Origin of the sequence: Arthrobacter sp. NPDC058192 (genome assembly GCF_042883665.1) — a bacterium.
Taxonomy (GTDB): domain Bacteria; phylum Actinomycetota; class Actinomycetes; order Actinomycetales; family Micrococcaceae; genus Arthrobacter.
The window spans coordinates 1-57242 of the sequence record NZ_JBHVVJ010000016.1 but is presented as its reverse complement, the minus strand read 5'-3'; the positions used below and the strand labels follow the sequence as shown (position 1 = coordinate 57242).

General features: G+C 67.6%; 52 protein-coding genes and 1 pseudogene (1 of these 53 running past the window's edge). 33 read left to right on the top strand and 20 right to left on the bottom strand.

From position 1 onward, the window contains the following. The 8 genes from ACFVVK_RS16020 to ACFVVK_RS15985 all read left to right on the top strand — a co-directional run. On the top strand, positions 1-40 hold the 3' end of the coding sequence (locus ACFVVK_RS16020) for a P1 family peptidase (RefSeq protein ID WP_390268948.1). 1079 nt of this gene lie to the left of the window's left edge; 40 of the gene's 1119 nt are visible here — the last part of the coding sequence; its start codon lies off the left edge, out of view; the stop codon is at positions 38-40. Between the two features lie 188 nt (positions 41-228). Then, complete coding sequence (gene infA / locus ACFVVK_RS16015; RefSeq protein WP_009358723.1) at positions 229-450, top strand: translation initiation factor IF-1; 222 nt, start codon at positions 229-231, stop codon at positions 448-450. 68 nt (positions 451-518) lie between these two features. After that, positions 519-632: a 50S ribosomal protein L36 gene (rpmJ, locus tag ACFVVK_RS16010; protein ID WP_009358722.1), complete on the top strand. Its 114-nt coding sequence runs from the start codon at positions 519-521 to the stop codon at positions 630-632. A gap of 176 nt (positions 633-808) precedes the next feature. Next, positions 809-1183, top strand: a complete 375-nt coding sequence (gene rpsM / locus ACFVVK_RS16005; RefSeq protein WP_003803743.1) for a 30S ribosomal protein S13 — start codon at positions 809-811, stop codon at positions 1181-1183. Between the two features lie 101 nt (positions 1184-1284). Continuing rightward, complete coding sequence (gene rpsK, locus ACFVVK_RS16000) at positions 1285-1686, top strand: 30S ribosomal protein S11 (protein ID WP_056737824.1); 402 nt, start codon at positions 1285-1287, stop codon at positions 1684-1686. A gap of 132 nt (positions 1687-1818) precedes the next feature. Continuing rightward, the gene (locus ACFVVK_RS15995; protein ID WP_018773683.1) at positions 1819-2829 is read left to right on the top strand and encodes a DNA-directed RNA polymerase subunit alpha; all 1011 of its coding nucleotides are present in this window, start codon (positions 1819-1821) and stop codon (positions 2827-2829) included. A 76-nt stretch (positions 2830-2905) separates the two neighbouring features. Continuing rightward, positions 2906-3499 carry a 50S ribosomal protein L17 gene (gene rplQ / locus ACFVVK_RS15990; protein WP_390268945.1) on the top strand — a complete coding sequence of 198 codons (594 nt, stop codon included), beginning with the start codon at positions 2906-2908 and terminating at the stop codon, positions 3497-3499. Between the two features lie 31 nt (positions 3500-3530). Further along, on the top strand, positions 3531-4421 hold the full coding sequence (locus ACFVVK_RS15985; RefSeq protein WP_390268942.1) for a tRNA pseudouridine synthase A: 891 nt from the start codon (positions 3531-3533) through the stop codon (positions 4419-4421). A gap of 17 nt (positions 4422-4438) precedes the next feature. Here the strand turns inward: ACFVVK_RS15985 and ACFVVK_RS15980 are convergent, their stop codons facing one another. Next, the gene (locus ACFVVK_RS15980; RefSeq protein ID WP_390268939.1) at positions 4439-6088 is read right to left on the bottom strand and encodes a sensor histidine kinase; all 1650 of its coding nucleotides are present in this window, start codon (positions 6086-6088) and stop codon (positions 4439-4441) included. A 260-nt stretch (positions 6089-6348) separates the two neighbouring features. Between ACFVVK_RS15980 and ACFVVK_RS15975 the strand changes: the two genes are divergently transcribed. Beyond that, positions 6349-7116 (top strand): response regulator transcription factor, encoded by a 768-nt coding sequence (locus ACFVVK_RS15975; RefSeq protein ID WP_390268936.1) that lies wholly within the window; start codon positions 6349-6351, stop codon positions 7114-7116. 26 nt (positions 7117-7142) lie between these two features. On the opposite strand, the gene ACFVVK_RS15970 is transcribed toward ACFVVK_RS15975, so the two are convergent. From ACFVVK_RS15970 to ACFVVK_RS15925, 10 genes are all read right to left on the bottom strand, one after another. After that, positions 7143-7706: an Hpt domain-containing protein gene (locus ACFVVK_RS15970; protein WP_390268934.1), complete on the bottom strand. Its 564-nt coding sequence runs from the start codon at positions 7704-7706 to the stop codon at positions 7143-7145. Between the two features lie 94 nt (positions 7707-7800). Beyond that, on the bottom strand, positions 7801-8685 hold the full coding sequence (locus ACFVVK_RS15965) for a type II secretion system F family protein (RefSeq protein ID WP_390268931.1): 885 nt from the start codon (positions 8683-8685) through the stop codon (positions 7801-7803). 7 nt (positions 8686-8692) lie between these two features. Continuing rightward, complete coding sequence (locus ACFVVK_RS15960) at positions 8693-9628, bottom strand: type II secretion system F family protein (RefSeq protein ID WP_390268928.1); 936 nt, start codon at positions 9626-9628, stop codon at positions 8693-8695. Then, a complete protein-coding gene (locus ACFVVK_RS15955; protein ID WP_390268925.1) occupies positions 9625-11133 on the bottom strand; it encodes a CpaF family protein in 1509 nt (502 codons plus the stop codon). The genes ACFVVK_RS15960 and ACFVVK_RS15955 overlap by 4 nt, the downstream gene beginning before the upstream one ends. After that, entirely contained in the window at positions 11133-12323 is a 1191-nt protein-coding gene (locus tag ACFVVK_RS15950; RefSeq protein WP_390268922.1) for a CpaE family protein, read from the bottom strand. Before ACFVVK_RS15950 ends, ACFVVK_RS15955 begins: the two co-directional genes overlap by 1 nt. Next, complete coding sequence (locus ACFVVK_RS15945; protein WP_390268919.1) at positions 12320-13069, bottom strand: Flp pilus assembly protein CpaB; 750 nt, start codon at positions 13067-13069, stop codon at positions 12320-12322. Before ACFVVK_RS15945 ends, ACFVVK_RS15950 begins: the two co-directional genes overlap by 4 nt. A gap of 17 nt (positions 13070-13086) precedes the next feature. Beyond that, complete coding sequence (locus tag ACFVVK_RS15940; protein WP_390268916.1) at positions 13087-14067, bottom strand: pilus assembly protein TadG-related protein; 981 nt, start codon at positions 14065-14067, stop codon at positions 13087-13089. Next, positions 14055-14429: a TadE/TadG family type IV pilus assembly protein gene (locus ACFVVK_RS15935; RefSeq protein ID WP_390268915.1), complete on the bottom strand. Its 375-nt coding sequence runs from the start codon at positions 14427-14429 to the stop codon at positions 14055-14057. The genes ACFVVK_RS15940 and ACFVVK_RS15935 overlap by 13 nt, the downstream gene beginning before the upstream one ends. A 79-nt stretch (positions 14430-14508) precedes the next feature. Further along, positions 14509-14727: a Flp family type IVb pilin gene (locus ACFVVK_RS15930; RefSeq protein WP_390268912.1), complete on the bottom strand. Its 219-nt coding sequence runs from the start codon at positions 14725-14727 to the stop codon at positions 14509-14511. Positions 14728-14942: 215 nt separating this feature from the next. Further along, entirely contained in the window at positions 14943-15608 is a 666-nt protein-coding gene (locus ACFVVK_RS15925) for a prepilin peptidase (RefSeq protein WP_390268909.1), read from the bottom strand. Between the two features lie 308 nt (positions 15609-15916). Between ACFVVK_RS15925 and rplM the strand changes: the two genes are divergently transcribed. The 3 genes from rplM (at position 15917) to glmM (ending at position 18425) form a co-directional block, all read left to right on the top strand. Beyond that, on the top strand, positions 15917-16360 hold the full coding sequence (gene rplM, locus ACFVVK_RS15920) for a 50S ribosomal protein L13 (RefSeq protein WP_015937805.1): 444 nt from the start codon (positions 15917-15919) through the stop codon (positions 16358-16360). A 36-nt stretch (positions 16361-16396) separates the two neighbouring features. After that, positions 16397-16906 carry a 30S ribosomal protein S9 gene (rpsI, locus tag ACFVVK_RS15915; RefSeq protein WP_090950867.1) on the top strand — a complete coding sequence of 170 codons (510 nt, stop codon included), beginning with the start codon at positions 16397-16399 and terminating at the stop codon, positions 16904-16906. 157 nt (positions 16907-17063) lie between these two features. Further along, positions 17064-18425, top strand: a complete 1362-nt coding sequence (gene glmM, locus ACFVVK_RS15910; protein ID WP_390268906.1) for a phosphoglucosamine mutase — start codon at positions 17064-17066, stop codon at positions 18423-18425. Positions 18426-18449: 24 nt separating this feature from the next. On the opposite strand, the gene ACFVVK_RS15905 is transcribed toward glmM, so the two are convergent. Then, complete coding sequence (locus tag ACFVVK_RS15905) at positions 18450-19403, bottom strand: D-alanyl-D-alanine carboxypeptidase family protein (RefSeq protein WP_390268903.1); 954 nt, start codon at positions 19401-19403, stop codon at positions 18450-18452. A 5-nt stretch (positions 19404-19408) separates the two neighbouring features. Further along, on the bottom strand, positions 19409-20374 hold the full coding sequence (coaA, locus tag ACFVVK_RS15900) for a type I pantothenate kinase (protein ID WP_390268900.1): 966 nt from the start codon (positions 20372-20374) through the stop codon (positions 19409-19411). Positions 20375-20540: 166 nt separating this feature from the next. On the opposite strand from coaA, the gene glmS reads away from it, so the two are divergent. From glmS to ACFVVK_RS15860, 8 genes and pseudogenes are all read left to right on the top strand, one after another. Next, on the top strand, positions 20541-22433 hold the full coding sequence (gene glmS / locus ACFVVK_RS15895) for a glutamine--fructose-6-phosphate transaminase (isomerizing) (RefSeq protein ID WP_390268897.1): 1893 nt from the start codon (positions 20541-20543) through the stop codon (positions 22431-22433). A 4-nt stretch (positions 22434-22437) separates the two neighbouring features. Beyond that, positions 22438-22785: a holo-ACP synthase gene (locus tag ACFVVK_RS15890; protein ID WP_390268894.1), complete on the top strand. Its 348-nt coding sequence runs from the start codon at positions 22438-22440 to the stop codon at positions 22783-22785. A gap of 75 nt (positions 22786-22860) precedes the next feature. Continuing rightward, the gene (locus tag ACFVVK_RS15885; protein WP_390268891.1) at positions 22861-24432 is read left to right on the top strand and encodes an NAD(P)H-hydrate epimerase; all 1572 of its coding nucleotides are present in this window, start codon (positions 22861-22863) and stop codon (positions 24430-24432) included. A 90-nt stretch (positions 24433-24522) separates the two neighbouring features. Further along, complete coding sequence (glgX, locus tag ACFVVK_RS15880; protein ID WP_390268888.1) at positions 24523-26994, top strand: glycogen debranching protein GlgX; 2472 nt, start codon at positions 24523-24525, stop codon at positions 26992-26994. Then, positions 26991-29345: a malto-oligosyltrehalose synthase gene (gene treY / locus ACFVVK_RS15875; protein WP_390268885.1), complete on the top strand. Its 2355-nt coding sequence runs from the start codon at positions 26991-26993 to the stop codon at positions 29343-29345. Before glgX ends, treY begins: the two co-directional genes overlap by 4 nt. Before the next feature lie 58 nt (positions 29346-29403). Next, the gene (treZ, locus tag ACFVVK_RS15870) at positions 29404-31179 is read left to right on the top strand and encodes a malto-oligosyltrehalose trehalohydrolase (protein ID WP_390268883.1); all 1776 of its coding nucleotides are present in this window, start codon (positions 29404-29406) and stop codon (positions 31177-31179) included. 49 nt (positions 31180-31228) lie between these two features. Beyond that, positions 31229-32258, top strand: a pseudogene (gene mgrA / locus ACFVVK_RS15865) (L-glyceraldehyde 3-phosphate reductase). 173 nt (positions 32259-32431) lie between these two features. Further along, positions 32432-33517 (top strand): inositol-3-phosphate synthase, encoded by a 1086-nt coding sequence (locus ACFVVK_RS15860; RefSeq protein ID WP_390268879.1) that lies wholly within the window; start codon positions 32432-32434, stop codon positions 33515-33517. 336 nt (positions 33518-33853) lie between these two features. On the opposite strand, the gene ACFVVK_RS15855 is transcribed toward ACFVVK_RS15860, so the two are convergent. Next, positions 33854-34075, bottom strand: a complete 222-nt coding sequence (locus ACFVVK_RS15855) for a hypothetical protein (protein ID WP_390269128.1) — start codon at positions 34073-34075, stop codon at positions 33854-33856. On the opposite strand from ACFVVK_RS15855, the gene ACFVVK_RS15850 reads away from it, so the two are divergent. Further along, positions 34049-34171: a hypothetical protein gene (locus ACFVVK_RS15850; protein ID WP_390269140.1), complete on the top strand. Its 123-nt coding sequence runs from the start codon at positions 34049-34051 to the stop codon at positions 34169-34171. The two genes, ACFVVK_RS15855 and ACFVVK_RS15850, sit on opposite strands and share 27 nt — an antisense overlap. 802 nt (positions 34172-34973) lie before the next feature. On the opposite strand, the gene ACFVVK_RS15845 is transcribed toward ACFVVK_RS15850, so the two are convergent. The 3 genes from ACFVVK_RS15845 to ACFVVK_RS15835 form a co-directional block, all read right to left on the bottom strand. Further along, positions 34974-36707, bottom strand: a complete 1734-nt coding sequence (locus ACFVVK_RS15845; RefSeq protein ID WP_390268876.1) for a formate--tetrahydrofolate ligase — start codon at positions 36705-36707, stop codon at positions 34974-34976. Positions 36708-36793: 86 nt separating this feature from the next. After that, entirely contained in the window at positions 36794-38059 is a 1266-nt protein-coding gene (gene mshA, locus ACFVVK_RS15840) for a D-inositol-3-phosphate glycosyltransferase (RefSeq protein WP_390268873.1), read from the bottom strand. A 129-nt stretch (positions 38060-38188) separates the two neighbouring features. Beyond that, positions 38189-39589 (bottom strand): 6-phospho-beta-glucosidase, encoded by a 1401-nt coding sequence (locus ACFVVK_RS15835; RefSeq protein ID WP_390268870.1) that lies wholly within the window; start codon positions 39587-39589, stop codon positions 38189-38191. Between the two features lie 123 nt (positions 39590-39712). On the opposite strand from ACFVVK_RS15835, the gene ACFVVK_RS15830 reads away from it, so the two are divergent. The 6 genes from ACFVVK_RS15830 (at position 39713) to tsaD (ending at position 45226) form a co-directional block, all read left to right on the top strand. Then, complete coding sequence (locus ACFVVK_RS15830) at positions 39713-40804, top strand: carbohydrate kinase family protein (protein ID WP_390268867.1); 1092 nt, start codon at positions 39713-39715, stop codon at positions 40802-40804. Positions 40805-41003: 199 nt separating this feature from the next. Beyond that, entirely contained in the window at positions 41004-42224 is a 1221-nt protein-coding gene (gene alr, locus ACFVVK_RS15825) for an alanine racemase (RefSeq protein ID WP_390268864.1), read from the top strand. Positions 42225-42244: 20 nt separating this feature from the next. After that, complete coding sequence (tsaE, locus tag ACFVVK_RS15820; protein WP_390269125.1) at positions 42245-42919, top strand: tRNA (adenosine(37)-N6)-threonylcarbamoyltransferase complex ATPase subunit type 1 TsaE; 675 nt, start codon at positions 42245-42247, stop codon at positions 42917-42919. Further along, on the top strand, positions 42919-43590 hold the full coding sequence (tsaB, locus tag ACFVVK_RS15815) for a tRNA (adenosine(37)-N6)-threonylcarbamoyltransferase complex dimerization subunit type 1 TsaB (RefSeq protein WP_390268861.1): 672 nt from the start codon (positions 42919-42921) through the stop codon (positions 43588-43590). Before tsaE ends, tsaB begins: the two co-directional genes overlap by 1 nt. A 53-nt stretch (positions 43591-43643) precedes the next feature. Next, a complete protein-coding gene (rimI, locus tag ACFVVK_RS15810; RefSeq protein ID WP_390269123.1) occupies positions 43644-44111 on the top strand; it encodes a ribosomal protein S18-alanine N-acetyltransferase in 468 nt (155 codons plus the stop codon). After that, the gene (tsaD, locus tag ACFVVK_RS15805) at positions 44108-45226 is read left to right on the top strand and encodes a tRNA (adenosine(37)-N6)-threonylcarbamoyltransferase complex transferase subunit TsaD (RefSeq protein ID WP_390268858.1); all 1119 of its coding nucleotides are present in this window, start codon (positions 44108-44110) and stop codon (positions 45224-45226) included. Before rimI ends, tsaD begins: the two co-directional genes overlap by 4 nt. 34 nt (positions 45227-45260) lie before the next feature. Here tsaD and ACFVVK_RS15800 read toward each other — a convergent pair whose 3' ends face one another. After that, on the bottom strand, positions 45261-46412 hold the full coding sequence (locus ACFVVK_RS15800) for a glutamate--cysteine ligase (protein ID WP_390268855.1): 1152 nt from the start codon (positions 46410-46412) through the stop codon (positions 45261-45263). A gap of 339 nt (positions 46413-46751) precedes the next feature. Here ACFVVK_RS15800 and ACFVVK_RS15795 point away from each other — a divergent pair, with 339 nt between their 5' ends. After that, complete coding sequence (locus ACFVVK_RS15795) at positions 46752-47570, top strand: shikimate 5-dehydrogenase (protein ID WP_390268853.1); 819 nt, start codon at positions 46752-46754, stop codon at positions 47568-47570. Positions 47571-47582: 12 nt separating this feature from the next. Here the strand turns inward: ACFVVK_RS15795 and ACFVVK_RS15790 are convergent, their stop codons facing one another. After that, a complete protein-coding gene (locus tag ACFVVK_RS15790; protein WP_390268851.1) occupies positions 47583-48824 on the bottom strand; it encodes an SAM-dependent methyltransferase in 1242 nt (413 codons plus the stop codon). 66 nt (positions 48825-48890) lie between these two features. Here ACFVVK_RS15790 and ACFVVK_RS15785 point away from each other — a divergent pair, with 66 nt between their 5' ends. The 3 genes from ACFVVK_RS15785 to groL all read left to right on the top strand — a co-directional run bounded on the left by ACFVVK_RS15785 (position 48891) and on the right by groL (position 52038). Further along, complete coding sequence (locus ACFVVK_RS15785; protein ID WP_390268849.1) at positions 48891-49322, top strand: hypothetical protein; 432 nt, start codon at positions 48891-48893, stop codon at positions 49320-49322. Positions 49323-50049: 727 nt separating this feature from the next. Further along, positions 50050-50346 carry a co-chaperone GroES gene (groES, locus tag ACFVVK_RS15780; RefSeq protein WP_390268847.1) on the top strand — a complete coding sequence of 99 codons (297 nt, stop codon included), beginning with the start codon at positions 50050-50052 and terminating at the stop codon, positions 50344-50346. Between the two features lie 81 nt (positions 50347-50427). Further along, positions 50428-52038, top strand: a complete 1611-nt coding sequence (gene groL, locus ACFVVK_RS15775; protein ID WP_390268844.1) for a chaperonin GroEL — start codon at positions 50428-50430, stop codon at positions 52036-52038. A gap of 100 nt (positions 52039-52138) precedes the next feature. On the opposite strand, the gene ACFVVK_RS15770 is transcribed toward groL, so the two are convergent. After that, complete coding sequence (locus tag ACFVVK_RS15770; protein ID WP_390268841.1) at positions 52139-53107, bottom strand: DUF389 domain-containing protein; 969 nt, start codon at positions 53105-53107, stop codon at positions 52139-52141. A gap of 178 nt (positions 53108-53285) precedes the next feature. Here ACFVVK_RS15770 and ACFVVK_RS15765 point away from each other — a divergent pair, with 178 nt between their 5' ends. Both ACFVVK_RS15765 and guaB read left to right on the top strand, forming a co-directional pair. Then, positions 53286-55382 (top strand): acyltransferase family protein, encoded by a 2097-nt coding sequence (locus ACFVVK_RS15765; RefSeq protein WP_390268838.1) that lies wholly within the window; start codon positions 53286-53288, stop codon positions 55380-55382. A 215-nt stretch (positions 55383-55597) separates the two neighbouring features. After that, positions 55598-57109, top strand: coding sequence for an IMP dehydrogenase (gene guaB / locus ACFVVK_RS15760; RefSeq protein WP_390268835.1), 1512 nt, complete (start codon positions 55598-55600; stop codon positions 57107-57109). The last annotated feature ends 133 nt before the right edge of the window (positions 57110-57242 follow it).

The window sequence follows — 57242 nt, the reverse complement described above, 5'->3', positions numbered from 1 at the left end:
GACCACGCCAGCCGGGACTCTAGGTGCGTACGGACGCTGAGTGCGCTACGATGGCTGGATTTAACTGCGGATTTAACAATCGGGGCGTAATGCCGTAGTGTTGACTGTTGGTTGTCTGCCCCGTTGTGCCCTTTTGTGGTTGGCGGCACCAACCAATCAATCAAAAAACGTCCGCGGTCATGACTGATGCAAATCGGGAGGCTGCGGCAACAACAGTTAGCGGAGGGTATGGCCAAGAAGGACGGGGTCATTGAGATCGAGGGCGTTGTGACCGAGGCGCTGCCCAACGCGATGTTTCGCGTTGAGCTGACCAACAAGCACATCGTTCTGGCACACATCTCTGGAAAGATGCGTCAGCACTACATCAGGATCCTCCCCGAGGACCGCGTAGTGGTGGAGCTGAGCCCGTACGACCTGACACGTGGTCGTATCGTCTACCGCTACAAGTAAACACTGGGCGGCCAGAGCAACAGCCAAGGCCGGTCCAGCCGACCAACTGCAACACGCAAAGGAATGCCATGAAGGTCAAGCCGAGCGTCAAGCAGATCTGCGAAAAGTGCAAAGTGATCCGCCGTAATGGCCGGGTCATGGTGATCTGCGAGAACCCGCGCCACAAGCAGCGCCAGGGCTAATTTCCCTTCCGGGAAACCCCTGGGTTGCTAACCCACGCAAGTAATAGAAAAGGCAGCACAAGCTGAATTGGGACGTATGGGCCCGGACAGCTAACCCCCGGTCGGAGGCTGGGGCCGCACGTCACGTGCGGGTGTACTGCCTACGACCTCCGGTTTATACAAGGAGCACTGCCACTATGGCTCGTCTCGCTGGCGTAGACATTCCCCGCGAAAAGCGGCTGGAAATTGCGCTTACTTACATCTACGGCGTGGGCAAGACCCGTGCACACGAAACCCTGGCTGCCACCGGCATCAGCGCTGACGTCCGGGTCAAGGACCTGACCGACGCCCAGCTGGTTGAACTGCGTGACTACATCGAAGGCAACTACAAGGTTGAGGGTGACCTTCGCCGCGAGGTAGCCGCTGATATCCGCCGCAAGGTTGAGATCGGCAGCTACGAAGGCCTGCGTCACCGCAAGGGCCTGCCCGTACGCGGACAGCGTACGAAGACCAACGCACGTACCCGCAAGGGCCCGAAGCGTACCGTCGCCGGCAAGAAGAAGGCTCGCTAAACCCATTTGCCTCCTTGAAATCGCTGGTGCGATTTCCGGGAACCCGGCAAGTGTGGGATCAAGCGTTCGCTTTCACCCAATAACTTTCTGTAGGAGAAAAAATGCCCCCGAAGACTCGTGGCGCGGTTCGCAAGCCGCGTAAGAAGGACAAGAAGAATATCGCGCTGGGCCAGGCGCACATCAAGAGCACCTTTAACAACACCATCGTGTCCATCACGGACCCGACCGGTGCTGTCATCTCCTGGGCTTCCTCCGGTGAGGTTGGCTTCAAGGGCTCGCGTAAGTCCACCCCGTTCGCTGCCCAGATGGCCGCCGAAGCCGCCGCAAAGCGTGCACAGGAGCACGGCATGCGCAAGGTTGACGTGTTCGTCAAGGGACCGGGTTCCGGCCGCGAAACCGCCATCCGCTCGCTGCAGGCCGCTGGCCTCGAGGTTGGCTCCATCCAGGACGTCACCCCCAGCGCCCACAACGGCTGCCGTCCCCCGAAGCGCCGCCGCGTCTAAGGCTTTCCACGCCCAGGAGCTTGCCCGGACCCTCACCGGTCCGGGCAAGCCCGGCCGCGTTAAGTCCTCAGACCGATCTTTCCACCACCTGTGTTGCGTCATATAGCGGATGCTCGCCGAAAGGAAACCTAAGTGCTCATTGCACAGCGCCCCACCCTCTCCGAAGAGGTCGTCTCCGAAAACCGCTCCCGGTTCATCATCGAACCGCTGGAGCCGGGCTTTGGTTACACCCTCGGAAACTCCCTCCGCCGTACCCTGCTCTCCTCGATCCCCGGTGCCTCTGTCACGAGCATCCGGATCGACGGCGTGCTGCACGAGTTCACCACGGTTCCGGGTGTCAAGGAAGATGTCACTGAGATCATCCTGAACATCAAGAACCTGTCGGTTTCCTCCGAGCACGACGAGCCGGTTGTTGCGTACCTGCGCAAGCAGGGCCCGGGAGTCGTCACCGCCGCGGACATCGCTCCGCCGGCCGGCGTCGAATTCCACAACCCGGATCTGCACATTGCCACGCTGAACTCGAAGGGCAAGTTCGAACTCGAACTGACCATCGAGCGCGGTCGCGGCTACGTTTCGGCAGCTCAGAACAAGTCCGGCGACTCCGAGATCGGCCGCATCCCGGTCGACTCGATCTACTCGCCGGTTCTGAAGGTTACTTTCCGCGTGGAAGCTACCCGTGTTGAGCAGCGCACCGACTTCGACAAGCTCATTGTCGACGTCGAGACCAAGCAGGCAATCGCCCCGCGCGACGCCGTTGCTTCGGCCGGTACCACCCTGGTGGAACTGTTCGGTCTGGCCCGCGAGCTGAACACCGCAGCTGAAGGTATTGAGATCGGCCCGTCGCCGACGGACGCTGCCCTGGCAGCGGACATGGCCCTGCCGATCGAGGACCTGGACCTGACGGTCCGTTCCTACAACTGCCTCAAGCGTGAGGGCATCCACACCGTGGGTGAACTCGTTGCCCGCTCCGAGGCTGACCTGATGGACATCCGCAACTTCGGTGCGAAGTCCATCGACGAGGTCAAGGCCAAGCTGGTCGAACTGGGCCTGTCCCTGAAGGACTCCCCTCCCGGTTTCGATCTCGCAGCTCGCGCCGCAGCCATCGAAGAGGACGACGCCGCGTTCAGCGACGACGAGCTCTAACCAACAGATCTTGGCCGGCCGGCTGTATGCACCTGGTGCGCGCAGCCCAACGGCTTCCATATGAGGAGAAACTATTATGCCTACCCCCGCTAAGGGTCCGCGCCTCGGCGGCGGAGCGGCTCACGAGCGCCTGATGCTCGCGAACCTGTCCGCAGCACTGTTCGAGCACAAGCGGATCACCACCACGGTGACCAAGGCCAAGCGCCTGAAGCCGTACGCCGAGCGCCTGGTGACCTTCGCCAAGCGCGGCGACCTCGCTTCCCGCCGTCGTGTACTCGGCCTGATCAGCAACAAGGGCGTCGTCCACGAGCTGTTCACCGACATTGCACAGGCAGTCGAGAACCGCGACGGCGGCTACACCCGCATCACCAAGATCGGCAACCGCAAGGGCGACAACGCTCCCATGGCTGTCATCGAACTGGTCCTCGAGCCGGTTTCCGCGAAGCAGGCCGTCGTAGCCGAGGCTACGTCCGCCGCCCAGCGCGACGCTGACAAGAAGGACGCCGAGAAGGCCGAAGCTGCTCCGGTTGCCGAGACCGAAGCTGCCGAGGCTGAAGTTGCTGAGACGGAAGCTGCTGAGACGGAAGCTGCCGAGGCTGAGGTTGCTGAGACCGAAGAGGCTCCGGCCGCTGAGGAAGCTCCTGCTGAGTCCGAGAAGGACGCGAAGTAATTCGCTGAAACCTTCTTATAGACTTAAGTCTATGAACGAGCTCAAACCCGCCGCCCCCGTTTTGGGGGGCGGCGGGTTTTTGCGTATCCGGCTGGATTTGGCGTACGACGGCGGCCCGTTCAGCGGGTGGGCAGTGCAGCCGGGGCTGCGCACCGTCCAGGGCGTCCTGGAGCAGGCCCTCGAGCTGCTGATCCGCCGCCCCGTGCGGGTCACCGTGGCCGGCCGGACCGACGCCGGCGTGCATGCCCGGGGGCAGGTGGTCCATCTGGACCTCACCGAGGCCGAGTGGCGGGGGCTGAACCGCGGCGCCGAACTCGATCCCGCCGTCGCCCTGCTCCGCCGCCTGCGCGGCGCCCTGAGCCGCGGACTGGGAGATCTCAGCGGCGCGATCGAGGTGCGCCGGGCCGTGGTGGCACCCGTTGGCTTCGATGCCCGGTTTTCCGCCCTCTGGCGCCGCTATTCGTACCGGATCGCGGACGGCCCCGCCCTGTGGGACCCGCTCGGGCGCTCCTCGACCCTCTGGCACAAGGCCCCGCTCGACGTCGGGCTCCTGAACGCGGGCGCCGCCCAACTGCTCGGACTCCAGGACTTCCGCTCCTACTGCAAACCCCGCGAGGGCGCCACGACCATCCGGGAGCTGCAGCGCTTCGAGTTCGCCCGCGGCACCGACGGCGTCATTGTGGCCACTGTGCAGGCCGACGCGTTCTGCCACAACATGGTCCGCTCCCTGGTGGGCTCGGCGCTGTATGTGGGGGAAGGCGTGCAAGCTCCGGGGTGGCTCTACGAGCGTCTGCTTGAACGCCAGCGCGATGCCCGCTCGGTGCTGGCCGCCCCACATCCGCTGGTGCTTGAGGAAGTGGCCTACCCGTCCGACTCCGGCCTGCTGGCCCGGGCGGAGCTGACAAGGGCCCTGCGCGCCTAGGACCGCCGATATTCCCGTCAGAACGCCTCCGGGGGACCGTCGGCGGGGAGCTCCACGGTGAAGGTGCTGCCTTGCCCCGGCAATGTGCGGCAGGAAATCGACCCGCCGTGCCGCTCCACGATGGCCTTGGTGATGGACAGCCCCAGCCCGGCGCCCGGTATCGAACCTTCGCGGACGGCCTGGCTGCGGAAGAAGCGCGTGAAGACACGGCCGGCGTCGGCGGCAGTCATGCCCATGCCCGTGTCCTCAACGTGAAGCCGTACCCGGCCGTCTCCCGTGGTGGCGGACACCCGGACCGATCCACCGGCCGGTGAGTACTTGATGGCATTGGAGACGAGATTGTCCAGCGCCTGCCCGATCCGCAGTGGATCCGCGTGCACCCACAGCGGGCTGGGGACGTCCATGGCAAGGGAGATGCTGGACGCCTGGGCGTGCGCCTGCGCGGACCCGAGGCTGGCCTCCACAAGCCCGGCGAGGTCCGTGCGGCGCAGGTGCACGTGGACCGCGGAGCTGGCGGACATGAGCAGGTCTGATACCAAGGCCAAAAGACGTTCCGCATTGCGTTGGGCGACTTCGACGCGGCGGACCGCGGGACAGGCCAGACCCTCGTTGTCGCTGAGCACCAGGTCGAGATTTCCGATGATCGAGGTCAGCGGGGTGCGGAATTCATGGGAAACGGTGGAGACGACGTCGTCCTTTGCCGCGAGTGCATCGACGAGGTCGGTGACCTCGTTGAAGACCACTACCGCGCCACGAAACTCGCCGGCCTCGTCCTTCAGGGGCAGGGCGCCGGTGGATACGACTCTGCCCTCCGCAGCCTCGCCGAAGCAGACCAGGTAGTCGGCAAACGATTCCCCGCTCAGCGCCCGCCGGAGAGGAGTGCGCTCAGCGGGCAGCGGCGTGGTTCTGTCCTGCCCGGTCAGCAACGGTTCCGCTTGTTCCCCCGGTTCACTGGGTTCCCCCGGTTCCGCGGGGCGGCGGGCGGCGGCTGCGGCGTCTTCCAACGCCGATTGCCAGCTGTTGGTCAGCAGGCGGCGGCCATCGGCGTCAATCGCCACGATCCCGACGTTGACCGTGTCCAAGATCGTGTGTAGGAGCCGTTCGCGCTCCCGGCTGCCCGCGAGCAGGACCTGCAGTTCGGATTCCTTGGACTGGATCCGCTCTTGCTCGTGCCGCAGCCGGGACCGCGCCCATCGCACCGCCAGCGAGACGGCAAGCATCATGAGCGACAGGAGCACGGCATCGGCGATACCGGCCAGCGTCCGTTCCACTCGGTCCGCGAGGAGCAGCGGCACCAACCCTGCCAGCAGCGGGCCCAAAAAGCTCAGCGACAGGCTCGCGGCGGCGGACAGGAGGGACGCCGAGATCCACACGACCGGAAGGACCGAGAGCACGCCGAGGTCTGGCAGCCCAGCCACGCCGCTGTCCCGCGCAAAGCCGATCAGCGCAAGGTCCAGCACCGGGATAAGGAGCGGGGCCACGGGCCCCAACCGCTGCCAGGGCACGAGCACACAGGCCGCGAGGGCCAGGGCCAGCAGGCCGACGGCGCCGCGGCATAGTTCGCTTGCGAGCATTCCCGGCCACGCTGCGGGGGAGACCGCCACCACGGTCGTCATCACGAGGGCGAACGGCAGTTGGCACATGAGCACCCGCGCGCGCGGACCCAAGGCCGTAGCAAAACGGTCCGCACGGCGAACCAACTGCTGTCTATCCAAAGACGCGGCGCCCCTTTCCCCTCCTTGCTACAGTTTTACACCCCGTGTCACAGAACTTGACTTAAAACTGAGATTTGCGCCTTCTGTTACTGCATTGTCATTGTTTTGCCTCCTGACGTGGGTATTCTGGCAATGCCGGTGGGGGCCGACGATCTATTGATCTGCTGCCGCACCCGCGGCCGGCAGTGAAGTGTGCAGATGTGAGGGGGGCCATGACTGACCTGGGAGTCGCCGTCGTTGTTGAGGACGACGAAGATGTCCGGAACCTTGTCGAAGCTGTGTTGAGCCAAGCGGGCTTCGAAGTGCATTCAGCGTCCGGCGGCCGCGAAGGGGTCGACGTCGTGCGCCAGCAGGAGGCCAGCGTCGTCACGCTGGATGTGGGCCTTCCCGATATCGACGGCTTCGAGGTGCTGCGGCGGATCCGGCAGTTCAGCGACGCCTACGTGGTCATGTTGTCGGCGCGCACCGACGAACTCGACACCCTGACGGCGTTTCACACCGGAGCGGATGACTTCCTGGCAAAGCCGTTCAGGCCTCGGGAATTGCGCGCCCGCGTCAGCGCGATGTTGCGCCGGCCCCGGCAGGACGCCCCGGTTGTGGCGGCGGCCGGGGCGCCCGCCGCCGTTCCGGCTGCGCCTCCGGCGTCCCAGAGTCCCGTGCTGCGCCACAACGGGCTCGAGCTGAACCCGGAGACCCGCACCGTGAGCGTTGACGGAGTGGCCGTGGGCCTGACCCGCAGCGAGTTCGATCTCCTGCATGCCCTGGTCAAGGGATCCGGCGCGGTGCGGTCCAAAACCGAACTCGTGCGGGTGGTGCGGGGCGACTACTACCGGGTGGACGCCTACATCAGCGAGTCCGATGAACGCGCCGTTGAGGTCCACATCGGTAACCTCCGGCGCAAACTCGGGGAGGACCCGCTGCAGCCGCGCTGGTTGCAGACCGTCAGGGGAGTGGGCTACCGGCTAACCCCGCAGCGGTAGCCGCTGGGCCGGGGCGCGTCCCGCGCCTAGCCTTCCCGGAGGACATAGCTGAACTGCAGCTCATCCAGGGTTTCGCCACCGCGCTGGGCCACGTCGAGCAGCAACGAAAGCGCACGGTCCATGTCGCCCGCCCTGAGGACCCCTTCAAGCTCGCCGGCAAGCTTGGCTAGCCGGAGACCGCCCACCATCGCCGAGGATGTCTTCAGGCTCAGCACGGCGTCCAGTGACCCGGGAAGATCGCGTCGCTCCAGGGCAGAAGCCAAGGCGCTGTAGCGCTGATCCCACATCTTGGCGTAGTCCCGGGCGAAACCCTTGGCCAGGGCCGGGTTCTCCAGCTGGTCGCCGAGTTCCTGGAGCGCAGCCGGGTCCACAAGCGGGGCAGGGTCCTCGGGCGCGGATGGGTCCTCCAGAGCGACCGTGTTGGTGGGGGGTGATACCTGGGCGGCTGCGAGGGTCAGGGCCTCGGCGAGGCCGGGGGCAGTTGCTACGTCCGGGATGGGCGGGAGTGCCGCCGGCGCACCGGAAGCGGCACCGGGGGCGAGAACGAGGCCCGCACTTCCGTCGTCGGGGTAAGCGCTGGGTGAAGGCATGAACCCACGCTACTTGCTGACGCGGCCGATCCCGGTGACTCCGGCCTATCCTGCGGAAACCTTGCGGCTATCCCGGGGTGGGTCCCGGCAGGCGCTACCGGCCGCTGAACGTATCGATCGCGTTGATGACTGCCGGGCCCAGGATAGCGATGAACAGCACCGGAAAGATGAAGAACAACAGCGGAAAAAGAATCGTGACTGGCAGCTTCATGGCCTTCTCCTCGGCCCGCTGCCTGCGCTTGACGCGCATCACCTTCGCCTGGATTCTCAGCACCCGGCTGATGGCGATTCCGTACGTGTCCGCCTGGACCACCGCCTGGACGAAGCTGCGCAGCTCGGGGATGTTTGTCCGCTCGGCCAGCGCCTGGTAAGACTCCCGCCGGCTGCGGCCCACCTGCATATCCTGCAGGGTGCGGACGAGTTCCTCCGCGAGGGGGCCCTTGCCGTTCTCGCCGGCCCGGGCCATGGCGCCTTCGAAGCCCAGGCCTGCCTCAACCGAAATCAGCATCTGGTCCAGTGTGTTGGCCAGTTCCAGCTGCATGGCCTTCTGGCGTTCCTGGCCCCTGCTGTAGAGCAGGAGGTCCGGGATGAAATACCCCAGCAGGAGCACAAAGATGCCCACCAGCTTGAGGATCGGAGTCGGCGAGCTGGTGCTGAGGAACAACCCCAGCAAGGCTCCCACCAGGCCCAGGGCCGGCTTGGCCGCCAAGACCCGCCCGAGCGGCAGCGACGATGGACGGCCGGCGAGGGCAAGGAGCCTGTCGAGTCTGCGGACATAACCGGGCGGCGTCAGCCGGTAGCCGAGGGCTTCCAGCAGGTTGCGCTGCCTTCGGTCTGCGACGTCGGCGGTGCCGGCGCCGAAAGCGAGGATTTCGCGGGTGGCGCGCAGCGCTTTCCGGTCGACGGAGAGCAGCGACCAGGCGACGTATCCAAGCGGCAGCGAGACCAGCAAGCTGGCGAGCAGTACGCGGGCATCCAAGGACGCCTCAGAACTTCAGGTCGATGATCTTGCGCATCCACAGACCACCGATCGTCATCAGGATGACGGAGGCCGCCATCATTCCCCAGCCCAGTGGGTGCGTGAACATGACGTTCATGTAGCCGGGGTTGACCAGCATCAGCATGGCCACGATCCCGACCGGCATGGCCATGAGGATGTAGGCGGAGAACTTTCCCTCCGCGGCGAGGGACTTGATGTGGCCTTTGATTTCGCTGCGCTCGCGGATGGTCTCGTTGACCTGGTCCAGGACCTCGGCGAGGTTTCCGCCCACCTCCCGGTTGATCTGGATCGCCTGGGCGATCCAGACGAAGTCCTCGTTCCGCATCCGTTCGGACGTGTCGTTGAGCGAGGCCAGCAGGTCCCGGCCCAGGCTCGTCTCGGTGACCACGCGGCGCATCTCTTCCGAGGTCGGGCTTTGGGACTCGGTGGCCGCGGCGTCAATCGCCCGGAGGATGCTGTGCCCGGCCCGGAGGCCGCCGGCCAGCAGCTGCAAGGTGTCGCTCAGTTGCTGGTCGAAGGCGTTCCGGCGTTTGCCGGCGAGGAAGCCAAGCACCAGGTGGCCGACAAAGGGGGCCAGGAAGACGAGGAAGATCGCCAGCGGCGGTCCGGCGACGACGAGACCGGCCAATGCTCCAACGAGCGCGCCGGCCAGCACCAGCACGAAGAAGTCAGCCTGGCTCAGCCGGAGGCCGGCGTCCTCGAGTGCCTCCCGGTTGAAGAGCCGGAATTTGTGCCGCGCGAAGAAGCCGTCGATCAGGTGAACTGTGGACCCGGCGAACCGGCTCAGGTGCGACTCGGGCTGGTCCTGGACGGGCCGCCGCCGGTCCAGCGGGACGCGGGCTCCGCCGGCGGCCAGGAGGGCGAAGGCCAGCAGCAGCATGGCGGTGAACAGCAGGCCTACGCCGATGGGCAGCAGGGTCATGACACCCTTCCGGCCGGCGTCAGCGGGGCCGCGAACACACTGGGGGAGACATGGATGCCCAGGTCCTCGAACCGGTCGATGAAGCGCGGGCGGATGCCGGTGGGAACCGGCCGGCCGAGGAAGCGGCCGTGGGCGTCCACGCCCGCGGAGTAATCGAAGACAAACGCGTCCTGGAGCGTGACGATGTCCCCTTCCATGCCCTGGACTTCCGTAACGTGCGTGATCCGCCGGGTGCCGTCGCGCAACCGCGAGATCTGGACGATCAGGTTCACGGCCGAGGCGATTTGCTCCCGAATGGCGCGCAGCGGCAGGTCCATCCCGGCCATCAGCACCAGCGTCTCCAGGCGGGCGACGGCGTCGCGCGGCGAGTTCGAGTGCACGGTCGAGAGCGAACCGTCGTGGCCGGTGTTCATCGCCTGCAGCATGTCCAGCGATTCGCCGCCGCGGACCTCACCCACCACAATCCGGTCCGGCCGCATACGCAGCGAATTCCGCAGCAGCTCGCGGATAGTGACCTCGCCCTTCCCTTCCGTATTGGGCGGCCGGCTCTCCAGCCTGACCACGTGCTGTTGCTGGATCTGGAGCTCGACGGCGTCCTCGATGGTCACGATCCGTTCGTCGTGGGGGAGGAAGGAGGACAGGACGTTCAGGAGCGTCGTTTTTCCCGTGCCGGTGCCGCCGGACACGATGATGTTGAGCTTGGCGCGGACACACGCGTTGAGGAGCTCGGCCATGTCCGGCGTCAGCGTGCCGAAGTCAATGAGGTTCCGCACGGTCAGCGGAACTTTACTGAACTTCCGGATGGTCAGCGAGGACCCGCCGACGGCGAGAGGCGGGATGACAGCGTTGACGCGGGAACCGTCCTCAAGCCGGGCATCAACGAGCGGCGAGGACTCGTCGATACGTCGGCCCACTTTGGAGACGATGCGCTCAATGACCTTGCGCAGGTGGTCTTCGGAGCTGAAGCGCGACTCTGTCAGGGTCAGTTTTCCTTTCCGTTCGACGTAGATCTGGTCCATCCGGTTGACCATGATTTCCGTGACGTCGGGATCGTCGAGGAGCCGCTGCAACGGGCCGTAGCCGAGCACGTCGTCGGCCACATCCCGGACCAGCCGGGAGCGCTCCTCGGCGGACAGCGGGACCTGCTCGGCGTCGATGATGCGGATCAGCTCTTCCCGCGCCGAGGTGCGGAGGTCGTCTTCCTTAGTGGCGGAATCGTTGAAACGGGTGCCCATGCGCTCGAAGAGTGCGGTGGCGGCCCTTTGCTTGAGGGCGGCAAAGGCGTCGACGGGCTGCTGGGCCCTGCCGCGGACGGGCTCCTGGTGCCCGCCGGGACCGCTGCCCGCCGGAGTGCCGATGCTGCCCGCCGGAGTGCCGGGAGCCGTGCGGGGGGAGGGTATGACGGCGGCGGCCGGTGCCGCCGTCGTCATCGGTCCGTGCTGGATGACCGGAGCAGCCGGGACGGGCCCCGACTCCGCCGCGGAGAGACGTTCGGACAGCTTCATCAGACCACCACCCGCCGGTGCAGCTTCTTCTGCGCTGTGGCGCGCCAGGCCGGGTCGAACCGGGCCACCAGCTGCCGCAGGCCTTTGACGGCCGGGTCCTTCCGCCCGTCCTGCAGCACCGGGACGCCGCGGTTGGTCGAGAACGCCACGGCCTTGGACCTCGGGATGCTGACGTCCACCGGGGCGCCGATGGTGGCTTCGACGTCCTGGACGCTCAGGCCGGACTTGGAATCTGCCATGTTCAGCACAACGTGACGGGTCTCGGGCAGCAGATCCAGGCGCCGCAGGATTTCGAGGCCGGAGCGCAGGCCCCGGATGCTGGGAACATCCATGGCGGTCACCCAGACGGCATCCGTGCACTGTTCGAGGGCGGCCAGGCCGATCTCCGGAAGCCCGGGGGCGGTGTCGACGACGACGTACTGGAACTGTTCGGCCAGCTGTTCGAGCAGGCGGGTGATGTGCTGCGGCGTGATGTCGTCCGCCTCGACAGGCGTCTTCGGGGCGCAGAGGGCGTAGATGTTGCTGGGGTGCACGGTCAGGAAGGCCTTGAGCACCAGGGAATCCTGGCTGGCCGAGGAGGAAACGGCGTCGGTGACGGTGTGCTCGGGGTTGAGATAGAGCCCGGACGCGACGTCGCCGAACTGAAGATCAAGGTCCACAATGACCACGCCCATGGGCGCAACCCTTCCGAGCCCGACGGCGATGTTGGTGGCGATGGTGGTTTTGCCGACGCCGCCCTTGGGTGAGAAGACGCCGATGACCAGGCCCTTGGCGGCGTCCGGGCTCTTGACGGCGGCGGTGCGGGTGCGGCTGGCGTACGACTGGCAGGCCCGTTCCAGCAGGACGCGGATTTCCGCCGGCTCGGCCGCCGGGCTCAGGATGTCGCGGATGCCGGCGCGCATCGCGTGGAGTACGAACGCGGGGTCCGCATCTCCCACCAGGATCACGCTGAGCTCGGGAAGCTGGACGTCGAAGACCGTCGCCAGGCGGAGGGCATCATCCACCGGCACATCGGGGCCGAGGATCAGCACCTCGGGGCGTTCCTGGTTCAAGTTGGCGAACAGCTCCGAGGGGTTCGCGGGATTGACGAACGCGAAGGTCTGCAGGCCTCCCGGGAGCCCCCCTGCCAGGGCCTGCCGGACGCGGGCATCGAAGTCGGTGTTCGGCGTGATCAGGACAAAGCGGCTCACTTGTAGACCTCCGGTTTTGTCATGATGCCAGGCCGTCCGCTGTCAGTGGCGTCGAGCGGCTCCTTGCTCAGCCAGATCTTGGCGAATTCTGCCGCGTAGACAACCTTGGTGGCATTCACATCGTTGACGGCGACAGTCAGCAATAACGACCCGGTTGGAAGCGAAGTGTCCTGCGCGGGGGCGGTAGCACCGGGGGAGGGTTGCGCTGATGCCTCGGCCGACGGCGCCCGCTGCACGGAGGTCACAAGGACTTTGTGGATTGTCAGCTGCGTAGTCTGCTTATCCGCCTTCGCCTCGAGCCCGCCGTTGTCCAGATTGATAAAGATGCCCACGTGGTCGCCGGCCGCTATACGACCGCCGACCACTCGTTGCGGTTCGAGCTGGAAGGAAACCTCCTGAAGACCTTTGGGAATCTCGACCGCGCCGCTGACTTTTAGCTCCTCGGGGGCGATCAGGCGTTCCGCCACGAGCTGCTCACCCGGGAGGAGGTCGACGGCGGTGACCTTGCCGGCCTGCCCGTCCAGGTTTGGAAGCGCAGACTTGGCCACCGCCTTCCCGGGCAGCTCCTCAGGGGCGACGAATGTCTTCAGCGCCGCGACCGACGTGCCTGCGGGCACGGCCTTGTTCACCACCAGGACGGTGACAGGGGCCAGACCCTGCACCGCGCGGCTGTCGGCGCCCTGGGCATAGCTGACCACCAGCACTGCCCCGACGACGGCCAGCACCAGGGCCGCAATGCCTGCCAATAAGCGTGACTTCACTGTTAGGGCACTCCAATGGTTAGACGGACTGTCGAAGTCCCGTAGGCCGGTGCCGCGCCCAGTTCGAAGGCGTCGGACAGAGAGACATAACGGACGAAATAGCCCCTGATGGTCTTGTTCTTGATCGTTCCGCCTGTTGTCCAGCTGTTGCTGGCAAAGTGGTAACCAGTGACATGGAAGGCGGCGAATCCGATCACGTAGTACTTGCCGCTGGAGCCATTACCCGTGGCCACGTCATACAGCGGGAGAAGGACTGTTTGGTCGTTCATCTGGCTCAAGTCCGCAGCAGAGCACTCGGTTGGTGCGCTCGCACCCGTGTTGCTGGAGAACCATACGCCAGGGTTGTTTGCCTGTCCGGCCGACAGCGTCACCCCGCAACTTGCATCGCTGTCCGAAATCCAGCCGAAGCCGCCCGGGATCTCGCCGCAGCCGCCGGAGTCCATGTCCAGAACCTGTTCGGCGCCGGCCAGTGAACCGGGCTGAAGATTGAACTTGCATTTGGCGATGGCCAGGGGCAGAAGAATCGTGCCCTTGGACGGCGTCCCCCACTGCACACGGGATGTAGCTGTTACTTCGGCGCTTGAAAATCCCAGGACCCGGGCGAAGAAGAGTGAGACCTGATTGGGCGCGTGCCCGGCTTCCTGTGCCCCGGCTGTCACCGTTACAGTGCGGGCCGTTTTATCCAGGACGAGGTCGGCGATGTTGCTCGCGCCGTCACGGGCGTTGCCGTTGGCGAGGTTGCGGGGGAGGGCGGACGTGGTGGAGCAGTCGGCGTCGTTGATGTTTCTGGCGCACGTTTGGGCGATAGCCAGCGCGGCGGCGTCTGCCCCGTTGCGCAGTTGGGTCCGCTCGGCATAAAGCATGCCGACGTCCACCGCGAGGGCGGCGAACCCCAACAGGGTCACCATGAGGATGGCGACCAGGATACTAACGGCCCCGCGCTCGCCGTCCGTTCCGGGGGATCCCTGCGCTATCCGCCGCACAGCATGACTCCTTGGCCTTCCATCGCGAACGGGCCTGCGATGCCTGTCATGGTGGGGAGCGCATACCTGATGGTGAAGGTCACTTGGGCTCCGGTGGTGCACCTAGCGGGGTTGATGGTGATGTTGGAGTCGTTCAAACCCGGAGTGAGTGCAGCCGACGCGTTCATGGCCGCCGTGCGGGCAGCGCCGGGGTTGTTGACGATGGCCATCACACGGACGCCTTCGCGGGCAGCGCTGGAGAGGGTGACCTGGGCGTTGTACGCGCGGCCGAATTCCATGATGCCCAGCAGCAGCATGACCAGGATGGGGGCGAGGAGGGCGAATTCCACGGCGACGGCTCCCCGCTCGGATGCCCTCGGCATGGCGTCCTCTCATCGAAACTGTTTATGTAGTTCGGCGGCGGGTTCCGCCGCCGCCGCCGAACTGAGGTGAATACTTACGCTAGGCCGTGCATGCGGTACCGCTCCATTTCGGCGTAGCCGGAGTGCTGAGCTGGCAATTGACCCCTTGGAACATGTCAGTCAACGTGCCGCCAAGAAGGCTTACGGCCACGATGATCACGACGGCGATAAGGGCGACCATGATGCCGTATTCGACGGCCGTCGCGCCTTTCTCATCGCCGCGGAGGCGGACGGAGAGGTTGGTGTAAAGAGCAAGCATGGGAGACTCCTGAGCGAGTTCGGGGCTGGTCCTGCACCAGCACTTAGGGAAACGTAGCAAGCGCCGACATGCCGACGATTCGACTTTGACGCATCCTGTGCTAAGGCTTCCCAATGTGCATCTTTCCTGCACATTCCCTGCGCCCACACTGCGCTTAGCGGGTGCCGCTGCCTGCAGGCACGGCCCGGGCGGTGAGTCGCGACCTTGAGCGGCACTTAGGGCAGCAGCAAAATAACGGCAAGGGCTGCGGCCAGCATCGACGGCCCGTAAGCCACTTCCCTTTGCTTGTTTCCGCGGGCTTTCAGCACCGTGACCGCGGCGGCGATGCCGCCAACGACGAAGCCCAGGGCCCCGCCATAGAACAAGTGGGCCCAGCCCAGGTAGCCCAGGTACAGGCCAAGCGGTGCCGCAAGCTTCACGTCGCCCATTCCGAGTCCGTTCCGGCTGGTCAGAGCCAGCACGAGGTACAAGCCGAACAAGATGCCGGCGCCGGCGAGCCCACGCAGCAGGCTGCCTGCTTCCCCGGCGGCTCCCGCGGCGGCCCCCAGGAACACCAGCCCCGCCCCCAGCAGCGGCAGCACCATCCGGTTCGGCAGCAAGTGGTGGGTCAGGTCGATCCGCGCCAGTTGGACGCCGGCGGCGGCCAGCAGCAAGTAGGCGGGAAGTTCGGGGGACAGTCCGAACCGCCACGCGAGCAGAGCGGACACCGAAAAGCTGACGGCCGCCGTCGTGCTTCTCATTCTTGCCGTCGGGGAGCCGGCGAGGTGGGGGAGCATGCGCCGGACAAGGAGGTCGGCCAGCAATCCGAGGGCCGTTCCGGCGGCACCGATTCCCACAACGAACAGCGGCGACACGGAGCCGGCAGCGGCGGGATAGAACACGGTTCCTCCTTAGGATGCGACGGGACGGCGGTGGGCGGCACGCCCAACAGTACGCATCCGGACAGGCCATTTTGACCCAAGAGGCGCCGGTCGGCTATTCTTGGTAGTCGTTGTGCGTGTCCTACTCGATGGTGCGTGCCCGCTTGAGAATCCGGTTGCAGGATAACTACTCAACGTGCACATTCGAGACCTCAGGATGACTGGTTACATAGAGCCCTCACCTCTGTTCCGGTAGCGCATAGATAGTAGGTGCACCTTTAGCGTGACGCCTAAAACAAGAACGCCAGAACAAGAACGAGGCAAACACCGTGCGTACGTACACCCCGAAGCCCGGCGATATCAACCGCCAGTGGCACGTCATTGACGCCACCGACGTTGTCCTTGGTCGTCTCGCCAGCCAGACCGCAATCCTGCTGCGCGGCAAGCACAAGGCCACCTTTGCGTCCCACATGGACATGGGCGACTTCGTCATCATCATCAACGCTGAAAAGGTTGCCCTCACCGGCGCCAAGCTGGAGCAGAAGCGCGCATACCGCCACTCCGGTTACCCGGGCGGCCTGACCTCCGTCAACTACGCGGAGCTGCTGGAATCCAACCCGGTCCGCGCCGTGGAGAAGGCCATCAAGGGCATGCTCCCGAAGAACTCCCTCGCTGCACAGCAGCTGGGCAAGCTGAAGGTGTACCGCGGTGCTGAGCACCCCCACGCCGCCCAGCAGCCCAAGACTTTCGAAATCACCCAGGTCGCCCAGTAGTCCTGGCCACCAACCAACTTTTTATCAAGGAGAATCGTGGCTCAGAACGAAGAACTGACCACCGAAGCCGTCGAGGCTGAGGAAAACCTGACCAGCTACACCTCGGAGAGCGGTGCTGCAGAAGCAGCTGCGCCGAAGAAGGAACGCCCGGCACTGACCGTCGCCGGCGCTGCAGTTGGCCGTCGCAAGGAAGCCGTCGCACGCGTTCGCGTTGTGCCGGGCTCCGGCAAGTGGACCATCAACGGCCGCGAGCTGGCGAACTACTTCCCGAACAAGCTGCACCAGCAGGACGTCAACGAGCCCTTCAAGATCCTCGATCTTGACGGCGCCTACGACGTCATCGCCCGCATCCACGGTGGCGGCATCTCCGGCCAGGCCGGTGCCCTGCGCCTCGGCATCGCCCGTTCGCTGAACGAGATCGACGCCGAGAACAACCGCGCCACCCTGAAGAAGGCCGGTTACCTGCGCCGCGACGCTCGCGTCATCGAGCGTAAGAAGGCCGGTCTCAAGAAGGCCCGCAAGGCCCAGCAGTACTCCAAGCGCTAAAAAGCGCCTTCCCAACAGCCGGCCGCTTGCGCGACCGGCTGTTGGGACCCTTTTGGGGCAATTTCAAAGCTCCACGAAAGCCCGTTCCGCCACTCGGCGGGACGGGCTTTCGCCGGTTAAATCGGACTTACCCCCGCGATCGACTAAACTTGACCCGATGTCTAGATTATTTGGAACCGACGGAGTCCGGGGCTTGGCGAACGGTCTGCTGACCGCCGAGCTCGCATTGCAGCTGGCTCAGGCCGCCGCCGTCGTACTTGGCCATGAACGTAACGCGACCGGGAACCGGCCGCGCGCCGTGGTGGCACGGGACCCTCGGGCCAGTGGCGAGTTCCTCGCGGCCGCCGTGGAGGCCGGCCTCTCGAGTTCGGGCGTGGACGTCTACGACGCGGGCGTGCTCCCGACCCCGGCCGCCGCCTACCTCGTGGCCGACCTGGACGCCGACTTCGGCGTCATGATCTCCGCCTCGCACAACCCGGCGCCTGACAACGGCATCAAGTTCTTCGCACGGGGTGGCCAGAAGCTCCCCGACGACGTCGAGGACGCCATCGAATTGCAGCTCGGCAATGAGGCCATGCGGCCCGTTGGCGGCGAGGTGGGGCGCATCCAGCGGTTCTCCGATGCCGAGGACCGCTACGTCGTGCACCTGCTCGGAACGCTTCCGCACCGTCTGGACGGCCTGAAGGTGGTCCTCGACTGCGCCCACGGCGCGGCCAGCGGCTGTTCCCCCCAGGTGTTCGCGGACGCCGGCGCTGATGTGATCGTCATCGGCGCCGAGCCGGATGGCCTCAACATCAACGACGGCATCGGGTCCACGCACCTTGGCCCGCTCAAGCGCGCCGTCGTCGAGCACGGTGCGCACCTCGGCATCGCCCACGACGGCGACGCCGATCGTTGCCTCGCCGTGGACCACGAAGGGAACGAGGTGGACGGCGACCAGATCATGGCGATCCTCGCCCTCGCCCTCAAAGCCTCCGGGAAGCTCCGCGACGACGTTCTCGTGGCCACCGTGATGAGCAACCTTGGCCTGAAGATCGCCCTGCGCGAGGCCGGGATCAGCCTGCGCGAGACCGGCGTGGGGGACCGCTACGTGCTCGAGGAGATGCGCGACGGCGGGTTCAGCCTGGGCGGCGAGCAGTCCGGCCATGTCATTTTTGCCGACTACGCGACCACCGGCGACGGCGTGCTCACCGGTCTGCAGCTGGCGGCCCAGGTGGCACTCACCGGCCGTCCGCTCAAGGAACTCGCAGCGGTGATGACGAAGCTTCCGCAGGTTCTCATCAACGTCAAGGGCGTGGACCGCGCCCGGGTCAAGGACGACGCTGCCGTAGCCGAGGCCGTTGCCCGCGCCGAAGCCGAGCTCGGCGACACCGGACGGGTGCTGCTGCGCCCCTCCGGTACAGAGCCCGTGGTGCGCGTGATGGTTGAAGCCGGGGATCAGAACACCGCTCAGGAGGTCGCAGAGCGCCTGGCCCAGGTGGTCCGGACCGAACTGGCCCTGGCACTCGTCGCCGACTAACCGCCCGGGAAAGGTTCCGGCAGCCTACCGGTAGCCCGGCGCGGCTTCCAGGCCGAAGTACTGCTCCAGGGTGGCGATGCTGCGGGACTTCATATCCGTTGCCGCCTCGATGCCGATATACCGCAGGTGCCAGGGTTCATAAAAGTAGCCGGTGATTTCCTGGAACGTCCAGGGGTATCGCACCACGAAGCCGAAGCGGTGGGCCTGCGCCGCTGCCCACACGGCCGCCGGTCGGGAGCGGAAATTGGGCTGGAAAGCGTCCGCTCCGCTGCCGTCGCCGATATCGAAGGCCCACCCCGTCTGATGCTCGGAAAAACCCGGCCGGGCGGAGGCCGTGTCAGCCGCGGCCTGCCCCTGTGCCCTCACCCAGCCGCTGTAGGTGACTTTTTGGGTCGCGAACGAACGGTACCCGCTGGCCAAGGTAATGATCACCCCGGCCGCGGCGGCCGCAGCGAACATCCGCTCTGCCGCGGCCGCCGTCGTGCTGTTCAGCAGCGAAGCCTCACCGGAGGTGGCCAGCCGGACGGCCGGCCGGACCAGGTCCGGCGGCACGAAGGTGGCGGGGGAGAGCGGCCGGTGCTTGTTGACCACCACCCAGGGGCTGGTGGGGTCCGAAAGTGAATGCTTCGGCCCCGGTGCGGCGGCTGATGGCGGTGATGCTGACGCAGCAGCGGCGGAGGGGGCCGCGGGCGTAGCGACCGCGGATGACGGATTTGCCGGCGCCGGCGTGGATGGCGTCCCGGCCGCGGAGCTGGACGCCGAAGCCGCGGCAGGCCGTGTGAAAGTGTCGGGGCCCGGCGTAGGCCCCGGAGTGCCCGAGGGCACGGCAGCCTGGTCGGGAGTGCAGGCGCTCAAGGCCGCGAGGCCGCCGCCCGCCACCAGGAAACGGCCGAAGGCCCGGCGGCTCGGCGCTTCGCGGCCGCCTGACCGGCCCGCTGGCTGCTCTTCAGGCGTCCCGTCCGCACCGTCGTAGCACATGCGTGCTAGACCTTCCTCAGCAGCATGCGCCGGATGGAGTGGTCGGCTTCCTTGGTCAGAACCAGCTGTGCCCGGCCGCGGGTAGGAAGGACGTTTTCCTCCAGGTTGGGCTCGTTGATGCGCTTCCAGATATCGCGGGCTGTCTCTTCGGCCTCGGCATCGGACAGCGTTGCGTAGCGGTGGAAGTAGGATTCGGGCTGCGCGAAAGCTGTGGTGCGCAATTTGCGGAAGCGGTCCACGTACCACTCCTCGATATAGGACGTCTTGGCGTCGACGTAAATGGAGAAATCGAAGAAATCGCTGAGGGCGAGGCCCTGCCGGCCATCGTGCCGCGGCCGCGCCGGGGCCAGGACATTCAGTCCCTCAACAATCAGCACGTCCGGCCGGCGCACCACCACCTCCTTGCCCGGGACGATGTCGTAGGTGACATGGGAATACCATGGGGCGCGGACTTCCTCGGCGCCGCCCTTGATCTCGCTCACGAAGCGCAGCAGGGCCCGCCGGTCGTAGGACTCCGGAAAACCCTTGCGCTCGAGCAGCTGCCGGCGTTTGAGCTCAGCCAGCGGGTAGAGGAACCCATCCGTGGTGATGAGCTCCACGTTGGGGGTGCCGGGCCAGCGCCGGAGCATTTCCCGCAGCACGCGGGCGATGGTGGACTTGCCGACAGCCACAGAACCCGCCACACCGATGACAAACGGCGTGCGCTGCGTCGTCTCGCCGAGGAAGGTGGTGGTGGCCGCGTGCAGTTGACCGGCAGCCTCCACGTAGAGGTGCAGGAGGCGGGACAGGGGCAGATAGACCTCCCGTACTTCCTTGATGTCGAGGGGGTCGCCGAGGCCCCGCAGGCGGAACACGTCCTCCTCGTTGAGGGGCTGCTCCATCTGGGCAGCGAGCCGGGACCAGGTCTGCCGGTCCAGCTCCACGAACGGGGATACACCTTCCCCGGTCGCTTCATTGCGTTGCAAAGTCACACCTGAGATTCTGCCCTTCACGGCGCCGAGAGCGAAATGGACGGGCCGGTGGGAGGCGCAATGGAGCTCCGCGCCCCGCGAAGCGTGCCCCACAAGAGACGCGCGCCGGTGTCCGAACAGTCCTGTCCCACGTCCCACCTCCCGGAAACCCGCTAGGCTTGACTCCATGTGTGGAATCGTTGGATATGTGGGCCACTCAGATGGCCGGGTAAATGCTGGACACAACGCCTTGGATGTTGTCCTCGAGGGATTGCGGCGCCTGGAGTACCGCGGCTACGACTCCGCGGGCATTGCGGTGGTCGCTGACGGCACTATTTCTTCCCGGAAGAAGTCTGGCAAGCTGAACAACCTCGTCGCCGAGCTGGAGACGCGGCCGCTGCCGGATTCGCTCACGGGCATCGGCCACACGCGCTGGGCGACCCACGGCGGCCCGACGGACCAGAACGCGCACCCGCACCTGGCCGACGGCGGCAAGCTGGCGCTGATCCACAACGGCATCATCGAGAACTTCGCCGAGCTCAAGCAGGAGCTCCTGGCCAAGGGCGTGACTTTCCAGTCCGAGACGGACACCGAAGTGGCGGCCGCCCTGCTCGGCAACATTTACCGCAACGAGCTCGGCGGGGACGCAGCCAAGGGCGGCCTGACCCGGGCCATGCAGCTTGCCTGCCAGCGGCTCGAAGGCGCCTTCACGCTGCTCGCCGTCCATGCCGACCAGCCGGACGTAGTGGTCGCAGCCCGCCGGAACTCCCCGCTCGTCGTGGGCCTCGGCGAGGGCGAGAACTTCCTCGGCTCCGACGTCTCCGGCTTCATCGACTACACCCGGCGCGCGGTGGAACTGGGCCAGGACCAGATCGTCACGATCACCGCCGACGCCGTCGACATCACGGACTTCTACGGCGCCCCCGCCGCAGGCAAGGAATACGAAGTCAACTGGGACCCGGCTTCCGCCGAAAAGGGCGGTTTCCCCTCCTTCATGGAAAAGGAAATCCACGACCAGCCCGACGCCGTGCTCCAGACCCTGCTGGGCCGCTCCGACATCCACGGCAAACTGACCCTCGACGAACTCCGCGTCGATCCGCAGGTGCTCAAGAGCGTCGACAAGATCATCGTCCTGGCCTGCGGCACCTCCGCCTACGCCGGCCAGGTGGCAAAGTACGCCATCGAGAACTGGTGCCGGATCCCCACCGAGGTGGAGCTTTCGCACGAATTCCGCTACCGGGATCCGATCGTTGACGAGAACACCCTGATTGTCTCCATCTCCCAGTCCGGCGAGACCATGGACACCCTCATGGCAGTCCGCTACGCCAAGGAACAAGGCGCCAAGACCGTCTCGATCTGCAACACCAACGGATCCACCATCCCGCGGGAATCGGACGCCGTGCTCTACACCCACGCCGGACCCGAGATCGCCGTGGCCTCCACCAAGGCGTTCCTCGCCCAGATCACCGCCGCCTACCTGCTGGGCCTTTATTTGGCACAGCTGCGCGGCAACAAGTTCCAGGGCGAGATCAAGGACATTCTGGCCGACCTGGGCAAGATCCCGGCCAAGATCAAGAGCATCCTCGACAACGAGGCCCAGATCAAGGAACTCGGCCAGTCCATGGCCGACGCCAAGTCCGTGCTGTTCCTGGGCCGCCACGTCGGTTTCCCGGTGGCGATGGAGGGCGCCCTCAAGCTCAAGGAGCTCGCCTACATCCACGCCGAAGGCTTCGCCGCCGGTGAACTCAAGCACGGCCCGATCGCCCTGATCGAGGAAGGCCAGCCCGTTTTCGTAGTGGTCCCGTCCCCGCGCGGCCGCGACTCGCTGCACGCCAAAGTGGTCTCCAACATCCAGGAGGTCCGCGCCCGGGGCGCCAAGACGATCGTCATCGCGGAAGAGGGAGACGATGCTGTCAAGGCCTACGCCGAGCACGTCTTCTACATCCCGGAGACCCCCACACTCCTGGCCCCGCTGCTCGCCACGGTTCCGCTGCAGATCTTCGCCCTCGCACTCGCCTCGGCCAAGGGTTACGACGTGGACCAGCCACGCAACCTGGCCAAGAGCGTGACCGTAGAGTAACGCCATGATCGTAGGCATCGGCGTAGACGTCGTAGACATTGACCGGTTCGGGCGCCAGCTCGAGCGCACCCCCGGCCTGCGCGACAGGCTGTTCGTGCCCGCCGAGCGGGAATTGAACACCCGCTCCCTCGCCGCCCGGTTCGCGGCAAAGGAGGCTGTGGCCAAGGTGCTGGGCGCGCCGGCCGGCATGAACTGGCAGGACTGCTGGATCGGGCTGGACCAGAACGGCCCCACAGTCCAGGTCAAGGGCACCGTGCTGGCCGTTGCCGAGTCCAAGGGCGTCAAACGCTGGCACTTGTCGATGAGCCACGACGGCGGGATCGCCACTGCGACGGTTATCGCCGAAGGTTGATCGCAACCGGGCCGGAAAGCTCCGGCCCGCGCCCCACGCACTTCCCAGCGACTGCACCGCGAATGGAGTGAAGCCATGATCAGCGCCTACACCGGAACCCAGGTTCGGGAGGCGGAGAAGCCTTATCTCGACGACGTCCGGGGCTCCGGTGCGGGCGCTGTTCTCATGCAACGGGCGGCCTACGGCCTCGCCAACGCCGTCGTCAGCGGCCTGCGCCGCCGCGGGCAGCGGCTCTACGGCGCCAGGGTGGCCGTCCTGGCGGGCAAGGGCAACAACGGCGGCGACGGACTTTTCGCCGGCGCGCTGCTGGCCCGCCGCGGCATGCGGACGACGGCGGTGCTCACCGCCGGCGCCGCCCATGACGCCGGGCTCGCCGCGTTCCGGAAGGCCGGCGGACAGGCCACGGTCCTGACCGGGGACAACGTGGCCGAGCTCGCCGCTCTGGCCGGCGGCGCCGACGTCGTGATTGACGCGGTCCTTGGAACCGGGGCCGAGGGCGGGCTCCGGGGCCACGCCGCCGCGCTGGTGGAGGCGCTGAACCGGGAGGCTCGGAACCGTGAGGCTCGGAACCGAGTAGGCCAGCACCCCGCCCGGGCCGCCCTCGTGGTGGCCTGCGACGTCCCGAGCGGCGTCGACGCGGACACCGGGGAGGCCCATGCCCCGGTCCTGGCCGCTGATCTGACCGTGACCTTCGGTGCCGCCAAGGCCGGCCTGCTCACGGACCCCGGCGCGGACTTCGCCGGCAGCATCCGTGTCATCCCCATCGGGATCGAGGAAGGGCTCCCTTGGCCGGCCCTGCGGCGGTTTGAAACCGAGGATCTTTCCGCCCTGCTCCCGCGCCCGCAGCGGCGGGCGCACAAGTACACCAGAGGCGTGCTGGGGGTGGTCGCGGGCTCCGCCGCCTATCCCGGCGCCGCGGTGCTGGCCTGCAAGGGCGCCCTGGCGGCCGGCGTCGGGATGGTGCGTTACCTTGGGCCGCCGGAGGTCGCCGACCTCGTCCGCCAGTCATGCCCCGAGGTGGTGTGCGGCGCCGGAACCGTGGCGGATGCGCACGTGCAGGCCTGGCTCGTGGGTCCGGGACTGGATGACTCCGATGAGGTCCAGCTCCAGCGCGCCCGCGACGCCGCAGACTCGGGCCTGCCGACCGTCGCTGACGCCGGCGCTTTGCCGGCCCTGCCCGATGTGCTCGCCCCGCAAGTAATCCTGACGCCGCACGCCGGTGAACTGGCGGCATTGCTGCAGCGCCTCGGGGTTGATGTGGACCGCGCCGCGGTAGAAGGATCCACGCTCAGCGCCGCGCGGCGGGCCGCGAGCCTGACAGAAGCCACGGTGCTGCTCAAGGGAGCAACCACCCTGGTCGCTTCCCCCTTCCAGGACTTCTACAGCCAGGCCGAGGGCACGGCCTGGATCGCAACGGCAGGCAGCGGCGACGTCCTGGCCGGAATCATGGGCGCGCTGCTTGCGCAACTGGGTGCCGACGTCGGGCGCTTCGGGGAGCGGGGCATCGATCCCGACGAACGCTGGGCGGCCATTGCCGCAATGGCGGCCAGCGTGCACGGGCGTGCCGGCGTCCTGGCCTCGGGCGGGGGGCCCGTCACGGCCAGCGGCATCGCCGAAGCCGCCCGGGAGGTGCTGCGAAACGTGTAACAAACACCGCGCTCAGTGTTTCGCGACAAATGCTAACCCTACTTACAAGTAGTCTGTCTAGAGATCATCCGTCACCCAAGAGGAGTACAAATGGAAGTCTGGCCCGGAACGGCTTACCCGCTGGGAGCCACGTTTGACGGCACCGGCACCAACTTTGCCCTGTTCAGCGAACGCGCGGAACGCGTGGAACTGTGCCTCCTGGCTGATGACCTGACGGAAACCCGGATCGAACTCACCGAGGTGGACGGGTACGTGTGGCACTGTTACCTGCCGCACATCCAGCCCGGCCAGAAGTACGGCTACCGCGTCCACGGCCCCTACGACCCGGACAGCGGGAACCGCTTCAACCCCAACAAGCTGTTGCTGGACCCTTACGCCAAGGCCATCCAGGGCCAGATCGACTGGGACCCGGCGCTCTTCTCCTACAACTTCGGTGACCCGTTGTCCCGGAACGACGCCGATTCGGCCCCCCACGCGATGCACGGCGTGGTCATCAACCCGTTCTTCGACTGGGACAACGACCGCCAGCTCCGGGTCCCGTACCACGAGTCCGTCATCTATGAAGCCCACGTCAAGGGCCTGACCGAATTGCACCCGGAAGTTCCGGAGGAGCAGCGCGGCACCTACGCCGGCGTCGCGCACCCGGCGGTCATCGAGCACCTCCAGAAGCTCGGCGTGACGGCAATCGAGCTCATGCCCGTCCACCAGTTCGTCAATGACGGCACACTCGTGGAGAAGGGCCTGAACAACTACTGGGGCTACAACACCATCGGGTTCTTCGCCCCGCAGAACACGTACAGTTCCACCGGCGACGTCGGGCACCAGGTCCAGGAATTCAAGGCGATGGTGCGCGACCTGCACAAGGCGGGCATCGAAGTGATCCTGGACGTGGTGTACAACCACACCGCCGAAGGAAACCACCTCGGACCCACCCTGTCCTTCAAGGGCATCGACAACGCGGCGTACTACCGCCTGGTGGACGGCGACCTGAAGCACTACATGGACTATACGGGCACCGGGAACTCGCTGAACGTCCGCCACCCGCACTCACTGCAGCTGCTGATGGACTCCCTGCGGTACTGGGTCACGGAGATGCACGTGGACGGGTTCCGCTTCGACCTCGCCTCCACCCTGGCCCGGGAATTCTACGATGTGGACAAGCTGTCCACCTTCTTCGAACTCATTCAGCAGGACCCGGTCGTCTCTCAGGTCAAGCTGATCGCCGAACCGTGGGACGTTGGACCCGGCGGGTACCAGGTGGGCAACTTCCCGCCGCAGTGGACCGAGTGGAACGGCAAGTACCGGGACACGGTCCGTGACTTCTGGCGCGGCGAACCGTCCACCCTGGGTGAGTTTGCCTCGCGGCTGACCGGATCCGCCGACCTCTATGAGAGCTCTGCGCGGCGGCCGGTGGCCTCCATCAACTTCGTGACGGCCCACGACGGCTTCACGATGCGGGACCTCGTGTCCTACAACGAGAAGCACAACGACGCCAACGGCGAGGGAAACAACGACGGCGAGTCCCACAACCGGTCCTGGAACTGCGGGGCCGAAGGTGACACCGATGATGACAAGGTACTTACTCTGCGGGCCCGCCAGCAGCGCAACTTCATCGCCACCCTGCTGCTTTCACAGGGCGTCCCGATGATCCTGCACGGCGACGAGCTGGGCCGGAGCCAGCTGGGCAACAACAACACCTACTGCCAGGATTCCGAGCTCAGCTGGGTGCACTGGGACACCATGGACCAGCCGCTGGTGGAGTTCACGGCTGTCGTCAACAAGATCCGCCGGGAGCACCCCACCTTCCGGCGCAGCCGCTTTTTCGACGGCCGGCCGGTGCGCCGCGGCGAAGGCGAGAAGCTGCCGGACATCGTGTGGCTGAACACTGACGGCAAGGAGATGCTGCCGGAGGACTGGGACAGCGGCTTCGGCCGGACCATCGGCGTGTTCTACAACGGGCACGGCATCCAGGAGCAGGATTCGCGCGGGCGCCGCATCACCGACGACAGCTTCCTGCTGGCCTTCAACGCCCACGACGGCGACGTGGACTTCCTGCTGCCGGCCGAGGAGTACGCACCGTACTGGGAGCTTCTGGTGGACACGGCCGACGCCGGCGAGACCACGGAACCGTTCAAGGCGGGACATGTCCTGACGCTGGCGGCTAAGTCGATGGTGGTGCTGCGCGCCTACTCGGGCCCCGAGGTGGAGGTGGACTACTCGGCCGCCGCGTCCCTGGCTGCCATGGCCGAGGTCTCCGAGACCGAGGCTCTGCAGGAGGCTCCCGCTGAGGAGCCCGCAGAGGCGGCAGCGGAGAAGCCGGCTGAAGCGGAACCGGAGAAGCCGGCTGAAGCGGAACCGGAGAAGCCGGCTGAAGCGGAACCGGAGAAGCCGGCTGGCGAACCCGAGGCTGCCGCGGAGGCCCCGGCGGAGGAGAAGCCTGCCGAGGAGAAGCCGACGAAGGCCGCCCCGGCGAAGGGTGGCTCCGCCAAGGGCTCGAAGTCCAAGGACGCGAAGGCGGCCATTGCCAAGAAGCCCCGGACCAAGAAGGGCCCCGCATCATGAGGACGCCCGTCTCAACGTACCGCCTGCAGATCCGTTCCGGCTTCACGCTGCAGGACGCCGCGGAGATCGTGCCCTACCTGAAATCGCTGGGCGTGGACTGGATCTACCTCTCACCGATTCTGACCGCAGAGCAGGGTTCGGACCACGGCTACGACGTCACTGACCCGTCCGCCGTCGACCCCGAACGGGGCGGCGCGGAGGGGCTGCTGGCAGCATCCCAGGCCGCGCGGGCGGCGGGCATGGGCGTCCTCGTCGACATCGTGCCCAACCACGTCGGCGTCGCGACCCCGGCCCAGAACCCGTGGTGGTGGTCCCTTTTGAAGGAGGGGCGGCAGTCGCGCTACGCCCAGGCGTTCGACGTCGACTGGGACTTTGGCGGCGGCCGCGTCCGGATTCCCGTGCTGGGCGACGACTCGGACGTCGACGCGCTTGAGATCCGGAACGGCGAGCTGCGCTACTACGACCACCGCTTTCCCCTGGCCGAGGGAAGCTATACCGCAGGTGATGACCCGCGCGAGGTCCACGACCGGCAGCATTACCAGCTGGTCGGCTGGCGCCGTGCGGACAATGAGCTGAACTACCGCCGGTTCTTCGCCGTCAACAGTCTGGCCGGAATCCGGGTGGAGGTTCCCGAGGTCTTTGATGAAGCCCACGCGGAGGTTCTCCGCTGGTTCCGCGAGGGTCTTGCCGACGGTCTGCGGATCGACCACCCGGACGGGCTCGCCGATCCGGCAGGCTACCTCCGTCGGCTGCGGGAGGCCACCGGCGGCAGCTACGTGCTGATCGAAAAGATCCTGGAGCCGGGGGAGCGGCTTCCGTCCGGGTTCGACTGCGACGGGACCACCGGCTACGACGCCCTCGCAGACGTGGACCGGGTGTTCGTGGACGCCGGCGGCCAGGAGGTCCTCGATGCCCTCGACACCGAACTGCGCGACGGGCAGCCCACGGACTACGAAGCGATGATCCGGGGCACCAAGCGCCGCATCACGGACGGGATCCTGCATTCGGAGATGCTCCGGCTGGCGCGGCTGGTGCCCGCCGATGCCGGCCTGACCGAGGACAAGGCGGCGGATGCGCTGTCCGAGATCATCGCGGCCTTTCCGGTGTACCGCAGCTACCTGCCGGACGGGGCGGATGTCCTCAAGGAAGCCTGCGAACTTGCGGCGGGCCGCCGGCCGGAACTGGACCACGCCATCCGGCTGCTGCTGCCGCTCCTGCTTGACGCCGGCCTCGAGCCCGAGGCGGAGCTGGGACGCCGGTTCCAGCAGACCTCCGGCATGGTCATGGCCAAGGGCGTCGAGGACACGGCGTTCTTCCGCTACACCCGGCTGGGCACGCTGACCGAAGTCGGCGCCGAACCCACGGAATTCGCCATCGCGCCCGAAGAGTTCCACGCCCGGATGGCGCGGCGCCAGGCCGAGATCCCGTTGTCCATGACGACGCTGAGCACCCACGACACGAAGCGCAGCGAAGACACCCGCGCCCGGATCTCGGTCCTCGCGGAGCGGGCGCCGGAGTGGCAGGCCTCCCTGCGGCGGCTGCAGAAGCTGGCACCCCTGCCTGACGGGCCCCTGGCCAACCTCCTGTGGCAGGCAGTCGCCGGCGTCTGGCCGGCGGACCGCGACCGGCTGCAGTCCTACGCCCAAAAAGCCGCCCGGGAAGCCGGCAACTCGACGAACTGGCTCGACCCCGACCCGGAATTCGAGCGGAAGCTGGCCGCCGCCGTCGACGCTGCCTTCGATGACCCTGCCGTCCGCGCGGAACTCGAAAACCTCGTGTCGCTGCTTGAGCCGTACGGGGCCTCCAACGCCCTGTCGGCCAAGCTCGTCCAGCTCACCATGCCGGGCGTCCCTGACGTGTACCAGGGCACGGAATTCTGGGACCGGTCATTGACGGATCCGGACAACCGCCGGCCGTTCGACTTCGGCGCGCGCCAGCGTGCCCTTGCCGCGCTCGACGCCGACGCGCGTCCGGCGTCGTTCCTCGACGACTCGGCCAAACTCCTCGTCACCTCGCGCGCCCTGCGCCTGCGTCGGGACCGGCCCGAGCTGTTCGCCGGCTACGCTCCGGTTGTCGCCACGGGCCCGGCCGCCGCGCACCTGCTCGCGTTTGACCGGGGCGCATCCGGCACAGGCGCACTGGACTCAGGCGCACCGGGCAAGGGCGCACTGACGCTGGCCACCCGGCTGCCCCGCGGACTCGAACAGCTTGGCGGCTGGCGGGACACCGTGATCCACCTGGGCAGCGCCATGGTGGATGACCTGACCGGCAACGTTTTCGGTCCGGGTGCCGTGGAGGTGGCAGACGTACTCGCCGCCTACCCGGTGGCTCTGCTGGTGCCGGCGGCCTGAGCGCACCTGACAATCTGAGCAAACCTGACAAAACCGACTTGGGGAACGGAAGAATGCCATGACTTTGCCTGCAAACGGAAGCGAACGCTTTGATCTCTGGGCACCGAAGGCACGGGCGGTCACGCTGGTCGCTGGCGGGGCGCACTACCCGATGGAGCGCGTAGGCGACGGGCGCGACGGTTGGTGGAGCGCGGCCGGGGCACCCGCCTCCGGTGAGGTGGACTACGGCTACCTGGTGGACGGGGACTCCACGCCGCTGCCGGACCCGCGCTCCCGCCGCCAGCCCGCGGGGGTGCACGCGCTCTCGCGCACGTTCGACGCCGGGAGCCACCAGTGGTCGGACGGGCAGTGGGCCGGACGCGAGCTCAAGGGCGCGGTCATCTATGAACTCCACGTCGGCACCTTCACCCCCGAGGGAACCCTGGACGCCGCGACCGGGAAACTGTCGTATCTGGCGGAGCTCGGCGTCGATTTCGTGGAGCTGCTGCCGGTCAACGGGTTCAACGGCACCCACAACTGGGGCTACGACGGCGTGCTCTGGTACACCGTGCACGAAGGCTACGGCGGCCCCGCCGCGTACCAGCGCTTCGTGGACGCCGCCCACGCTGCCGGCCTTGGCGTCATCCAGGACGTGGTCTACAACCACCTGGGCCCCAGCGGGAACTATCTGCCGCGGTTCGGGCCCTACCTGAAGTCGGGGGAGGGCAACACGTGGGGCGACTCCGTCAACCTCGACGGACCGGACTCTGACGAGGTCCGCCGCTACATCCTGGACAACGCCGCCATGTGGCTGCGGGATTACCATGTGGACGGCCTGCGGCTGGACGCCGTACATGCCTTCAAGGACGAGCGCGCCGTGCACCTCCTGGAGGACTTCGGCGCCCTCGCGGACGAAATTTCCGCGGAGACCGGGCGCCCGGCCACCCTGATCGCGGAATCGGACCTGAACAACCCGCGCCTGCTCTACCCGCGGGACGCCAACGGCTACGGGCTGGCCGGGCAGTGGAGCGATGACTTCCACCACGCCGTCCACGTCAACGTCAGCGGTGAGGCCACCGGCTACTACGCCGACTTCGAATCGCTCGGGGCGCTGGCCAAGGTGCTGGAACGCGGGTTCTTCCACGACGGCAGCTACTCCAGCTTCCGGGGCCGCCACCATGGCCGGCCGATCGACCCGGCCCGCGTGCACCCCGCCGCGCTGGTGGTGTGCAGCCAGAACCACGACCAGATCGGCAACCGGGCCACCGGCGACCGGCTCTCGCAGACCCTCGGCTACGGGCAGCTCGCCCTGGCCGCCGTCGCGACCTTGACCGCGCCGTTCACGCCCATGCTGTTCATGGGCGAGGAATACGGGGCCAGCACCCCGTGGCAGTTCTTTACCTCCCACCCGGAGCCGGAACTGGGCAAGGCGACGGCCGAAGGCCGGATCAAGGAGTTCGAGCGCATGGGCTGGGACCCCGCCGTCGTGCCCGATCCGCAGGACCCCGCGACCTTCACCCGGTCCAAACTCAACTGGGCCGAGGCCGCCGAGGGGGAGCACGCCCGTCTCCTGGAACTGTACCGGGCGCTGATCGCGCTGCGCCGCACGACGCCGGACCTGACGGATCCCGGCTTCGCGGACACGGCCGTCGAGGTTGACGAGGCCGAGCGCTGGCTGCTGCTGCGCCGCGGCCGCACCGAAGTGGCGCTGAACTTTTCCGCCGAGGCGCGGCGGGTGCCCGTCCGCGGGGGCTCCGTCGCGCTGGCCACCGACGACGGCGTTCGGCTTGAGCCGGGCGGCTCCGCCGGCAAGCTTGACCTCCCCGGCCACAGCGCCGCGATTCTCACAAACTAAGGATTCCCCGGAACCCACGGGTTCCAGGAACGGACGAAGGATGGAACGCATGACGTACACGGCAGCGGAGACCCGCTACGACTCGATGCCCTACCGCCGCGTGGGGCGCAGCGGGCTGAAACTCCCGGCCATCTCCCTGGGCCTGTGGCACAACTTCGGCGATGACAAGCCGTTCGAGGTCCAGCGCGCCATCCTGCGCCGCGCCTTCGATCTGGGCGTCACCCACTTCGACCTCGCCAACAACTACGGGCCGCCCTACGGCAGCGCCGAAACCAACTTCGGACGCCACCTCAAGGACGACTTCAGGCCCTACCGGGACGAACTGATCATCTCCAGCAAGGCCGGCTACGACATGTGGCCGGGCCCCTACGGCAACTTCGGCTCCCGCAAGTACCTGCTGGCCAGCCTCGACCAGTCTCTGGGCCGGATGGGGCTGGAGTACGTGGACATCTTCTACAGCCACCGGCCCGACCCCGAGACGCCGATGGAGGAGACCATGGGTGCCCTGGACCAGGCCGTGCGTTCCGGGAAGGCCTTGTACGCGGGCATTTCGTCCTACACCGCGGAACAGACCCTCGAGGCGGCACGGATCCTCAAGGACCTCGGCACCCCGCTGCTGATCCACCAGCCCAGCTACTCAATGCTGAACCGAGAACGGCAGCCCGAACCTCTACGAGGCGCTGGAGCAGGTGGGCGCCGGGTCCATCGCGTTCTCGCCGCTGGCGCAGGGCATGCTCACCGACCGCTACCTGCAGGGCATCCCGGCCGACTCCCGCGCCGCCCAGGGCAAGTCGCTGGACGAAGGCATGATCAGTGACGAGAACCTGTCCCGCGTCCGCGGGCTGCAGCGGATCGCCGAGGGCCGCGGTCAGACGCTGGCGCAGCTGGCGATCGCCTGGATCCTGCGCGAGCAGACAAAGGGCTCGTCCGTCACGTCCGCACTGGTCGGCGCGTCCAGCGTCCGGCAGCTCGAGGACACACTGTCCGCTATCAACAACCTGGATTTCACGGCCGCCGAGATCGGCGCGATCGATGAGTTCGCCGTCGAGTCCGACATCAACCTGTGGGCCCAGAAGTAGCCGGCCCCTCACCCGACACAAACGCCGGGGCCGCGGGGGAACAACCGCGGCCCCGGGGGTGTTGATTAGACTACTAAGGGCGCCTCATGGCGCCGTGTCCGCCAGCCGCCCGCACCACTGATGCAGTACACCAGAGTGCGGCCGCGCCGGTCACCCTGCTCAAAAGGAGTTCCGTGTCTTCACATCCGATTCGTGTTGCAATCGTCGGCGTAGGTAACTGTGCCGCTTCGCTGGTCCAGGGCGTCCAGTACTACAAGGATGCCGACCCCCAGGCCACGATCCCTGGCCTGATGCACGTGGAGTTCGGCCAGTACCACGTCGGCGACGTCGAGTTCGTTGCCGCGTTCGACGTCGACGGCAAGAAGGTCGGCCAGGACCTCTCCGCCGCCATCCTGGCCAGCGAAAACAACACCATCAAGATCGCCGATGTCCCCCCGACCGGTGTGACCGTCCAGCGCGGCCACACCCTGGACGGCCTCGGAAAGTACTACCTGGAGACCATCGAGCAGTCCCCGGCGGAGCCGGTCGACGTCGTCCAGGCCCTGCGGGACGCCCGGGTTGACGTGATGGTCTGCTACCTGCCGGTCGGCTCGCAGGAGGCTGCCGAGTTCTACGCCCAGTGCGCGATCGACGCCGGCGTGGCGTTCGTCAACGCCCTGCCCGTGTTCATTGCCGGCACCAAGGAGTGGGCTGACAAATTCACCGCCGCCGGGGTGCCGATCGTGGGCGATGACATCAAGAGCCAGATCGGTGCGACCATTACGCACCGCGTGATGGCGAAGCTGTTCGAGGACCGCGGCGTGACCCTGGACCGGACGTACCAGCTGAACGTGGGCGGCAACATGGACTTCAAGAACATGCTGGAACGCGACCGCCTCGAGTCGAAGAAGATCTCCAAGACGCAGGCCGTGACCTCCAACGTCGAGGCCGAGCTGGCCGCCAAGGACGTCCACATCGGCCCGTCGGACTATGTCCAGTGGCTCGATGACCGCAAGTGGGCCTTCGTGCGCCTGGAGGGCCGCAACTTCGGTGACGCGCCGGTGTCGCTGGAATACAAGCTGGAGGTCTGGGACTCGCCCAACTCCGCCGGTGTGATCATCGACGCCATCCGTGCCGCGAAGATCGGCCTGGACCGCGGCGTCGGCGGTCCGCTGGTGTCGGCGTCGAGCTACTTCATGAAGTCCCCGCCGGAGCAGTTCAACGACGACCTCGGCCGGGAAAAGGTCGAGGCCTTCATCCGCGGCGACCTGGAACGCTAACCCCGCCCCTTCTTCCCCGACGCTCCCGTAGTTGTGGGGTGTTCTGACCGGATGCTCCCGCGGTTGTGGGGTGTTCTGACCGGATGCTCCCGCGGTTGTGGGGTGTTCTGACCGGATGCTCCCGCGGTTGTGGGGTGTTCTGATCGGATGCTCCCGCGGTTGTGGGGTGTTGTGATCGGATGCTCCCGCGGTTGTGGGGTGTTTTCACACGATGCTCCCGCACCTTTGGTGCGGGAGCATCGTGCGTCCAGGGAGCCTCCGCCAGACGATTTTAGAGTGTGGTCGGGACCTGCCCGATCCTCCCTCACATTGCGCCGGTATCGGCGGGTCGCACCTTCAGAGTTGGCTGGAAAAGCCAGCAGCGGCCGACGGGGTAAGGGGCATCGAGCGGAGGATTCGTTTGATCCTGGTGAGGGCGCCCGCGAAGCCGTCCGCAAGGTCGTCTTTAGTCAGGGTAAGCACCGTCCATCCCGCTGCCTCAAAGGCCTTGTCACGTCGGCGATCGCTGAAGACTTGGTCGGGGAGTAAGTGGTGTCCGCCGTCGTACTGGACGGCCAGCCGCCGCCGGCGATACCCAAGGTCCGCCGTTGGGGACACCCGACCATCCTGGCGGAGCGGGAGCTGAAGCTCCGGCTCCGGGAGTCCGGCGTCTAAAATCGCGAGACGCAATAGTGTTTCCGGGCCTGAATCGGATCCCACACGCATCAGGTCCAGTGCCGCCCGTGCCCGGACGATTCCCTGCAAATTCGGGTGGCGGCTCACCATTGAACGTAGCCCATCGATGGTCGCGAAGGGCTCACTTCGTCCTTCAAAATTGAATCGGGGAATCCGAACGAGCTCGTCGCCCATACAAACCAACTCGGATACGCTCAGCCGACGGGCGAGATCGAGCCACGTCCTGGGACGCGTGCTGACCCGCATGCCGTCCGCGGTTTCGACCTCGTCATCCAAAGCCAGAACGGTGTGCCCGACGATGCCCTTGCGCCGAACCTCGGGTAGGTCCCGCGGCTTGCTAAGGTGCAGCTCCTCACAGTCAGAGAGCCACGGCGGCAACAGCTGACACCGGAGTCTGGCGGCTGTGACGTGCGAGATCCAGGCGCCCGGCGATGCCACCGACAGGGCGCGAGCCGCGGCCTCCAACTCGAAGCTCCATTCTGCGGGCCGGTAGAGCCCGCGGCTGACGTGCTTGATGTCGCGTTGCCTCAGTCTGCTTCTCGGCACTCCCCAGGTCCTGGCAGCCTCGATAGTGAAGGGCGCTTCGCTGAGTGGCCCCGGAAGCTCCGTTCGCGTTCTCATGCTGGCATTGTGGGCCCACTTGAACAGCCGCTGCAGAAGTTATCCACAGGCGGTCCGGATCTGCCCGGCGGCCGGCACATGAGGTGAGGGAGCGTTGGGTGGGGCGGCGCAGGATGTGAGGGAGCGTTGGGTGGGGCGGTGCGGGAGGTGAGGGAGGGTCTCAGGTGAGGCCGACGGGGTTGCCGGCCGCGTCGACGTCCATGCGCATCGCGGCCGGGACCTTGGGCAGGCCCGGCATGGTCATGACCGCGCCGGTCAGGGCGACGATGAACCCTGCGCCGGTCTTGGGAATGAGGTCCCGGACATGAATGATGAATCCCTTGGGCGCGCCGAGCAGAGAGGCGTCATCGCTAAAGGAGTACTGGGTCTTGGCCATGCACACCGGCATCCCGGACCAGCCGTTCTTCTCGATCTCCGCGAGCCGTTTGAGCGCCGGCACGGAGAAATCCACGCCGTCGGCGCCGTAGACCTCCTGCACGATGGTCCGGATCTTGTCCTCGACGGACATGTCCAGCGGGTAGAGGTGCCGGAAGCCTTGCGGGGCGTTCATCGCGGCAGCAACCTTCGCCGCGAGCTCGTCGCCGCCGTCACCGCCGCCGCCGCGGCCCCAGACGTCGGCCACCGCGGCCTGGACGTTCTCGGCGGCGCACCACCCCAGCAGCCAGTCCAGCTCCTCGGCCGCGTCGGTGGCGAATTTGTTGATCGCGACGACCGGCGTGATGCCGAACTTCTCGACGTTCCGGATGTGGCGCTGAAGATTCACGACGCCGGATGCGAGGGCCTCCACGTCGGGTTCCTTGAGCCGGTTCTTCACCACGCCGCCGTGCATCTTCAGCGCCCGGACGGTGGCCACGATGACGACGGCGGAGGGGGCGACGTCGGCCATCCGGGCTTTGATGTCCATGTACTTCTCGGCGCCGAGGTCCGCCCCGAATCCCGCCTCGGTGACGACGATGTCCGCGATGCTGCGGGCCGTCTGGGTGGCGATGAGGGAGTTGCAGCCGTGCGCGATGTTGGCGAAGGGCCCGCCGTGGACCAGTGCCGGGGTGCCGGCGATGGTCTGCACGAGATTGGGCTTGATCGCCTCTTTGAGCAGCAGGGTCAGGGCGCCCTGAACGCCGAGATCGGCCACGGTGACGGGCCGGCGGTCGTAGGTGTACCCGAACGTGATCCGCCCCAGCCGCTCGCGCAGATCGTCCAGGTCCGTGGCGAGGCAGAAGACCGCCATGATCTCGGAGGCCACGGTAATGTCGAAGCCGTCCTGCCGCGGGACGCCCTGGGCCGGGCCGCCGAGGCCGATGACGACCTCACGGAGTGCCCGGTCGTTCATGTCCAGGACCCGTTTGAACGTCATCCGGCGGGGATCGATGTTGAGCTCGTTTCCCTGGAAGATGTGGTTGTCCACGAGCGCCATGAGGGCGTTGTTCGCCGAGGTGATGGCGTGGAAGTCACCGGTGAAGTGCAGGTTGATCTGGTCCATCGGCAGCACTTGGGAGTAGCCGCCGCCGGTGGCGCCGCCCTTCATCCCGAGGATGGGACCGAGTGAGGGCTCGCGCAGCGCGACCATGACTTTGTGCCCGGCGCGGGCCAGGGAATCGGCGAGCCCGACCGTCAAGGTGGACTTGCCCTCGCCTGCCTGGGTGGGGGACATGGCCGAGACCAGCACGACTTTGCCGGGGGCGCGTCCCGGGCGCGCCGGGATCCCAGCGGCGGCATCCGCGGGGGCCCTCAGCTTCGCCGGATCGATCTTGGCCTTGTAGGGTCCGTAGAGCTCCAGCGCGTCCGGATTGATGCCGGCCGCCGCGGCAATCTCCTCGATCGGCTGGATAACTGCCTGCCGGGCAATCTCCAGGTCGCTGGGTACGTTGTTCCCGGGGTTGGTGGTCTCAGCCATCGTTGTCCTTCGGCTCGGGGCGTCGTCGCTGTAGCCGCTAGCTTATATGCGGTCCCGTGTGCCGGTCCGGCGCCGGGAGGGGCGGTTCAGGGTGCGCGGCCCGCCGGGACGGTCAGGTTCCCAAAATACTGGCTCACGGCGGTGTGATAGCTCTCCAACGTGATCGCGGCCGTGCGCTGCCAGCCGAAATCCTGGGCGTGGAGCGCGGCGGCGCGTCCCATGTCGGTGCGCGTCTGGGGATCGTCGAACAGCGCTTCGAGGGCGTCAGCCCAGTCGCCGGCTTTGTGCCCCTCGACCAGCATGCCCGTGAACCCATCCCGGACCGCCCGGGACAGGCCGCCGACCTTCGTGGCGAGCACGGGCGTCCCGCAGGCCTGCGCCTCCAGCGCCACCAGGCCGAAAGACTCGCTGTAGGAAGGCATCACCACGACGTCGGCCGAACGGTACCAGTCGGCCAGCTCCGGTGCGTTGACCGGCGGGTGGTGGGTAACGACGTCGTCCATTCCGGCGGCTCTGATCAGCGCCTTCAGGTTGAAGTCCTTGGCCCCGCTGACCGCCCCTAGGATGGTCAGCTGCAGGTCGATGTCCGGGCGCCGGGACCGCAGGAGCGCCGCGGCTTTGATCAGGATCTGCGGGCCCTTGAGCCGCTGGATCCGGCCCGCGAACAGCAGATGGAACTTGCCCGGGGCGATGCCGTGCGCGGCCCGGGCGCGGTTCCTGAACGACGGCGTGAAGATCGCCAGGTCCACGCCCGGCGGCGCGACGTCGATCCGGTCCATGTCGGCGTTGTAGTGCGAGACCAGCTCCGCCGCTTCGGTGCCGGTGTTGGCGATCAGCCGGGCGGCGCCGTCGACAATTCGGTGCTCGCCGTCCTCACGCCGCCGCGGTTCGGGCTGTTCGCCGGATTCGAGGAGCTGGTTCTTGACCTTGGCCATGGTGTGCATGGTGTGCACCAGGGGCAGCCGCCAGAGTTCCGCGAGTTCCAGCCCGGCCACCCCGGACACCCAGTAATGGGAATGGATGACGTCGTACCGGCCGTGCGGCTGGAGGTGCCGGATCCGGTCGATCTCGGCAACCATGCTGTGCAACAGCTCCGGGAGCTCCTCTTTGGGCAGCTTCCGCGGGGGGCCGGCGAGGACGTTGTGCACGCACACCCCCGGTGACGGGTGTTCGACGGCGGGCTGCGAGGCCGAGGTGGACCGCGTGAAGATCTCGACTTCCACGCCCGTCTCGGCGAGGGCCGCAGCCAGCGCCCGGACGTACACGTTCATTCCGCCGGCGTCCCCGGAACCGGGCTGCTCCATGGGAGAGGTGTGCAGGGAAAGGAAAGCGACGCGGCGGATCAGCGACACGGTTCCCCTTTCCTCTGCAGATTGCGTTTCGATAAAACACTACTCCTGAAGTGGCGGCCGGTTCACAGGTGGTTCCCAAGCCTGCTTCCGCATGACGGTCCCGCTGCCGGCGATCCCGGAACCTGGCCGCTACGGCCCTCCGCGCCACAGGCGGCCCAGCCCCGGGAACGCGGCCTCGTACCCGGCCAGCAGTTTGCCGGCCAGGACCTCCGAATCCACGAGCGGGTGCCTGGCGAACGCGGCCAGGGCCGCCTCCCGCGACCCGGCCGTCGCAGCCTCCACGACGAGCCGCTCGACGTCTTTGACCCGGCGCATCAGCCCCAGTTGCGCCGGCCCCGGAGGATCCTGCGGGAGCGGCACCGCGCCCTCGGGCGTCACCCGGCAGGGAACCTCGACGACGCCGTCCGCCGGCAGCCCCGGGACCGCCGGCACCGGGGACCCGGCGGTGTTCCCGCCCGGGCCGGGGACGGTGTTGACCGTGTTGAGGATCAGGTCGGCCGCGCCGCCGCCGGACAGGGCACGCATGGCCGCCAGAGCCACCCGTTCGTAGCCGCCGCCGGCGAGGTCGGTCTCGTCCCGGCGCTCGCCCGCACCGCGCGCCTCCGCGAGATAGCCCTCCTCGCGGGACCGGCGTGCGGCCTCCCACAGCGCAAAAGCCTCCGGCCCGGCGGCCGCCAGCCGGGGATAGAGTTCGGCCTGCTGGCGTGCGATCGATTCACCCCGGGTCAGGGGCGCGCCGCGCATGCCGGCCAGCGCGCGCTCGGTCTCGTAGTAGTAGAAGAGGTACTCGTTCGGCAGGCAGCCAAGCGCGGCCAGCATGCCGGGCGGGAACAGCCGGCCCTCCTCGAATTCCGCGAGCGCCGCAGGGTCCGCGAGCAGTTCCGGCAGCACGTCCCGGCCCTTGGACTGCAGGCGGTACAGCCAGCCGAGGTGGTTCAAGCCGTAGTAGCCGACGCCGTCGAGCCTTCCTTCCGGCAGTGCGGCGCCTGCGGCCCGCGCCGCACGGTGCACCAGCCCGCCGGCGGAATCGCAGATCCCGATCACCCGGTGCCCGAGCGCGGGGGCCAGGGCCTCGGTGACCATGCCGGCCGGGTTGGTGAAGTTCAGCAGCCAGGCTCCGGGGCAACGGCTGCGCATTTCCTCGGCGAGGCCCAGCATCGGCGGAATGGACCGCAGCGCGTAGGAGATGCCGCCGGCACCGGTGGTTTCCTGCCCCAGGAGCCCTAGATCCAGGGCAATCCGTTCATCGGCGGTCCGTCCCTCGGTGCCGCCTGGCCGGATGGCGGCAAAGACCATGTCCGCACCGTCGAGGGCCCCGGAGAGGGTGGACACGGTACGGACCTCGGGACCCGAGCCCGCCGGATCCTGCTGGGCCAGGGCCGCCAGGACTGCCTCGATGGCGGCCAGCCGGCCGGCGTCGACGTCGTAGAGCACAAGCTCCCGCACCAGTCCCGAGAAGGGGCCGGCGGAGAGCGCCCGGTAGATCAGCGGGACCCGGAAACCGCCCCCGCCGACGATTGTGAGCCGCATCCGGACAGTCTATTCTCCGCGGGTCCTGACGCTGCGTCCGCAGCGGTTCCGCCGGGCCGGCGCACCGGCCAGCGCTTTTCCTTACGGTTTCCCTCGACAGCGGTAGAGCGTAACCTGCCATATATGGACCCGATCCCGACGCGGCGGTTCGACCCGCTGTCTGCCGTCCGCAGCACGGCGGCGGGCGGGTTCGACCTCTTCCTGACCGGCACCGTCTTCCAGGACATCATCTTCACCGGGTTGCCGCATGCACCCCAGCCCGGAACGGAAATCTGGAGCGACGGGATGGGCAGCTGCCCGGGCGGTGTCGCCAACCAGGCGATCGCCGCGGCCCGGCTCGGCCTGCGGACAGGGTTGGCCGCCGTGTTCGGCGACGACGGCTACGGCGACTACAACTGGAAGATCCTGGCCGGCCAGGAACACGTGGACCTTTCCCTGTCCCGGCGGGTGCCGGGCTGGCATTCGCCGGTCACCGTGTCCTTGAGCGTGGAGAAGGACCGGTCCATGGTGACGCACGGCCATCCGGCGCCGGTGTCCCCCACCGAACTGGTCGGCTGTCCGCCCCAGGCGCTCGCCGCGGTGGCGGAACTGGGGGAGGAACTCGAACCCTGGGCCCTCGAGGCGCGCAAGAACGGCGTCCGGCTCTTCGGCGATGTCGGCTGGGATCCCACCGGCGTGTGGTCCTCCGCCCGGTTGGACAACCTGGAGCACTTCCACGCGTTCATGCCGAACCAGCGCGAAGCCATGGCCTTCACGGGCCGCGACGATCCCTGGTCCGCCCTGTACTCCCTCGCGGACAAGGTCCCCGTGGCGGTGGTCACCCTCGGCCCGCAGGGGTCGATGGCCGTGGACTCTGAAACGGGGGAGGAGGAGTGGGTCCCGTCCCTGCCTGTCCGGGCCTACGATCCCACCGGGGCCGGTGACTGCTTCGGAGCGGCGTTCATCGTGGGCTGCCTGGCCGGGTGGCCGCTCGGAGACCGGCTCCGCTTCGCGAACCTGTGCGCGGCCCTGGCCGTGCAGGAGGTTGGCGGCTCGCTCGCGGCGCCCGGTTGGGGTGACCTCGCCGATTGGTGGCAGCGGGCCAACGCCCGGAAGGAACGCCAGGGCAGCCAGTGGTTGCGCCGCTACGGTTTCCTGGCGGAGATTGTGCGCGATGTTCCCCCCGGTGCGCAGCGGCGGGCGTCGGCGACCATCGCGCACCTCTCCGACGCGTAGCCGGGTCCCGGGCGGGCCTGCGGTGTTTGCTGGACCACTGGACATGTCCTCCCCTTGGGCCGAGGAGTGGGCACGTACCCGTTGTGCCCGTTTTTCGGCGTGAGCACTGGGCATGTCCCGGCCCGAAGGGAGGGCATGTCCGGTGGTGGGCCGGGCATGCGGATTATTCGGCCCGCGGCACCGCGCCTAGAATCGTTAGGTGACTTACCAAGTATCGACAGGCAATCTTCCCCCCGGTTCGTCGGCAGCGCCGGTCCGCGAGGAGGAGCGCTCGGCATTGATCGACCTCGACGCCATCCGGCACAACGTCCGCCATATCGCGGCGGTGGCCTCACCGGCCAAGATCATGGCCGTGGTCAAGGCCGATGCCTACGGGCACGGTGCAACCCAGGTGGCCCGGGCGGCACTCGGTGCCGGAGCCAGCTGGCTGGGCGTCGCCCACATTTCCGAGGCCCTGGGCCTGCGCGCCGCCGGGATCGAGGCGCCGCTGCTGGCGTGGCTGCACACTCCGGACAGCAACTTCGCCGCCGCTGTGGCCGCCGGAATCGACATCGGCTGCTCGGGCTGGGAACTGGACCGGATTGTTGCCGCGGCCCGTGAGCAGGAACGGCCCGCCCGCATCCACCTGAAGGTCGACACCGGGCTTGGCCGCAACGGCGCCACCCTTGACGCCTGGGACAGCCTGGTGGGTGAAGCCATGGAATACCAGGACCAGGGCCTGCTGCGGGTGGTGGGGATCTTCTCCCACCTCGCGGTGGCCGACGAGCCCGAACGGCCCGAAACGGACGAGCAGCTTGCCGTGTTCCGCCAGGTCCTCGCCGTCGCGCAGGACGCCGGGGTGGACCCGGAGGTCCGCCACCTGGCCAACACCCCGGCCACCCTCTCCAGGCCGGATACGCATTTTGACCTGGTCCGCGTGGGGCTGGGCCTCTACGGGCTCTCGCCCTTCGAACGGCAAAGCCCGTCCGAGCTCGGGCTGCGCCCGGCCATGACGGTCCGTACCGTGGTTTCGCACTGCAAGGACGTGCCAGCCGGGCAGGGTGTTTCCTACGGGCTGAACTACCACACCGAGGGGGTCAGCACCCTCGGGCTCATCCCGCTAGGCTATGCCGACGGCGTGCCGCGCATCGCCACCGGCGGCCCGGTCCGCGTCGAGGGCGTGAACTATCCGGTGGTGGGGCGCATCGCGATGGACCAGATGGTCATCGACCTCGGTCCCCGCCACGTGGGGGCCGGAGGTCACAGCGTCCTTGGGGCCGAGGCGGTGCTGTTCGGCGACGGCGCCGACGGCGGACCCACGGCTGACGACTGGGCCCGGGCCGCCCGCACCAACAACTACGAGATCGTCACCCGGATCAGCCCCCGCGTGCCGCGCCGCTACCTTAACGAAGAGCCCGCCGCCAGCGAAGAGCGCCCGTGAACGGGCCCGGGGACGCGCCCGTGAACGGCCCGGTGTGGGAGCGGAGCATTCAGGTCCTGACCGCGGCCCAGACGCATGCGCTCGCGGCCGCGCTGGGCGCCGTCGTGGAGACCGGCGACCTGCTGGTCCTTACCGGCGAACTGGGCGCCGGCAAGACCACCTTCACGCAGGGGTTGGGCGAGGGAATGGGTGTCCGGCCCGGCATCATATCTCCGACGTTCGTCCTGGTGCGCATCCATCCCAACCAAGCGGACGGACCCCGCCCGGGCGGACCTGACCTGGTGCACGTGGACGCCTACCGCTTGGAGTCGGCCGCCGAAATTGATGACATCGATCTGGAAAACACCATGGACAGTGCCGTGACGGTGGTCGAGTGGGGCCGTGGCCGGGTCGAACACCTGAGCGAAAGCCGGCTGGAGGTCGAGCTGCACCGCAGCCGGGGAGGCGCCGCCGGCGTGCCCGCCGGCCCCACCCCCGGTGGTCACGGCAGCGATCACGGCCACGCCGTCGATCCCGCTGCCACCTCCAGCGTGCTGGATTTCGACACGGACGACGACGACGAGCCGCGCACGGTGGTGATCCGCGGCTTCGGCCTGCGCTGGGCCGAGCCGCCCGCAGCCCTGGCTGCCGGTACCATTTCCGGCAGTGAACCCCGTCCGGCGACCACACCCGAGACCCCGGAACGGAACTCCTGATGCTGATCCTCGCCATCGACACCTCCGCCGTCGCCAGCGCCGCGCTGGTCTCCGACGACACCCCGGAATCCGTGCTGGCCAGCTTTGCCACAGCGGACACGCGCACGCACGCGGAGGTCCTGGCCCCGGGGATCGATGCCCTGCTGGCCGAGGCCGGCGTGAGCGGGCCCGACGTCGACGCAATTGTCACCGGCGTCGGTCCCGGACCGTTCACGGGACTGCGCTCCGGGATCGTGACCGCCCGCACCCTCGCCTTCGTCTGGGACAAGCCGCTGTACGGCGTCATGAGCCTGGACGCGATCGCCCTGGAAGTGGCCGAATCCACCGACTCGGCCGCGGAGTTCATTGTCGCCACGGACGCGCGCCGCAAAGAGGTCTACTGGGCCCGGTATACCTTCTCCGATGCCCAGCTGCCGCATCTGGCCGACGGCCCGCATGTGGGGTTCGCCGCGGACCTGCCGGACCTGCCCGTCTACGGCGCCGGAGCCGGGATCTACTCCGACGTCGTCAAGGCCGTCGCCGAATTCAGCACCCGGCAGCCCGAGGCCCTCTCCCTGGGCCAGTTCGCCCTCGCCCGGCTCGAGGCGGGGGAGCAACTGCTGGACTCCACGCCGCTGTACCTGCGCGAGTCGGACGCCCAGGTGCCCGGACCCCGGAAGCGCGCCCTGTGAGCGCCGGGCACGCCACGCCGCGCCGGCTCCCCGGCGGCGTCACCCTGCGGGACATGGACACCGCTGACATCCCGGCCGTCCACGAGCTGGAACGCCGGCTGTTCCCGGTGGATGCCTGGCCGCTGCAGATGTTCCATGACGAGCTCGCGCAGACCGGTACCCGCCGCTACCTCGTGGCGGAACTGCACGGCGGCGTCGTCGGCTATGCCGGGCTGATGTGCATCGAGCCGATCTCGGACGTCCAGACCATCGCCGTCGTCCCCGAACAGGAGGGCAAGGGCATCGGCTCGGCCCTGCTGGCCGAGCTGATCCTGGAAAGCCGGCGCCGCGGCGCCCACGACGTGCTGCTGGAAGTCAGGGCGGACAACCCCCGGGCCCAGCAGCTCTACCGGCGCTTCGGCTTCGAACAGATCCACATCCGGCCCCGCTACTACCGCGACGGCGTCGACGCCCTGATCATGCGGCTCCAGCTGCCCCGCGAGCCGCTCAGCCCCCAGCCCAAGGAAGCAGGCCGACCATGAACCGCACCCAGCCGCTCGTGCTCGGCATCGAATCCTCCTGCGACGAGACCGGCGTCGGCATTGTCCGGGGCACCGCCCTGCTGACAAACACCGTGTCCTCCTCCATGGACGAACACGTCCGCTTCGGCGGGGTCATTCCCGAGATCGCCTCCCGCGCCCACCTCGACGCCTTCGTCCCCACCCTGCACGAGGCCCTCGCGGAGGCGGACGTATCGCTCGCGGACATTGACGCGATCGCCGTCACGTCCGGCCCCGGCCTTGCCGGAGCCCTCATGGTGGGGGTCTGCGCGGCCAAGGCGCTCGCCGTCGCCACCGGCAAGCCGCTCTACGCGGTCAACCACCTGGTCGCCCACGTCGGCGTCGGGCTCCTCCAGCAGGGCACCGGCGCGGCGGCGCCGTCCGGCGGCACCCGCCCCGGAACCGGGCCGGAAACGCTGCCGGAGAACATGGGCGCGCTCCTGGTGTCCGGCGGTCACACCGAGATCCTGCGGATCCGCAGCATCACCGACGACGTCGAACTGCTCGGCTCCACGATCGACGACGCCGCCGGCGAAGCGTACGACAAGGTGGCCAGGCTCCTGGGCCTGGGCTATCCGGGCGGCCCGGCCATCGACAAGCTCGCGCGCACCGGCAACGCCAAAGCCATCCGGTTCCCGCGCGGCCTGACCCAGCCGAAGTACATGGGCACCGCCGAAGAACCCGGGCCGCACCGCTACGACTGGTCCTTCAGCGGGCTCAAGACCGCCGTCGCCCGCTGCGTGGAACAGTTCGAGGCCCGCGGCGAGGACGTTCCCGTCGCGGACATCGCGGCAGCCTTCCAGGAGGCGGTGGTGGATGTGATCACGGCCAAGGCGGTGCTGGCCTGCCGCGAAAACGGCATCACGGAGGTCCTCCTGGGCGGCGGCGTCGCAGCCAACTCGCGGCTGCGCCAGCTCACCGAACAGCGCTGCAGCGCCGCCGGGATCCGGCTGACGGTGCCGCCGCTGTCGCTGTGCACGGACAACGGCGCCATGGTGGCGGCCCTGGGGGCGCAGCTGGTGATGGCCGGGGTGGAGCCCAGCGGGATCGGGTTCGCCCCCGACTCCTCGATGCCGGTCACGACTGTGTCCGCCTGAACAGCCGCTCCCCAACCGCCAGGGCGTTCCGGAACTAGGCTGCCGGCCCCTGCCGCATCTGCTTGACCAGGTCAAGGACGACGGCGCGCAGGTCTCCGCCGTGCTCGGCGGCAACCCGGCGCTGCCGCTGGCAGCCCGCGCCGCGCTGGATGATCTTCTCGACGTCGGCAAGTTCGGCGCTGCAGCCGAGCTTCGCCGCGACGGGTTCCAGCCGCTTCAGCGTCTCGCGCAGGTGGTCGGTGACGAGCTGCTCATTGCCTTCGGCGTCGAGAATGATGATCGCGTCCAGGCCGTACCGGGCCGCACGCCATTTGTTTTCCTGGACGTGCCACGGCGGCATGGTCGGAATGGTGCCGCCGCTGTCCAGGGTGGCGGAAAATTCGTCAACCAGGCACTGGGTCAGGGCGGCGATGGCTCCGACCTCCTCCAGCGTCGCCAGGCCGTCGCAGATGCGCATCTCGATGGTGCCGAGGGCCGGAACGGGACGGATGTCCCACCGGATCTCGGAGAGGGTGTCGATCACGCCCGTGGTGAACATGTCCTGCACATAGGACTCGTAGTTCTCCCAGCTGTCGAACTGGAACGGCAGGCCGGCGGTGGGCAGCTGCTGGAACATGAGGGCGCGCTGCGAGGCATAGCCGGTGTCTTCTCCGCCCCAGAACGGGCTGGACGCCGAAAGCGCCTGGAAGTGCGGGAAGTAATTGACCAGCCCGTCCAGCACCGGAAGGACCTTGTCCCGGTTGTCGAGTCCGACGTGAACGTGGACGCCGTAGATGACCATCTGCCGGCCCCACCACTGGGTCCGGTCGATGAGCTTGGCGTAGCGCTCCTTGTCCGTGACCGGTTGCAGCTGGGGCGGGCTGAAGGGGTGGCTCCCGGCGCAAAAAACCTCCACGCCCATGGAATCGGTGACCTCGCGGACCGCAGCGAGCGAACTGCTCAGGTCCGCCTTCGCCTCCGCCACAGTGGTGCAGACGCCGGTGACGAGTTCCACGGTGTTCAGGAGCAGTTCCTGCTTGATGTGCGGGTGCTCGTCGTCCTCATTGAGTTCGGGATGCCGGGCAGCGACGCCGCGGAGCACCTGGTTCGCCACGGAGGCGAGCTCGCCGGTCTCAGCGTCGACGAGCGCCAGTTCCCATTCCACACCAAGAGTCGACTGCCTGGATGAAGCGAACTCGATCTTCATGTGGTCCCTTCACTGTTCTGCTGTCCGTGGCCGTCGTCGTGGTGCCGGATGCGCCGGTAACACGCCGGGCGTGCTCCTGGACCTGCCGCCGGCGGTGACAGGTGCCATTCCGCACCAAGGCGCGCCGGCCGGACGGCCGACGGGGCAACGGGTGGTCCAAGTCTAGTGCAGGGGTAGCTGCCGAACGGCGCCAAAGTTACGGCTGAGGCGTGAGTGTGTTCACACCGCGGACGCCAGGGGCCCGCGTCATGCCGGCGCAATCCCCGGCGGCCCCGGCCGGGCTACGGGGGACCGGGCGGGTTGCGGGGGACCGGGGCAGACCTGGCGTTTAATGGAGCTGTGCCGATTCTGAACAAAGACATGACCCTGTGCATCTCGCTCTCGGCCCGGCCGAGCAACAACGGGACCCGCTTCCACAACCACCTGTACGAACAGCTGGACCTTAACTGGATCTACAAGGCGTTTGCTCCCACCGACCTGGCGCAGGCGATTGCCGGGGTGCGTGGCCTCGGCATCCGCGGCTGCGCGGTCTCCATGCCCTACAAGGAGGACGTGATCGCCCTGGTGGACGTGATGGACCCGTCGGCCAAGGCCATCGATTCGGTGAACACCATCGTCAACGACGGCGGCCGGCTGACGGCCTACAACACCGACTACACGGCGATCGAGCAGCTGCTGCAGCGCAACGCCGTCCCGACCGACTCCTCGGTGCTGGTCCGGGGCTCCGGCGGCATGGCGAAGGCCACGGTGGCCGCCCTGCGCGATGCCGGGTTCAAGGACGTGACCGTCGTGGCCCGCAACGAGGCCAACGGGCGCGGACTGGCCGATCTGTACGGGTTCGCGTGGCGCGCGGAGCTGGGCTCGCAAACAGCAGACATGCTGATCAACGTCACCCCCGTCGGCATGGCCGGCGGCCCGGAGGCCGAGGCGTTGTCCTTCCCGCAGGAGGCCATCGACGCGGCGGCGGTGGTGTTCGACGTCGTCGCCCTCCCGGCCGAGACGCCGCTGATCAAAGCCGGCCGCGCGGCCGGCAAGACGGTGATCACCGGCGCCGAGGTGGCCACCATCCAGGCCCTCGAACAGTTCGTGCTCTACACCGGGATCCGGCCGACCGACGGCCAGGTCCGGGCCGCCGAGGAGTTCATGCGGGCCCAATAGGAGGGGCCGGTGTCAGCCGGGCTGGATGGGCTCCACCGAGATGGCCACCCGGTCCTCGCCGATCCTGGTGAGGACCAGGGTGGCTGATTTTTTGCCCTTGCCCTTGGTGCCTGCCGGTTTCCCGCCGGGCAGGAGTTGCTTGCGCAGCTCGTCCGGGGTGACCGCCATGCCGCGCTTCTTGATCTCCAGGACGCCAATCCCTTGGTCCTTGACCCAGGATTTGAGCGCCTTGACGTTGAACGGCATCACTTCCAGGACTTTGTAGGCCCTGGCGAACGGCGTGTCGTGCAGCTCCGGCGCGCAGATGTAGGCGATGTGCTCGTCCACGAGATGCCCGCCCAGCTGGAGGGCGACGTCGGCCACCAGGTGGGCCCGGATGACGGCGCCGTCGGGCTCGTACAGGTACCCGGCCACCGGACCCAGGGCCGCCGCCGGGCCGCCGTCGAAGTCCTCGCCGCTGGTGAGCTCGGCCGCCCCGAGGGCCCCGAGCACCAGGGCGGCGCGTCGCACCCCGGGCCGCCGCACCGCGTTGAACCACAGGGCCACCTCGGTCACGTCGCCGGCCACGGACACCCACTGCGCCTCGCAGCCGGCCGGGACGGAAGCGTGCGGCATGCCCGGCCCCATCTTCACCCCGACGGCGCGCCCGGAAGCGGCGAGTGCCTCCGCGAAGGACAGCGGCGGGGAGAAGTCCTCCGGATCCCAGATCCGCTTGGTCCCCGACGTCGAGGTGGTGCGCCGGGCCGGGTCCAGCCAGACGCCGTCGACGCCCTCGAGCGAAACCGAGGTGGCATCCGAGTGGACCACGGTGGCATTGCGGAACGGGATCAGGTTCATCGTGGCGCAGGCGGCCGTGGTCTCATCCATTTCCACCGCCGTGACCGTCAGGTCCATGGACGCCAGGGCCATCGCGTCCGCGCCGAGCCCGCAGCCGAGGTCCGCGACATGGCCGACCCCCGCCTCCACGAACCGCTGCGCGTGCCGGGCCGCCACCGTGAGCCGGGTGGCCTGCTCCAGGCCGGCCTGGGTAAAGATCATCTGCCGGGCGAACTCGCCGAACTTGGCTTCGGCCTTGGTCCGCAGCCGGGACTGGGTGAGTACCGCCGAAACCAGTTCGGGGGAGTGGCCGGCCTTGCGCAGCTCCGCGGTGAGGCGGAAGGCGTCGTCCTCGCGGTAAGGGCCCAGCGACGCCAGCAGCTCCCAGCCCTCGGGGGTGAGGATCGGGGCGATGTGTTCCTGCGGTGCGTCAGTCATGCCATCCAGCGTAGTTCAGGGCCGGGGGCGGGCTGTGACCGGTGCACTGAGGCTAGGCTTGACGGCATGGATGACAGCGGTACAGGCGACAGCACGTCAGGGAACGACGCCGGACGGGAGGACGCCGGGCAGGAGGGCGCCGGGCAGGAGCGCCGCAGCCCCCGGGGGCTGGCCCGCTATGCCCGGCCGGCACTGATCGCAGGGGCCGTGATCGCCGTCGTGAGCATCGCGCTGCTGGTCATCATCTTCTTCCTCGACTCGTTCAACGCCACCGTGTATTCCGTCGGCGGCAAGAGCGTCCAGGACGCCACCGACGAGGCGCGGTCCATCCGCGAGACCTATGCCACGGCCCGGCTTGGCGGGGTCATCTTCCTGATCGTCGGCGTCCTGCTGGCCGCCGCCGGGGGGTGGCTGCTGTACAGGCACCGGAATGACGAGGGCAAGCGCCGGGACGAGGGCGGCGAGGACGTGGACTTCGAGGACCTCGCCGGGGAGTAGCCGCACCCTCCGCTCCACCGGACATGTCCACTGGTCCGCGCCAGACCCGGACATGTGCAGGGGTGGGCGCGAAGGTTGGACATGTTCGCACGCGCCACGGGACATGTCCGGTGGCCGGCGCCAGGCCTGGGCATGTGCAGGGGTGGGCCCGAAGGTTGGACATGTTCGCACGCGCCACGGGACATGTCCGGTTGCCAGCGCCAGGCCTGGACATAACACTCACAGGTCCTACGCCTGTGGTTAGGGCTGGACATGTCCCCCAGGGTCCGCGCCAAGGCTACATCTGGTTCGGATATGTCCTACGCCCGCTGTGAAGACGGGACATGTCCAGTGGTGGGCGCCGGGCCTGGACATGCGCACACGCTGAACGGGACATGTCCAGTGGTGGGCGCCAGGCCTGGACATGCGCACACGCTGAACGGGACATGTCCAGTGGTGGGCGCCAGGCCTGAGCAGAGCACCCATATGTCCAACGCCCGCCGTCAGAAATGGACATGTCCCGCGGGTTTTGGGTCCGGCATTGTCCACCGGGAAGGAATTTCTGGCACTCGCCTTGACCGAGTGCTAACCGGTTACATAGAGTCGTCGTTAGCACTCTCCCTAGGAGGGTGCTAACACATGAAGCACCTTCCGCCAGGCATGCTGCCGGCACCGCGACGACGGTCTGCACGCCATGGCATCACCGCTTCATAGTCCACGAATTTGCTGACGAAAAGGAGAGGTCCGAGTGTCGGTCTCTATTAAGCCTCTTGAGGATCGTATTGTTGTCCGCCCGCTCGAAGCCGAGCAGACCACGGCTTCCGGCCTGGTTATCCCGGACTCCGCGCAGGAGAAGCCGCAGGAAGGCGAAGTTGTTGCGATCGGCCCCGGCCGCTTTGATGACAACGGCAACCGCGTTCCCGTTGACGTTGCAGTTGGCGACGTCGTTATCTACTCCAAGTACGGTGGAACCGAAGTCAAGACCGGCGGCACCGAGTACCTCGTGCTCTCCGCCCGCGACGTTCTGGCGATCGTCGTAAAGTAACTCTCTTGGACCCCCGCGCAGCCGATCCCTTCGCCATGAACGGATCAGTTGCGCGGGGTTCTGTCTTGAAAGGACAAAACCATGGCAAAGCAGCTTGCGTTTAACGACGCTGCCCGCCGGTCGCTCGAAGCCGGCATCGACAAGCTCGCCAACACCGTCAAGGTGACGCTGGGCCCGCGCGGCCGCAACGTCGTGCTGGACAAGAAGTGGGGCGCCCCCACGATCACCAACGACGGCGTGACCATCGCCCGTGAAGTCGAACTGGACGACCCGTACGAGAACCTTGGCGCGCAGCTTGCCAAGGAAGTCGCCACCAAGACCAACGATGTCGCCGGTGACGGCACCACCACCGCCACCGTCCTGGCCCAGGCCCTGGTCAAGGAAGGCCTGCGCAACGTGGCGGCCGGTGCCGCGCCGGGCGAGATCAAGCGCGGCATCGAGGTCTCGGTCGAGGCCGTCGCCGCCCGCCTGCTGGAGAACGCACGCCCCGTCGAAGGCACGCAGGTTGCCAACGTGGCTGCCATCTCCGCGCAGAGCGAGGAAGTCGGCGAGCTCCTGGCCGAGGCCTTCGGCAAGGTCGGCAAGGATGGTGTGATCACCATCGAGGAATCCTCCACCACCCAGACCGAACTGGTCCTCACCGAGGGCATGCAGTTCGACAAGGGCTACCTGTCCCCGTACTTCGTCACCGACGCAGAACGCCAGGAAGCTGTCCTCGAGGACGCCCTGATCCTGATCAACCAGGGCAAGATCTCCTCGGTCCAGGAATTCCTGCCGCTGCTGGAAAAGGCGCTGCAGAGCTCCAAGCCGCTGTTCATCATTGCCGAAGACGTCGAGGGCGAGGCGCTGTCCACGCTCATCGTCAACCGCATCCGCGGTACGCTGAACGTCGTCGCCGTCAAGGCGCCGGGCTTCGGTGACCGCCGGAAGGCCATGCTGCAGGACATCGCGACCCTCACTGGCGCGCAGGTTGTCTCCCCGGAACTGGGCCTGAGCCTGGACACCGTGGGACTTGAGGTGCTCGGCACCGCTCGCCGCATCACGGTCACCAAGGACAACACCACGATCGTCGACGGCGCCGGTTCGGCCGAGGACGTCGCCGCCCGCGTTGCCCAGCTGCGCGCCGAGCTGACCCGCACCGACTCCGACTGGGACAAGGAAAAGCTGCAGGAACGCCTGGCCAAACTGGCCGGCGGCATCGGCGTCATCAAGGTTGGCGCTGCCACCGAGGTTGAGCTGAAAGAAAAGAAGCACCGCATCGAGGACGCCGTGTCCTCGACCCGCGCTGCCCTTGAAGAAGGCATCGTCGCCGGCGGCGGCTCGGCCCTCATCCACGCGCTGAAGGCGCTGGACGAGGACGCGGCTGTCCAGGCGCTCGAAGGTGACGCGGCTGCCGCCGTCGGCATCGTGCGCCGGGCCTTGACCCAGCCGCTGCGCTGGATCGCCCAGAACGCCGGCTTCGACGGCTATGTGGTGGTTTCCAAGGTGGCCGAGTCCGCCGTCAACCAGGGCTTCAACGCCAAGTCCGGCGACTACGAAGACCTGATCGCCGCCGGCGTGATCGACCCCGTCAAGGTCACGCGTGCTGCCCTGCGCAACGCGGCCTCCATCGCCGCGCTGGTCCTCACCACGGAAACCCTCGTGGTCGAAAAGCCGGCCGAGGAAGACGAGCACGCAGGCCACCAGCACTAAGGTCTGCCCGTGTGGGGCGGCCCGGCAATTTGCCGGGCCGCCCTTTTTTCTGCCCTGTGACCGCAGCGGCTTTTCTGCCCGGTGACCGCGGCGGCGCCTGTCAGCGCTGCATGCGGTCTGCTTTGCGCCGCAGCCGGTGCGCGGCGTCCGCCGGCAGCCGCTTGGTCACCAGCCGGTAGAACAACAGCACCCCGACGGCGGCCACGACGATCCCGACCAGGTTCAGGAAAAGCTGCAGGGCCGAGCCGGCTGCTTTTTGGTACTCGCCCAGGACCAGGGCCACGGCCACAAACCCCGCCGCCGGCACCGTGGTGACCGAGATGAACACGCCGATCAGCGCGGCCGAGCGCCGGCTGATCAGCGACAGCATTCCGGCCGTTCCGGCGAGCACAGCGACAATCAGCGAATACGGGCCGGGATGGTAGATGAAGTCGACCGCCGAACCGCGGTCCAGTACGTCCGGGGGAAACAGCCCGAGCGGCACGGAGAGCCAGGCGCCGAGGGCGGCCGCCAGCATCGCGACGGGAAAGCCGACGCCGAGAGCTAGCGCCGCGTCGCGTCCGAGCCGGCGCTGGCGCCGGACCAGGGCAACGGCCAGCGCGGCCAGCGGACCGAACTCGGGGCCGACGGCCATGGCGCCGACGATTGCGATCGTCGAGTCCGTGACGATGCCGATGGCCGCCAATTGGGTGGCCAGGACCAGGAACGTCAGGAAGCTCCAGGTCAGCCGGGAATCCTCGCCGCTCTGCCGCGACACCTCGTCCCAGACCACGGCGTCCGCGCCCTGGCCGGGGGCCTTCGCCTCTGCCCGGTCGGCACGGTCCGAGAGCACCAGGTCCGGCGTGCTGACCGTTATTGATCCCCGTTTCTGGACATCGAGGGCGTGGAGCTTCTCCACGAGTCGTTCCACGGATTCGCGGGCGAGCAAAACCTGGACAACGTCCCCGGGCGGCATGACGGAGGCGCCCTTGTCCAGGGTGACCTCCGCGACGCCGACCTCGCCGGCACAATTTTCGACCACAACACCGGACAACTCACCCGGGACACAAATGCGCAGCTGAACGATCACTTCGCCGCCTCCTCAGACTCCTATCAGCCTAGCCGCCGGGGCGCCGGGGCGCCGGGGCGTGGCCCGGGCGGGCCGTGCACCACGGCCGCGCCCGCCCGGCCCGGGACGTCGGCGATTGGCCAAGGAAATCACGTTTCGATAACATTGATGTTTTGCCAGCGGTCCGGAAGGGTTTTTTGTGTCGAACGAGCGAACCGCACTCACCGCGCCTCGAGCGGAAACCAGCGCGGACGCAGGTTCACCGGCGAACCGAAAAGCCAATTACCGCCCGGAAGTCCAGGGCCTGCGGGCCTTCGCCGTGCTGATGGTGGTCACCTACCACGTGTGGCTGGGGCGGGTCTCCGGCGGCGTGGACGTCTTCCTGCTTATTTCGGCTTTCCTGATGACGCTCAGCTTCACGCGGAAGATCGAGGGCGGCACGCCGCTGCGGCTGCTGAACCACTGGCTGCACCTGCTCAAGCGCCTGCTGCCCGCCGTCGTCGTGGTGGTACTCGGCGTCCTCGCCGGCACCTGGGCCATCCTGCCGCAAAGCCGCTGGCCGGACGTCCTTGACCAGGCGTGGGGGTCCCTGCTGTACCGGCAAAACTGGCTCCTGGCGGACAGCGCCGTGGACTACTACGCCCAGGACCATGCCGGCGCGAGCCCCCTGCAGCACTTCTGGTCCCTGTCGATCCAGGGCCAGGTGTTCGTGCTCTGGCCGCTTGTCTTTGCCGGCACCGCCCTCCTGAGCCGCCTGCTCAGCCGCTGGACCGGGAACGACCACGCGCTGTTCCGCTGCCGGCCGCTGCTGGCAATGGCCTTTGGTGCCATCTTCGCCGTGTCCCTGACCTACTCGATCGGGCAGACCACCACCAACCAGGCCCACGCGTACTTCGATACCGGCGCGCGGCTCTGGGAATTCGCCCTCGGCTCGCTCCTGGCCCTCGCCCTGCCCTACCTGAAGGCCGGCAGGGTGGTGCGGGTCGTGCTGGGCTGGGCCGGGCTGGCCGCCATGCTTTCCTGCGGGCTGCTGCTGACCGTGGACCGCTCATTCCCGGGCTTCATCGCGCTGTGGCCCACGCTGGCCGCCGCCGCCATCATCAGTGCCGGGCAAAGCGGTAGCCGGTTCGGCGTCGACCGCCTCCTGACCTGGAAGCCCCTGGTGGCGCTGGGGGACAACTCGTACGCGCTCTATCTCTGGCACTGGCCCCTGCTGGTCCTGACCCTCGCCGGGGCCGGCATCACGGCGCCGAACCTTGTCCAGGGCCTGTGCATCGTCGCCGCGTCGGTCGCTTTGGCGGTGCTCACCACACGCTACGTGGAGATGCCGTTGCGCGGATGGCGCTGGCCCAAGCGCCGTGCCTGGCGCACCGCCGTCGTGATTGCCACCTGCGGTGCAGTGCTGGCGGGGCCGGTCACCCTGTGGCAGGGCCAACTCACGACCGACGAGGCGGCGGCCGCGTCCCAGCCGAAGGAACTGACCCCCGGTGCTGCCGCCCTGGCGCCGGAAAACGCGGGAAAACCCACCCCGGAGGCGAAAATCATCCCCGCACCGGCGGCGATGAAGAACGAGTGGGCCGACATTGACGGGCTGTGCACGGACGGGAACGTCCCCGGCGACCCGCTGCTGCAGGGCTGCCTGCAGAACAACAAGCCGGAGAAAGTCACCAAGCGGATCGTGGTGCTCGGCGACTCGCACGCCCAGCAGTACATGGCCGCGCTCGGCCCGATTGCGAAGAGCCATGGCTGGGAAGTTGTCACGCTCCTGAAAGGCAACTGCCGTTTCGGCGGGCAGTCCCCGGAGCGGGACGCGGACTGCAACGCGTTCAACGCGGCCAGCGCACAGTACGTGCTGGACCACCGGCCCGACGCCGTCTTCACGGTCGCGTCGCTGACGCATAAGGATGCCCCATACGAGACCGAAGTGCCGCAGTACCTGGAGGGCATCAAACCCTTCACGGACGCCGGCATGGACGTCGTGGGCATCCGGGACAACCCGCGCTTCAACATCAACATGCCAGAGTGCGTCCAGAAGAACGGGGCCGGCGCCGCCGAGTGCAACGTGCCGAAACAAGAGTCGCTCGCGGGATCCTCTCCGCTGGACGCCTACCGCGGCAAGGTGCCCGGGCTGCACCTCATGGACATGAGTGACTTCATCTGCGCCGACGGAACCTGTCCGGCGGTGGTCGGCAACGTGTACGTCTACAAGGACGACAACCACCTGACCAAGACCTACGTGCAGAGCATGATCCCCATGTTCGAACAGCGGCTGCTCGCCACCACCGGCTGGAAATAGGCCGGGGGTCCGGCGCCCGCATGGGATGGCTCACATTCGCGGGCAGGTTACCTCCCCGGAATATGGCTATCGCCGCCGAGGTTCTACTATTTATTCAACACGTCTGCACCACCTTCTGCATGACCTTCTGCACAGGCCAGACCCGTAATGACGGGCTGGTCATCAGCTGCAACCCCTACCCCTGAACCCCGTAACCCAAGGTAAGAGGCGCACTCATGACCCAGCCCGAACACGACCCCTTTGGCTTCATCGGCCTGACGTACGACGACGTCCTGCTCCTGCCCGGCCACACCGACGTGATTCCCTCGGAAGCGGACACGTCCTCCCGGATTTCCAAGCGCATTTCGGTCCAGACCCCGCTGCTGTCCGCCGCCATGGACACCGTCACGGAGTCCCGGATGGCCATTGCCATGGCGCGCCAGGGCGGCCTCGGCGTCGTGCACCGGAATCTCTCCATCGAGGACCAGGCCGACCAGGTGGACCGGGTCAAGCGCAGCGAATCCGGGATGATCACCAACCCCCTGACCATCGGCCCCCAGGCCACGCTCGCTGAACTGGACGGCATCTGCGCACGCTACCGCGTCTCCGGCCTGCCGGTCGTGGACGAGGGCAACAGGCTGCTGGGCATCGTCACCAACCGCGACACCCGCTTCGTGCCGGAATCGGACTTCCCGCTCCGGCTGGTCAGCGACGTCATGACCAAGATGCCGCTCGTCACCGGGCACGTCGGCATCAGCCGCGAGGAAGCCTCGCACAAGCTGGCCACGAACAAGATCGAGAAGCTCCCCCTTGTTGACGAGCAGGGCCGGCTCAAGGGCCTGATCACCACCAAGGACTTCACCAAGGCCGAGCAGTACCCGCTCGCCACCAAGGACGAAGAAGGCCGCCTGCGCGTCGGCGCGGCGATCGGCTTCTTCGGCGACGGCTGGGAACGGGCCATGACGCTCATCGACGCCGGTGTGGACGCACTCTTTGTGGACACCGCGAACGGCCACTCCCAGGGCGTCCTGGAAATGATCAGCCGGCTCAAGGCCGAGCCTGCCGCGGCACACGTGGACATCATCGGCGGCCAGGCCGCCACCCGCGAAGGTGCCCAGGCGCTGATCGACGCCGGTGCCGACGGCATCAAGGTCGGCGTCGGCCCCGGCTCCATCTGCACCACCCGCGTCGTTGCCGGCGTCGGCGTCCCGCAGATCACCGCCATCTACGAGTCGGCGAAGGCGGCCATCCCGGCCGGCGTCCCGCTGATCGCCGACGGCGGCCTGCAGTACTCGGGCGACATCGGCAAGGCGCTCGTGGCGGGTGCCGACACCGTGATGCTCGGTTCCCTCCTGGCCGGCTGCGACGAATCCCCGGGCGAGCTGATCTTCGTCAACGGCAAGCAGTTCAAGAGCTACCGCGGCATGGGCTCCCTCGGTGCCATGCAAACCCGCGGCAAGAACACCTCGTACTCCAAGGACCGCTATTTCCAGGCCGACGTCTCCGGCGATGACAAGCTCATCCCGGAAGGCATCGAAGGCCGCGTCGCCTACCGCGGCCCGTTGTCCTCTGTGGCGTACCAGCTGGTCGGCGGCCTCCGCCAGACCATGTTCTACACCGGCGCCCCGACCGTCGCCGAGCTGAAGGCGCGCGGCAAGTTCGTGCGCATCACCGCGGCCGGGCTCAAGGAATCGCACCCGCACGACATCCAGATGACGGTGGAAGCCCCGAACTACGGTTCGCGCTAGATCCTTCCGCAAAAAACGGGTGGGCCCGCCGAACGCCAGGCGGTTTCTAGGGGTCGTTGCAACACCTGTTGGTTAGGTGGTTAGTAGTAAATCACGCAGACGCTCGGCTGGAGTTTTCCAGCCGAGCGTTTTG

What these genes read in the sequence shown, in the direction of transcription:
- infA (WP_009358723.1), top strand. Translation starts at nt 229, where the DNA reads ATGGCCAAGAAGGACGGGGTCATTGAGATCGAGGGCGTTGTGACCGAG.
- rpmJ (WP_009358722.1), top strand. Translation starts at nt 519, where the DNA reads ATGAAGGTCAAGCCGAGCGTCAAGCAGATCTGCGAAAAGTGCAAAGTG.
- rpsM (WP_003803743.1), top strand. Translation starts at nt 809, where the DNA reads ATGGCTCGTCTCGCTGGCGTAGACATTCCCCGCGAAAAGCGGCTGGAA.
- rpsK (WP_056737824.1), top strand. Translation starts at nt 1,285, where the DNA reads ATGCCCCCGAAGACTCGTGGCGCGGTTCGCAAGCCGCGTAAGAAGGAC.
- rplQ (WP_390268945.1), top strand. Translation starts at nt 2,906, where the DNA reads ATGCCTACCCCCGCTAAGGGTCCGCGCCTCGGCGGCGGAGCGGCTCAC.
- ACFVVK_RS15985 (WP_390268942.1), top strand. Translation starts at nt 3,531, where the DNA reads ATGAACGAGCTCAAACCCGCCGCCCCCGTTTTGGGGGGCGGCGGGTTT.
- ACFVVK_RS15975 (WP_390268936.1), top strand. Translation starts at nt 6,349, where the DNA reads ATGACTGACCTGGGAGTCGCCGTCGTTGTTGAGGACGACGAAGATGTC.
- ACFVVK_RS15970 (WP_390268934.1), bottom strand. Translation starts at nt 7,706, where the DNA reads ATGCCTTCACCCAGCGCTTACCCCGACGACGGAAGTGCGGGCCTCGTT.
- ACFVVK_RS15960 (WP_390268928.1), bottom strand. Translation starts at nt 9,628, where the DNA reads ATGACCCTGCTGCCCATCGGCGTAGGCCTGCTGTTCACCGCCATGCTG.
- ACFVVK_RS15955 (WP_390268925.1), bottom strand. Translation starts at nt 11,133, where the DNA reads ATGAAGCTGTCCGAACGTCTCTCCGCGGCGGAGTCGGGGCCCGTCCCG.
- ACFVVK_RS15935 (WP_390268915.1), bottom strand. Translation starts at nt 14,429, where the DNA reads ATGCCGAGGGCATCCGAGCGGGGAGCCGTCGCCGTGGAATTCGCCCTC.
- ACFVVK_RS15930 (WP_390268912.1), bottom strand. Translation starts at nt 14,727, where the DNA reads ATGCTTGCTCTTTACACCAACCTCTCCGTCCGCCTCCGCGGCGATGAG.
- glmM (WP_390268906.1), top strand. Translation starts at nt 17,064, where the DNA reads ATGTCTAGATTATTTGGAACCGACGGAGTCCGGGGCTTGGCGAACGGT.
- ACFVVK_RS15905 (WP_390268903.1), bottom strand. Translation starts at nt 19,403, where the DNA reads ATGTGCTACGACGGTGCGGACGGGACGCCTGAAGAGCAGCCAGCGGGC.
- glmS (WP_390268897.1), top strand. Translation starts at nt 20,541, where the DNA reads ATGTGTGGAATCGTTGGATATGTGGGCCACTCAGATGGCCGGGTAAAT.
- ACFVVK_RS15890 (WP_390268894.1), top strand. Translation starts at nt 22,438, where the DNA reads ATGATCGTAGGCATCGGCGTAGACGTCGTAGACATTGACCGGTTCGGG.
- ACFVVK_RS15885 (WP_390268891.1), top strand. Translation starts at nt 22,861, where the DNA reads ATGATCAGCGCCTACACCGGAACCCAGGTTCGGGAGGCGGAGAAGCCT.
- glgX (WP_390268888.1), top strand. Translation starts at nt 24,523, where the DNA reads ATGGAAGTCTGGCCCGGAACGGCTTACCCGCTGGGAGCCACGTTTGAC.
- treY (WP_390268885.1), top strand. Translation starts at nt 26,991, where the DNA reads ATGAGGACGCCCGTCTCAACGTACCGCCTGCAGATCCGTTCCGGCTTC.
- treZ (WP_390268883.1), top strand. Translation starts at nt 29,404, where the DNA reads ATGACTTTGCCTGCAAACGGAAGCGAACGCTTTGATCTCTGGGCACCG.
- ACFVVK_RS15845 (WP_390268876.1), bottom strand. Translation starts at nt 36,707, where the DNA reads ATGGCTGAGACCACCAACCCCGGGAACAACGTACCCAGCGACCTGGAG.
- ACFVVK_RS15835 (WP_390268870.1), bottom strand. Translation starts at nt 39,589, where the DNA reads ATGCGGCTCACAATCGTCGGCGGGGGCGGTTTCCGGGTCCCGCTGATC.
- ACFVVK_RS15830 (WP_390268867.1), top strand. Translation starts at nt 39,713, where the DNA reads ATGGACCCGATCCCGACGCGGCGGTTCGACCCGCTGTCTGCCGTCCGC.
- tsaB (WP_390268861.1), top strand. Translation starts at nt 42,919, where the DNA reads ATGCTGATCCTCGCCATCGACACCTCCGCCGTCGCCAGCGCCGCGCTG.
- rimI (WP_390269123.1), top strand. Translation starts at nt 43,644, where the DNA reads ATGGACACCGCTGACATCCCGGCCGTCCACGAGCTGGAACGCCGGCTG.
- tsaD (WP_390268858.1), top strand. Translation starts at nt 44,108, where the DNA reads ATGAACCGCACCCAGCCGCTCGTGCTCGGCATCGAATCCTCCTGCGAC.
- ACFVVK_RS15800 (WP_390268855.1), bottom strand. Translation starts at nt 46,412, where the DNA reads ATGAAGATCGAGTTCGCTTCATCCAGGCAGTCGACTCTTGGTGTGGAA.
- ACFVVK_RS15790 (WP_390268851.1), bottom strand. Translation starts at nt 48,824, where the DNA reads ATGACTGACGCACCGCAGGAACACATCGCCCCGATCCTCACCCCCGAG.
- ACFVVK_RS15785 (WP_390268849.1), top strand. Translation starts at nt 48,891, where the DNA reads ATGGATGACAGCGGTACAGGCGACAGCACGTCAGGGAACGACGCCGGA.
- groL (WP_390268844.1), top strand. Translation starts at nt 50,428, where the DNA reads ATGGCAAAGCAGCTTGCGTTTAACGACGCTGCCCGCCGGTCGCTCGAA.
- guaB (WP_390268835.1), top strand. Translation starts at nt 55,598, where the DNA reads ATGACCCAGCCCGAACACGACCCCTTTGGCTTCATCGGCCTGACGTAC.